41 protein-coding genes and 6 pseudogenes are annotated in these 50,515 nt (G+C 69.2%); 29 read left to right on the top strand and 18 right to left on the bottom strand.

Translation table 11 applies throughout. The annotated features are described in order from the left end of the window. The 9 genes and pseudogenes from NBG84_RS35695 to NBG84_RS41685 form a co-directional block, all read left to right on the top strand. Window positions 1-267, top strand: a pseudogene (locus tag NBG84_RS35695) (hypothetical protein); the annotation flags it as partial. A 259-nt stretch (window positions 268-526) separates the two neighbouring features. Further along, window positions 527-1,465, top strand: coding sequence for a hypothetical protein (locus NBG84_RS35690; protein ID WP_250923908.1), 939 nt, complete (start codon window positions 527-529; stop codon window positions 1,463-1,465). Between the two features lie 51 nt (window positions 1,466-1,516). After that, a complete protein-coding gene (locus NBG84_RS35685; RefSeq protein ID WP_250923854.1) occupies window positions 1,517-1,729 on the top strand; it encodes a hypothetical protein in 213 nt (70 codons plus the stop codon). Between the two features lie 947 nt (window positions 1,730-2,676). After that, window positions 2,677-4,056 (top strand): hypothetical protein, encoded by a 1,380-nt coding sequence (locus NBG84_RS35680; RefSeq protein ID WP_250923853.1) that lies wholly within the window; start codon window positions 2,677-2,679, stop codon window positions 4,054-4,056. A gap of 336 nt (window positions 4,057-4,392) precedes the next feature. Further along, window positions 4,393-4,671: a hypothetical protein gene (locus tag NBG84_RS35675; RefSeq protein WP_250923852.1), complete on the top strand. Its 279-nt coding sequence runs from the start codon at window positions 4,393-4,395 to the stop codon at window positions 4,669-4,671. Between the two features lie 31 nt (window positions 4,672-4,702). Continuing rightward, window positions 4,703-5,581 (top strand): ABC transporter permease, encoded by an 879-nt coding sequence (locus tag NBG84_RS35670; protein ID WP_250923851.1) that lies wholly within the window; start codon window positions 4,703-4,705, stop codon window positions 5,579-5,581. 18 nt (window positions 5,582-5,599) lie between these two features. Continuing rightward, a complete protein-coding gene (locus NBG84_RS35665) occupies window positions 5,600-6,397 on the top strand; it encodes an ABC transporter ATP-binding protein (RefSeq protein ID WP_250923850.1) in 798 nt (265 codons plus the stop codon). A gap of 39 nt (window positions 6,398-6,436) precedes the next feature. Continuing rightward, the gene (locus NBG84_RS35660) at window positions 6,437-7,414 is read left to right on the top strand and encodes an ABC transporter substrate-binding protein (RefSeq protein ID WP_250923849.1); all 978 of its coding nucleotides are present in this window, start codon (window positions 6,437-6,439) and stop codon (window positions 7,412-7,414) included. A 326-nt stretch (window positions 7,415-7,740) separates the two neighbouring features. After that, window positions 7,741-8,031: pseudogene (locus NBG84_RS41685) on the top strand (maleylpyruvate isomerase N-terminal domain-containing protein); the annotation flags it as partial. Here NBG84_RS41685 and NBG84_RS35650 read toward each other — a convergent pair. From NBG84_RS35650 to NBG84_RS35615, 8 genes and pseudogenes are all read right to left on the bottom strand, one after another. Then, a complete protein-coding gene (locus NBG84_RS35650) occupies window positions 7,954-8,205 on the bottom strand; it encodes an ABC transporter ATP-binding protein C-terminal domain-containing protein (protein ID WP_250923905.1) in 252 nt (83 codons plus the stop codon). The pseudogene NBG84_RS41685 and the gene NBG84_RS35650 overlap by 78 nt on opposite strands. A gap of 94 nt (window positions 8,206-8,299) precedes the next feature. Beyond that, a pseudogene (locus NBG84_RS35645) lies at window positions 8,300-8,644 on the bottom strand (hypothetical protein); the annotation flags it as partial. 248 nt (window positions 8,645-8,892) lie between these two features. Next, the gene (locus NBG84_RS35640) at window positions 8,893-9,849 is read right to left on the bottom strand and encodes an acyl-CoA thioesterase (RefSeq protein WP_250923847.1); all 957 of its coding nucleotides are present in this window, start codon (window positions 9,847-9,849) and stop codon (window positions 8,893-8,895) included. A gap of 334 nt (window positions 9,850-10,183) precedes the next feature. After that, entirely contained in the window at window positions 10,184-11,794 is a 1,611-nt protein-coding gene (locus NBG84_RS35635; protein ID WP_250923846.1) for a thiamine pyrophosphate-binding protein, read from the bottom strand. A gap of 114 nt (window positions 11,795-11,908) precedes the next feature. Beyond that, window positions 11,909-13,066, bottom strand: a complete 1,158-nt coding sequence (locus NBG84_RS35630; protein WP_250923845.1) for an acyl-CoA dehydrogenase family protein — start codon at window positions 13,064-13,066, stop codon at window positions 11,909-11,911. Between the two features lie 44 nt (window positions 13,067-13,110). Beyond that, complete coding sequence (locus NBG84_RS35625) at window positions 13,111-14,640, bottom strand: acyl-CoA synthetase (protein ID WP_250923844.1); 1,530 nt, start codon at window positions 14,638-14,640, stop codon at window positions 13,111-13,113. Between the two features lie 152 nt (window positions 14,641-14,792). After that, a complete protein-coding gene (locus NBG84_RS35620) occupies window positions 14,793-15,695 on the bottom strand; it encodes an SDR family NAD(P)-dependent oxidoreductase (protein WP_250923843.1) in 903 nt (300 codons plus the stop codon). A 44-nt stretch (window positions 15,696-15,739) separates the two neighbouring features. Continuing rightward, window positions 15,740-16,669 (bottom strand): acyl-CoA thioesterase, encoded by a 930-nt coding sequence (locus tag NBG84_RS35615; protein WP_250923842.1) that lies wholly within the window; start codon window positions 16,667-16,669, stop codon window positions 15,740-15,742. 989 nt (window positions 16,670-17,658) lie between these two features. On the opposite strand from NBG84_RS35615, the gene NBG84_RS35610 reads away from it, so the two are divergent. From NBG84_RS35610 to NBG84_RS35595, 4 genes and pseudogenes are all read left to right on the top strand, one after another. Then, a complete protein-coding gene (locus NBG84_RS35610; RefSeq protein ID WP_250923841.1) occupies window positions 17,659-18,825 on the top strand; it encodes a thiolase family protein in 1,167 nt (388 codons plus the stop codon). Between the two features lie 141 nt (window positions 18,826-18,966). Further along, window positions 18,967-20,127 carry an acyl-CoA dehydrogenase family protein gene (locus tag NBG84_RS35605; protein WP_250923840.1) on the top strand — a complete coding sequence of 387 codons (1,161 nt, stop codon included), beginning with the start codon at window positions 18,967-18,969 and terminating at the stop codon, window positions 20,125-20,127. Between the two features lie 45 nt (window positions 20,128-20,172). Then, a pseudogene (locus tag NBG84_RS35600) lies at window positions 20,173-20,695 on the top strand (acyl-CoA dehydrogenase family protein); the annotation flags it as partial. 86 nt (window positions 20,696-20,781) lie between these two features. Continuing rightward, window positions 20,782-21,264, top strand: coding sequence for an acyl-CoA thioesterase (locus NBG84_RS35595; protein WP_250923839.1), 483 nt, complete (start codon window positions 20,782-20,784; stop codon window positions 21,262-21,264). Between the two features lie 281 nt (window positions 21,265-21,545). Here NBG84_RS35595 and NBG84_RS35590 read toward each other — a convergent pair whose 3' ends face one another. Genes NBG84_RS35590 through NBG84_RS35575 form a run of 4 tightly spaced genes read right to left on the bottom strand, consistent with a single transcriptional unit; the run spans window position 21,546 to window position 24,412 of the window. Beyond that, window positions 21,546-22,352 carry an SDR family NAD(P)-dependent oxidoreductase gene (locus NBG84_RS35590; protein ID WP_250923838.1) on the bottom strand — a complete coding sequence of 269 codons (807 nt, stop codon included), beginning with the start codon at window positions 22,350-22,352 and terminating at the stop codon, window positions 21,546-21,548. 13 nt (window positions 22,353-22,365) lie between these two features. Next, complete coding sequence (locus NBG84_RS35585) at window positions 22,366-22,767, bottom strand: MaoC/PaaZ C-terminal domain-containing protein (protein WP_250923837.1); 402 nt, start codon at window positions 22,765-22,767, stop codon at window positions 22,366-22,368. Beyond that, a complete protein-coding gene (locus tag NBG84_RS35580) occupies window positions 22,767-23,222 on the bottom strand; it encodes a MaoC family dehydratase N-terminal domain-containing protein (RefSeq protein ID WP_250923836.1) in 456 nt (151 codons plus the stop codon). The genes NBG84_RS35585 and NBG84_RS35580 overlap by 1 nt, the downstream gene beginning before the upstream one ends. Window positions 23,223-23,224: 2 nt before the next feature. Further along, window positions 23,225-24,412: a lipid-transfer protein gene (locus NBG84_RS35575; protein ID WP_250923835.1), complete on the bottom strand. Its 1,188-nt coding sequence runs from the start codon at window positions 24,410-24,412 to the stop codon at window positions 23,225-23,227. Between the two features lie 255 nt (window positions 24,413-24,667). Between NBG84_RS35575 and NBG84_RS35570 the strand changes: the two genes are divergently transcribed. The 12 genes from NBG84_RS35570 (at window position 24,668) to NBG84_RS35515 (ending at window position 39,427) form a co-directional block, all read left to right on the top strand. Further along, window positions 24,668-25,900 carry a cytochrome P450 gene (locus NBG84_RS35570; RefSeq protein WP_250923834.1) on the top strand — a complete coding sequence of 411 codons (1,233 nt, stop codon included), beginning with the start codon at window positions 24,668-24,670 and terminating at the stop codon, window positions 25,898-25,900. 20 nt (window positions 25,901-25,920) lie between these two features. Next, complete coding sequence (locus NBG84_RS35565; protein WP_250923833.1) at window positions 25,921-26,118, top strand: ferredoxin; 198 nt, start codon at window positions 25,921-25,923, stop codon at window positions 26,116-26,118. Further along, entirely contained in the window at window positions 26,115-27,311 is a 1,197-nt protein-coding gene (locus NBG84_RS35560) for an NAD(P)/FAD-dependent oxidoreductase (RefSeq protein WP_250923832.1), read from the top strand. Before NBG84_RS35565 ends, NBG84_RS35560 begins: the two co-directional genes overlap by 4 nt. Window positions 27,312-27,382: 71 nt before the next feature. Then, a complete protein-coding gene (locus NBG84_RS35555; RefSeq protein WP_250923831.1) occupies window positions 27,383-28,177 on the top strand; it encodes an enoyl-CoA hydratase/isomerase family protein in 795 nt (264 codons plus the stop codon). 78 nt (window positions 28,178-28,255) lie between these two features. Next, entirely contained in the window at window positions 28,256-29,419 is a 1,164-nt protein-coding gene (locus NBG84_RS35550) for a CaiB/BaiF CoA transferase family protein (RefSeq protein ID WP_250923830.1), read from the top strand. Between the two features lie 119 nt (window positions 29,420-29,538). After that, window positions 29,539-30,324, top strand: coding sequence for an SDR family NAD(P)-dependent oxidoreductase (locus NBG84_RS35545; RefSeq protein WP_250923829.1), 786 nt, complete (start codon window positions 29,539-29,541; stop codon window positions 30,322-30,324). A 115-nt stretch (window positions 30,325-30,439) separates the two neighbouring features. Beyond that, the gene (locus NBG84_RS35540) at window positions 30,440-31,645 is read left to right on the top strand and encodes a TetR/AcrR family transcriptional regulator (protein WP_250923828.1); all 1,206 of its coding nucleotides are present in this window, start codon (window positions 30,440-30,442) and stop codon (window positions 31,643-31,645) included. Between the two features lie 482 nt (window positions 31,646-32,127). Continuing rightward, on the top strand, window positions 32,128-32,952 hold the full coding sequence (locus NBG84_RS35535) for an enoyl-CoA hydratase/isomerase family protein (protein WP_250923827.1): 825 nt from the start codon (window positions 32,128-32,130) through the stop codon (window positions 32,950-32,952). Window positions 32,953-32,999: 47 nt separating this feature from the next. Beyond that, the gene (locus tag NBG84_RS35530) at window positions 33,000-34,832 is read left to right on the top strand and encodes an AMP-dependent synthetase/ligase (RefSeq protein ID WP_250923826.1); all 1,833 of its coding nucleotides are present in this window, start codon (window positions 33,000-33,002) and stop codon (window positions 34,830-34,832) included. A 110-nt stretch (window positions 34,833-34,942) separates the two neighbouring features. Then, a complete protein-coding gene (locus NBG84_RS35525) occupies window positions 34,943-36,820 on the top strand; it encodes an alkyl/aryl-sulfatase (RefSeq protein WP_250923825.1) in 1,878 nt (625 codons plus the stop codon). A 38-nt stretch (window positions 36,821-36,858) separates the two neighbouring features. Further along, window positions 36,859-38,322 carry an aldehyde dehydrogenase gene (locus NBG84_RS35520; protein ID WP_250923904.1) on the top strand — a complete coding sequence of 488 codons (1,464 nt, stop codon included), beginning with the start codon at window positions 36,859-36,861 and terminating at the stop codon, window positions 38,320-38,322. A 28-nt stretch (window positions 38,323-38,350) separates the two neighbouring features. Further along, entirely contained in the window at window positions 38,351-39,427 is a 1,077-nt protein-coding gene (locus NBG84_RS35515; RefSeq protein ID WP_250923824.1) for a zinc-binding dehydrogenase, read from the top strand. A 441-nt stretch (window positions 39,428-39,868) separates the two neighbouring features. Here NBG84_RS35515 and NBG84_RS35510 read toward each other — a convergent pair whose 3' ends face one another. Further along, window positions 39,869-40,492, bottom strand: a complete 624-nt coding sequence (locus NBG84_RS35510; RefSeq protein WP_250923823.1) for a TetR/AcrR family transcriptional regulator — start codon at window positions 40,490-40,492, stop codon at window positions 39,869-39,871. A gap of 115 nt (window positions 40,493-40,607) precedes the next feature. Here NBG84_RS35510 and NBG84_RS35505 point away from each other — a divergent pair, with 115 nt between their 5' ends. Both NBG84_RS35505 and NBG84_RS35500 read left to right on the top strand, forming a co-directional pair. Further along, window positions 40,608-42,032 (top strand): flavin monoamine oxidase family protein, encoded by a 1,425-nt coding sequence (locus NBG84_RS35505; RefSeq protein ID WP_250923822.1) that lies wholly within the window; start codon window positions 40,608-40,610, stop codon window positions 42,030-42,032. A gap of 14 nt (window positions 42,033-42,046) precedes the next feature. Beyond that, the gene (locus tag NBG84_RS35500; protein WP_250923821.1) at window positions 42,047-43,483 is read left to right on the top strand and encodes an APC family permease; all 1,437 of its coding nucleotides are present in this window, start codon (window positions 42,047-42,049) and stop codon (window positions 43,481-43,483) included. Window positions 43,484-44,833: 1,350 nt separating this feature from the next. Here NBG84_RS35500 and NBG84_RS35495 read toward each other — a convergent pair. The 3 genes from NBG84_RS35495 to NBG84_RS35485 are packed head-to-tail and all read right to left on the bottom strand — an operon-like array spanning window position 44,834 to window position 47,923. Continuing rightward, window positions 44,834-46,096, bottom strand: coding sequence for an NsdA family TPR-like regulatory protein (locus NBG84_RS35495; protein ID WP_250923820.1), 1,263 nt, complete (start codon window positions 46,094-46,096; stop codon window positions 44,834-44,836). Between the two features lie 46 nt (window positions 46,097-46,142). Next, window positions 46,143-46,655 (bottom strand): NUDIX domain-containing protein, encoded by a 513-nt coding sequence (locus tag NBG84_RS35490; protein WP_250923819.1) that lies wholly within the window; start codon window positions 46,653-46,655, stop codon window positions 46,143-46,145. Next, complete coding sequence (locus NBG84_RS35485; protein ID WP_250923818.1) at window positions 46,652-47,923, bottom strand: NsdA family TPR-like regulatory protein; 1,272 nt, start codon at window positions 47,921-47,923, stop codon at window positions 46,652-46,654. Before NBG84_RS35485 ends, NBG84_RS35490 begins: the two co-directional genes overlap by 4 nt. A gap of 558 nt (window positions 47,924-48,481) precedes the next feature. Between NBG84_RS35485 and NBG84_RS35480 the strand changes: the two genes are divergently transcribed. Then, entirely contained in the window at window positions 48,482-49,396 is a 915-nt protein-coding gene (locus NBG84_RS35480; protein ID WP_250923817.1) for a helix-turn-helix domain-containing protein, read from the top strand. Next, on the top strand, window positions 49,393-49,623 hold the full coding sequence (locus NBG84_RS35475; RefSeq protein ID WP_250923816.1) for a DUF397 domain-containing protein: 231 nt from the start codon (window positions 49,393-49,395) through the stop codon (window positions 49,621-49,623). The genes NBG84_RS35480 and NBG84_RS35475 overlap by 4 nt, the downstream gene beginning before the upstream one ends. A gap of 63 nt (window positions 49,624-49,686) precedes the next feature. Here the strand turns inward: NBG84_RS35475 and NBG84_RS35470 are convergent. Continuing rightward, window positions 49,687-49,839: pseudogene (locus NBG84_RS35470) on the bottom strand (D-beta-D-heptose 1-phosphate adenosyltransferase); the annotation flags it as partial. A 356-nt stretch (window positions 49,840-50,195) separates the two neighbouring features. After that, window positions 50,196-50,444: pseudogene (locus tag NBG84_RS41680) on the bottom strand (SIS domain-containing protein); the annotation flags it as partial. Between the last annotated feature and the right edge of the window lie 71 nt (window positions 50,445-50,515).

Here is a 50,515-nt window from a genome sequence, read left to right as displayed (position 1 = left end):
ACAGCGGAACTGGCCAAGCTGGAGGCGGCCGTGATCTCGCGCGGGGACAGTTTCATCTCCGGGGAGGCCGGCCGCTGGCAGGGCAATGCCGACACCTCCCTGGGCAGCCGCTACGGAACCGACCGGGCCGCCTATGGCTGCACGCCCGGGAAGGGTGTGCTCCCACGATCCGGCTCGCGTCTACGGCCCCTCCTGTTCCGGCGGCTGCAACCGCTCCGACGTCGCCGAGATCACCCACGTCACCTCCGTCCGTCTCGGCAGCGCTGAGTTGCGCGGCCGGTCTGCCGGGTACGGCTGATGGAGTGCGGGCGGATATGCCCGGCGCGGGAAAGGGGAGACCTGTGGCGCGTTTCGTTCTGTCCACTCCTGTGAGAAACGAGGCTGGTTGATGGGTTCGCGTGCACGGTGTGTGCTGGCTGGTGTGGCGGTCTGTGCGGTGTCGGTCGCGGGAATTCCGGCTGTGTGGGCGGACAGTCCGGCGCTTGAGCGGGGGCGGCAGGCGGAACCTCGCTATCAGGTGTTCACGGTGACCACCGAGTGGGAGGTTCCCGCCGTGGTGAGTGTCCTGACGTTCCACATGTGGAGCGGGGGCGCCGGGGGTGCGGGAGGTGGCGGGGGCGGCGGGGGCGGCGGCGGTGAGGCCGCCTATGTGCCCCTGGGAACGTCGACGTCCGGGGCGGGCGGCGGCGGCGGTGGAGGGGGAGGTGGAGGAGGTGGAGGTGCGAGCGGCCGGTACCAGAAGTGCACCGTCGCGGTCACCGCTCTGCCGCTGGTGGGCAGGCCCCTGTCGATCGAGGTGACGCCCCACGGCATCGGCGGCGTCGGCGGAGCCGGCGGCCCGGGGGGTTCGCGGGGTGTGGGAACGATCGGTCAGAACGGCAGCGCGGGCGGGGACGGCTCCGAGGGCGAACAGAGCAGATTCGGAGCGACCATCCGAATCGAGCAGTCCAGTGCGGGCGGCCTCACGCGGAGCGTGGTGTCTGCACAGGGCGGCTTCCGCCCCCGGACCGGGGGCGGAGCGGGCAGCGCGGGACAGGGCGGAGCGGGCAGCGCGCGAGGGGGAGCCGGCAGCACCTCTCCCGCACCCGGCGGGGCAGCGACCGACAACATCCCGGACGTCCTGTGCAGCAAGGGCGTGCCGTCCTCGGCCGGGGGAACCGGTGCGAGGGGCGTCACGGGAAGGGACACCTACGACAACAGGCCCACCGCGGGAGTGGGCGGTGTGGGAAGCTTCAGCGGCGAAGGCGGCCGTCTGCCCCTGACACCCGTCACCCTGCCTGACGGCACATCGTTCACCCCGCCCGCGGGCACCGGAGCAGGAGGAAGCGGCGGCCACGGCGGTGAAGGCGGAGACGGCGGCAACGGGGGTGTCGAGCTGAGCCTTTCCTCCACCGACGGCAGCCCTGGTGCCGCGGGCCACAACGGCAGCACCGGAGGCAACGCCCTCGTCCTCATCGCCTGGTAACAGATCAGCGGGCGGACCCGGACGGACGCCGCCTCGACGATGCTCGACGCCATGACCGCCAACCGGTGGCGCACGCCGGCCTCGCCCGCTCGTACCCGTCTGACTGGAGCCGCCTGGATCTTCTCCTGCGCGGCACAGGAAGCGACGGCGGACGCGGCGGCACCGGCTGACGGTCGACTTCTCCAGCACCCAGCCGGTGGCGCGGGCACCACGGGCGATGCGGAACAGCGGGGCGGCAACGCCCTTGTCGTCATCGCCTGGTGACTGACCCTTTCCCGGCAGCCACGCAGCGAACGCACTCACCCGGTGGCGGCTCACTACGTCGCCAAACCCGGGGACGGGCATCCGATTCAGGCCGGCTTCACCAGCACGACCGCACCACGCACCAGTGCAACAGCTCGTGCGTTTCCCACCTGACCTGCGCGAACCCTGGCGCACCCGGGGATCTGGCCGGGTGTGTTGCACCCCGCACTGCAACCCCAGGGCGCTGACGGCACCAGGCCCGGGTGACCTGTGACTGCGTAGGAGGAATGGGTGCCGCCGAAGTCGACTCCGGGGCAGTCCCGATGGCCGCAGGTCGTGCCTTGTGCGGGTGGCCCCGCCTCAGCCGTGGTTGATGCGCCGATGCCCTCACAGGGGCTTGGACGGCCGGATGCTGACAGGCGCCGGGCACCAACTCGGCTGCTCATCGGGATGGTTGGCCTGTCTGATCGTGCTCCCGGGGCTGGGTGTGCTGGCCAGGTCATCCGCCTGGTTTCGGGACAGGCGTCCTTCTTGCCGACGGCTTCGCGTTCTTGAACCCTGTGTCTGCCCCGTAGGGGTGGTGCGGGGGTGTCGGTGGGGGCGTGTGGTGGTAAGCCCGGAGGCGACGGGCGAACGGTGGGGCAGGTATTCATCACCGGGGTGTGAGATGTGTGTCCCGTTCCCCCGGCCCGAGAAGCAGGCGGTACAGGCGGGGTGTTGTCACCATCCCCGGGTGACCGCCTCCTGGTGTTGGTTGGGGGTCCTGAGGCGTGCGGTGTCCTGCGGGATGCCGTGCGCCGGGTGATAGGGAGAGACAGAAATGATCGTGGGAAGAGTGCGGTGGGGTACGGCGGTGGGCGGAGTGCACGGTCAACGGCGTCTCGATCGTCCCCCAGCGTGAGGTCGATATCCACGGGACAGCGGGGCGGGATGTCATCGCGTGCACCGGTGACGTCCCCTTCCTGACGGTGTACGGGCACGGGGGCAGTGACGACATCTCGTTCACCGATGCCACCCTTGGCCTCATCGTCCGCGCCGGGCTGGGCGCGGACACCATCACCTTCCGCAACGCCAACTGGGAGACCGGGGCAACTGTGGTGTACGGGGATGGAGGGGACGACACGCTCACCAGCGACACCACGGTTTCCGGCGCGCGATTCTACGCCGGTGCGGGCTCCGACCGTATTGCCATCACCGGCTACGACGAAGACGCCGGTATTCACCACGCGGAGATCCACGGCGGCTCGGGCATCATCGGGGATCTACTTGACGGTGATGACGAGATCACCATCACCGCCGGCAGGAATCCGTCAGACGTCGCGGCGGCCGTCGCGATGGACAGCCGGGTCACTGGCGGGCCGGGCAACGACGCCATCCGCGTACGCGGGGGTGACAATGATTCCCCCTCGCAAGAGGGCACGGGGATCGCGGACGACGCCATGGTGGAGGGGGGCCTCGGCCGGGACACCATCGAGGTCACCGGCGGCATCAGCGGCCCGCCCGAGGACCGGCGCGAGAGCGATCCCATCCGCTATGGCCACGTCTTCGGTGACGATTCGACCTCCGATCTCCTCGGCAACAGGGATCACATCATCATCGGCACCGGCCGTCCCGGCAGCATCGCGTGCCTCGGCGATCTGGGGGTGGCCCCCGCCTGCGCCCTGGGTGCGGACGTCGAGGGGCAGGGCGGCGACGACACCATCAAATTCCGCGCCATCCCGTGGGCGAGCCGGGTGCTGGGCGGCCTGGGAGCCGACCGCATCACCACACCCGCCAACCGCCAGAGCACACTCGACGGCGGGACCGAGGGTGACATCCTCACCGTGAACGGCACCAACCTCAACGGCACCCTGGACGGCGGAGCGGGAACCGACACCCTCACCGTCAACGGCACCAGCACGCACGGCAGCATCCTGGACGGCGGAGAGGGAGCCGACACCGCCGCCGTGACCGGCGACAACAACGACTACAGCACTGTCAGAGGCGGAGCGGGAAACGGCGACCTCACCGTGGACGGCACCAACGACTACATGGTCAACGGCGAAGCGGGTTCGACACCTGCAAGGTCGGCTCCGGCAACCCGCCCGTCAACTGCGAGAACTGAACCCGCCGGCGGACGCATGCGCACCTGCCCCGGGCCGGAGCCAACCAGCCCACGCCGAGCGAGGTTCCCGGACAACCGTCACGACGCTCCGATGCCGGTACGGCGAGCGGCCGGACCTGGAACCTCAGGCTGTCGCCATCAGACGATATCGCCCCCGGCCCGGCCTTACGGATGCCGTACCGAAGCGGTCACCGGCGCCTGCGTCCTCGGCGGCACTCTCAACGAGCGCGGCTACGTCGCTTGACCAGCAGCGACTACTTTTCGAGCCCGACACCGGCCCGTGCACCGGAATGAGATCGTCGCCCTCGGCCGCATAATTCTCGGACTGCCTGGCGCATTCGAACACCCGTCACTGCAGTAACAGGTGAGCTGCTGTTTGATCGGGTAGGCACACTGCTCGCTGAGAAGGACGCCATAAGTTAATCCCCGATAGGCATGACCCTTGTGGGGGTGTTCGGGAGGTGGTTCACTTCACGGAAGCGGCACAACCCGCGACCCGCACGTCCTCCGGGCCGACGCCGCGGATTTCGTGTGGGGCCGGCCCCACTCCGAGTCGCTCATCCTCCGAGGAAGGCCGCCCATGGCTGTCGACCGCATGTTTTCGGCAACAACCCCGCCCAGTGCACGTCGCTCGGCCGTGAGGTCCCGAGCTTGGATCGTCGTGACGATGCTCTCGCTGTTCCTGATGCTGAACTTCGCAGACAAAGTCATCGCCGGTCTCGCAAATGTCGATTTGATGAGTGACCTCGGCATCGACGCGAGCCAATTCGGCCTCGTGCAGAGCGCCTTCTCCTGGCTCTTCGCGGTCGGCGCGATCCTGGGCGGCTACCTGGCTGGCTTCGAGCCCGGCACCGAATGATGCCGGCACGCCGCACGTTGAGGAGACCATCTTGTCGCAGATCACTGCCAGCGAGCAGTCGACACACCGTCAGGACGACGCGCCCCCGGGTGCCGACGTTCCCGCCTCATCACAAGGCCGGCAGCCGAGGCGGCTGCGCGTGTCGAGGACGACGCTGCTAGTTCGTGCCGCCCAACTCGTGCTCGTCGCCGTCTGGCTTGTCGCGTGGGACCTGACCGCGCGCAACCAGTGGATCACCCCCGTACTCGCCAAATCGCCCAAGCAATCGTGGAGCTACCTCGTCGCAGCCGTCGAGAACGGCGAGCTCTGGTCCAACGCCCAGGCCACGATGCTCGCCGTTGTGATCGCCTGGGTCCTGGCCAGCACGGTCGGCGTTGTCGTCGGCATCACGCTTGGCCTTCTCCCGACGTTCGAGCGGATCCTCGCGCCGTTCCTGGACGCCGCCAACGCGATGCCGCGCATCGCCCTGGCGCCGTTCTTCATCGTCGCCTTCGGTATCGGCGTCCAGGCCAAGGTCGCGCTGGCCAGCACGCTCGTGTTCTTCATCGTGCTCTCCGCGTCCCGGGCCGGCGTGCGCTCCGCCGACGCCGAGTGGCTGCGCCTGTCGGCCGTCCTCGGCGCCAAGAAGCGGCACCTGTTCTGGAAGGTGATGCTCCCGGTCGCAACGCCCGCGATCCTCGCGTCACTCCGGCTCGGGCTGATCTACGCACTGCTCGGCGTCGTGGGCTCGGAGCTGATCGCGGCCGAGGACGGTCTGGGCCAGCTGATCGCGGAGTACTCGTCGCTGTTCCGCCTCGAAGCGGTGTACGCGATCTTGCTGCTGCTCGCCGGCATCGCCGTCGTCCTGAACCAGGTCATGGCCGCCATCGAGAGGCGACTCCTCAGATGGCAACCCCCCGCCGACCACTGATCCGAGGAGATGACATTCATGAACAGCCCCACGCTCCACACCAACACCGCGAACGCCCAGCGCTTCGGCACCATGATCAGCCTCCGCAAGTCGGGGGTCACCTTCGCCAATCCCGAGGGCGGCAGCCGAACCGTCCTGCACGACATCGACCTCGACGTCCCCGCCGGGCAGTTCGTCGCCCTCGTCGGGCGCAGCGGCTGCGGCAAGACGACTCTGCTCAACATGATCGCCGCACTGGTCGAGCCGTCGTCCGGCGCGATCGAGGTCCGCGGCACCAGCCCGCGCGATGCCCGCCCGCACCTCGGCTTCATGCTGGCCCGCGACGCACTGCTCCCCTGGCGCACCGCCCAGGGCAACGTCGAGTACGGCCTCGAACTGCGCGGCACCGACCGGGCCACGCGCCGGCAGGTCGCGCGCGACTGGTTGGGTCGCGTCCACCTCAGCGGCTCCGAACGGCTGTGGCCGTGGCAGCTCTCCCAGGGCATGCGCCAGCGCGTGGCTCTCGCCCGCACCTGGGCACTCGATCCCGACGTCCTGCTGATGGATGAACCCTTCGCAGCACTCGACGCCCGGACCCGCGTCTCGGTCCAGCAGGAGTTCCTCGAGTTGTGGCAGTCGGGACCCCAACGCACGGTCGTCTTCGTCACCCATGACCTGGGAGAGGCGATCGCACTCGCGGACCGTGTGGTTCTCCTCGGCGAGGGTCGGATCCTCGACGACGTCGAGGTGGACATCGAGCGGCCGCGCGACCTGGAGGGCGTGGCCGCCCACCCGCGCTACCAGGAGTTGTACGACCGCTTCCGGGCATCCATCTGAGTTTCTCGGGCACCTTCGACGCAGGAGATCCATCCCATCATGAAGACAAAGATCCTGTCCCTCTTCGGCGCCGTCGCGCTTCTGCTGGCGACGGCAGCCTGCGGGTCGGACAAGGCCAGCACCGGTGGTTCCGATGAGCTCGCCGTGGGCACCTTCCCCGGCACGCTCTTCACCTACCCCCTCTCCGTCGCTGAGAAGAAAGGTTTCTTCAGAGATGAAGAGCTCAACGTCAAGCTGATCAACGGCAAGTCCGGCCCGGAGATCCTGTCCGGCATGATCGGCGGAAGTACCCAGATCATCTTCGGGCAGACCGGCGTTATCGTTCCGGCCAAGGCCCAGGGCCAGGGCATGAAGGTCATCGGACCATACTCGCGCGGCCGCGTGGTGATCGTCGCGACCGAGGCTTCCGGGATCTCCTCCCTCAAGGAACTGCCAGGCAAGAAGTTCGCCGTCCCCCAGCGTGGTGACACCAACGAGCAGCGCACCCTCGAAGTCCTCAAGGAGTTCGACATCGACGGTAGCAAAATCAACTTCATAGGCACCGGCGCACCACAGACGACCGCCGCCGCCCTGGCCAACGGCCAGGCCGATGCCAGCGTCCTGGGGCTGACCACCTACGAAAGCCTGCTCGCGCAGGGCATCAAGCTCCGCATCCTGGGCGACTCAGCCGCCGGCACCATGGGCGAGCGAGGCAAGAACGACATCACCGGCGTGTTCGCCAGCACCACGAAGTACTTCGACGAGAACCCCGCGACCGTCGGTAAGTTCTGCCGCGGCATGAAGACCACCATCGACTGGATCGCCGACGACGCGAACCTCGACGAGGCGACCACGCTCATGGCCAAGTGGACCGGCCTGCCCGAGAAGGCCGCACGCAAGGTCGTCGAGAGCGAGAACAAGATCTGGTCGATGGCGCTCGACCAGAAGCTCTGGGACGCCAACGTCGGCTACTTCGACGCCAAGCTGGACCCGGAGTACGACGACACCGTCATCAATGACTGCCAGTCCCTGAAGTGATCTGGCGCTCCACTCGCCTCCCACCACAGTCTTCGGAGAATGCCGTGCCTGACCGTGAGGTACTCACCGATCTCTCGCGATCGACCACAGGCCCTCGACACCGGCCCACGGGTGGACGCTTGCCCACCAGGCCGGCCATCTCGCCCAGATGACGCGATGTGATGGCGCCGTTCGCGATTCGGTCCCCGGACGAGTTCCTCGCTTCCGTTGCCCGCAGCCGGGAAGCAGACGGCACGAACCGCAGAGCAGACGTGTAACGCTCCCGGTCGGCCGCTCCATGAGTTGAGTTCGAGCGCGACGACCTCGCCAACGAGCTTGCCACCCTTGCCAACACCACGCCGGGGACAGGCATCCCATGGGCCGGACCGCCGATGAGCATCCGTTCCATGACAACCGCGAGGCTCATGGAGACCTGGGCGCACGGACTCGACGTACGCGCAGCACTCGGGCTCGACGCCGACGAAGGCCGTTGGCTTCACCACATCGCCCGGCCGCCAGGCCAACGCCCCGTGGGCCATGATCCGCGACGGAGCGTGCCATCAAGCCACACCACCACTCACGACAGCGGCTTGACAACGGCGGGGGAGAGTTTCCTCCAGACCCCGGCCGTCCGATAAGGAGGTACCGCCGGTTTTCGGCATTTCGTCGGTGATGTATGTACCGAGGTAGGCCCGGATCACGGCAGGGTCCTCTTGGGCCTGTTCCGGGATGCCGCCGCCGATCCAGCGGCCGAAGTCCAGGACGGTCACCTCGTCGGCGAGCCGCAAGATCAGCCCCAAGCCGAGCTCCACGATCAGGATCGCATGCCCAGGGCCTTCCTGATCGCGGAAATGGCCCACGCCATGTCGAGACGCTCGACCGAGTTCATGCCCGCCACCGGCTCGTTCAGCAGCAGGAGTTGGGGCTCCATGTACAGGCCCCGGGCCAGCTCGACGCGCTTGCGGTCGAGGAGCGCGACCGGAGCGCCGACACGGGTCGCAGGCCGGTGAACTCGTCGACTTCCCGAACCCGTTCACTGTGGGCGCCACGGCTCGCGGACGGCGCCCGACCGTCGCACAGGGTGCTAGCGGTGAAGGCCGCACAGGTGAAGGTATGTCGGCCCGCGTCAAGTTGTCGGTGCCACACCCAGAGCGATGATCCGGTGCGGCGGACGCTCGGTGCGGACAGCACACTGAAGGTGGTGGACTTCCCCGCACCGTTGGGGCCGATGAAGGCGTGCACGGACCCGGGGGCACAGTGAAGCCGACCTCACTGTCGCCACCTGCGACTCACCAACGCAGCGGTCGTGGTGGGCGTGGGCGATGGGCGACTCACCCAGCCCTCCTGCTCAGCGGCTGCGGACTCGCCGCAACCGGGTTTCCTGGCATGCCCCCTTCCGCCAGGCCGTGGAGCGCGGTTCCTGCCCACACTCGAAGGGCCGAACGGGAGCCGTGCCCCGTGCTGCCCGGCTTCCTGCCCCCGCCGGGTGGCCGCCGGGGTTACGTGGGCTCGCTCGTTGCGGTGGACGGCCGGAGGGGGGCGCGCCGGCGGAGCACGGCCTCTTGGACTACGGAGGCGACCAGTGTGCCGTCGCGGGTCCAGAAGTCGCCCAGGTTGAAGCCTCGGCCGTCTCCGGCGGAGGGGCTGCGCTGGGCGAAGAGCAGCCAGTCGTCGGCGCGGAACGGGCGGTGGAACCACATAGCGTGGTCGAGAGAGGCCAAGGCCAGCTGGGAGGGCCCCTCGCGGAAGGGATAGAGCGCTTCTTGGTCCAGTGCCGAGGTCGGCGCAAGGCTCAGGTCGGAGCAGTAAGCGAGCGCGCAGACGTGCAGCAGCGGGTCGTCGAGCAGCGTCTTGACCGCCCGGAACCACACGTACTGCTCGGTCTGGCCACGGCCGCCCTCGCCGGCTCTGCTGATCGCGGACGGCGGGACCACGCGCATCGACATGACCTGCGCGTAGGCGGCCTCCCGGTATTCGTCGGGTTTGTTCTCGGCCCAGTACTGGTAGGCGTCGGGTAGGTCCTCGGGTCGGGGCACGTCCGGCATGACCAGATAGCGGTCCGGCTCGTCCTCGGGCAGCTTGAACGACGCCGAGAGCGTGAAGATCGCCTCGCCGTCCTGAACCGCGGTGACCCGGCGGGCTGTGTAGCTGCGGCCGTCGCGCAGCCGCTCGACGCTGTAGATGACAGGGCGCCTGGTGTCCCCCGGCCGCAGGAAGTACCCGTGCAGGGAGTGCACCGGCCGCTCGCGCGCCACCGTGTACCCGGCGGCCGTCAAGGCCTGGGCGGCGACCTGTCCGCCGAAAGCGCGCAGCGGCGCTCCGTCGTGGCACCACCCCCGGAACAGGTCGAGTTCCAGGCGCTCCAGGCTGAGGAAGTCGACCAGCCCGGTGGGGGCGGTGCCAGGGTGCTCGGCGTCGGCGCTGCGCCCGCTCTCGGACGGCTTGGTTCCGTACACGCTCGACAACCTTTCACGCTCCGGGGCGGTGGCCGCCCGGACGCTCAAAGTTAATCTTCGTTAGCTAAGGATGTCCAACTCGAAACATGCGGAGCCCGGCTTGTCGATCGGAAGTCCACGGGTGACAGCTGTGCGATTGTGGCCTGCAGGAGGCACCCTTTTCGCAGCTGGAATCAGCTCCTTCGGGGTGGGGGAGCGGGGCAGGGTTTTGAGGCTGGGTAGGTAAGTCACCGCATTCGTTATGTGACTACTGGTTCGTCTATAGGGCGCGCATGGGTCGTGGTGGTGCTGGTCCGCTTCTGAAGAGTGTTCGTGCGACCGGCATCCCGTGGGCTCAGGCCACGATGTTGACGTGCGGATCGAGTCTGACGTCCACCAGGAACGGTCCGTCGAGGTCCCGGGCGATGTTCCGGAGGGTGTCGAGGTCCGCCGGCCGGCGGACGGTCATGCCGCGCGCGCCCATCGCCTCGGCCATCGGGACCAGTTCGGGCCAGGCGTTGAGCGAGTAGTCCGGGTCGACGCCGATGTGTACGAGCTTGAAGTGCTCGGCACCGTACGCGCCGTCGTTGAGGACCACCACCAGTAGTGGCAGTCGCTCCCGCACCGCGGTGGTGAACTCGGCCATGTTCATCATGAACCCGCCGTCGCCGACCACGAGAACGGTGAGGTCTCCGGGGCGTGCGACGGCTGCGCCGATGGCGCCGCTCAGCCCCAGGCCGATCGAGCCGAAGCCGCCCATGCAGACGAAGTCCCGGGGGGCGGCCACTCGGACGGCGGGCCACACCCCGACCGCGAACCGGCCGATGTCGCTGACCAGGACGCGCTTGCGGGGAAGGACCTCGTTGAGGCGGATTGCCGCAGTCCGTACGTCCACGGTGTCCGCGCCCGTCCGATCCTGGAAGTCGTCGGTGAGCCGGTGCTCGCGGAGTCGTTGCTGGATCTTCTCCAGCCGGCTCCGGGTTGGGGCGTGGCCGACCGCCCGCAGTGTGTCGCCCATGGCCGCCGCCACCGCCTTGGCATCGCCGGAAACGGCCTCGTCGATCGGGGTGAACCAGCCGAACGCGCTCGGATCACTGTCCACCTGGACGACCTTCTTGTCCCCCAGGAGCTCACCGTGGAAGCTCGTGTGGGAGTTGAGGCTTGCGCCGAAGGCGATGATGCAGTCGGCCTCGCTGATGGCGGCCGTCGCCACGCTGTGCGAGAGGTTGCCGAAGATGCCGAGGTTGCTCGGGTGGCCGTGGAACCAGTCTTTGGCGAGCAGGGTGGTGGCCAGCGGTGCGGCCAGTTGGTCGGCGAGCGCGATCAGTTCGTCACGGGCGTCCGCGGCCACCGCGCCGCGACCGGCGAGCACCACCGGCCGTCTGGCGCTGGCGATCAGCCCGAGCGCGCCGTTCAACTGCTCCTCGGTGGGCAGACCTATGGCCCGTGAGAGCGGACGGGCCGCGGGTTGCTGTTCGCCCGCGTCTTTGCGGACCAGGCCGATCGGCAGGTCGAGTAGGACGGGACGGTCCTCGGCGACCACGCGTCGCAGGGCCTGGTTGAGGGAACGGACCAGGTCGGCCGGCTTGTGGACCTTCTCGTAGCCCGCGCCCGCCATGGTGGCCACCGCGGCCAGGTCGAGCCGTTGGAAGTGGGTCGGTTCCGCCGGGGTGTCGCCGGTGAGTAGCAGCACCCGGCTGCGGCTCCGGACGGCCTCGATGAGTGAGGTGACGGTGTTGGACAGGGCCGGTCCATGGGTGACCGACGCCACGCCCACCCGGCCTCTCGCCCGCGACCAGCCGTCCGACATGCCCACCGCGCCGCCTTCGTGGGTCACCGGCACGAAGCGGCCACCGCGTTCCATGTAGTCGCAGAGGTACAGCATGTTGGCGTCGCCCATCAGCCCGAACATGGTGTCGACTCCGTGTTCGAGTAGGGCGGTTGCGAGCTGCTGGTAGACCTTCATGGTGGTTACCGGTTTCCTTCCGGTTGTCCCGCCGCTACAGGGCTGTGCGCGCCGGGTCTGTACCGGCCGGGCCGATCGGCACCCGGTGGGCAGCAGGTCGACACGGATCCCGTCCTACAGGCCGAGGTCCTTGGCGATGATGGTCTTCATGACCTCGCTGGAGCCGCCGTAGATGCGGTTGACGCGGACGTCGGCGTACAGCCGCGCGATCGGGTACTCCAGCATGTAGCCATAACCGCCGTGCAGCTGGAGACACTTGTCGACCACACGGCCGCACACCTCGGTCGTGAACAGCTTGATCTTCGCGGCGTCGGCGGGGGTCAGCTCCCCGGATTCCTCCAGCTCCATCCCCTTGTCGACCAAGGCCTGCGCCGCCTCCACCTCGGTGGCGCACTCGGCGAGGACGAACTTGGTGTTCTGGAACGACGCGACCGGTTTGCCGAAGACGTTGCGCTCCTTGACGTACGCCTTGGCGAGCTCGATCGCCGCGGCGGCCCGCGCGGTAGCGTCGACTCCGACCGAGATGCGCTCGCGGGGTAGGTTCTGGCCCAGGTAGGAGAAGCCCTTGCCCTCCTCACCGAGCAGGTTCTCCACCGGCACCCTGATGTCGGTGAAGGACAGCTCGTTGGTGTCGCTGGACCTGAGGCCGATCTTGTCCAGCTTGCGACCGTAGGCGAAGCCGTCGCTGTCGGTCGGCACCACCAGCAGGCTCAGTCCGCCGCGCCGGTCCTCCGGGGTGGCCGGTGAGGTACGGGCGACCACGACGCACAGTTCGGAGTTGCGGGCTCCGGAGATGAAGGTCTTGGCACCGTTGAGGACATAGTGGTCACCGTCCTGCGAGAGCTTGGCCGAGGTGCGGATGCCCGCGAGGTCGGAGCCGGTGCCGGGCTCGGTCATCGCGATGCAGAGCGTGATGTCGCCGCTGACGAGGCCCGGGAACCAGCGCTGCTTCTGGTCCTCGGTGGCCAGCGTCAGCAGATAGGGCAGGACCATGCCGGTGCTCAGGCCGTAGTGGCCGAGCATGACCGCGGCGCGGGCGCTCTCCTCGGTGATGATCGCCTGGTACTTGTAGCCGACCTCGCCCGGGCCGCCGTACTCCTCCGGGATGCCGAAGCCGGTCACACCCAGCGCTCCGAGCTTGCGGAACAGCTCGCGCGGGACCGTGCCCTGGGCCTCCCACTCCTCGTAGTGGGGCACGACCTCCTTGGCGATGAACTCCCGGATCATCATCCGGAAGGCGTCGTGGTCCTTGCTGTAGACGGTGCGTTTCATGGGGATGGTTCTCGTTTCTGCTGAGGGCGGGTACGCGCGGGTGGTCAGCCGTCGGTGCGGGCGGCCCGCAGTTCCCGCTTGAGGATCTTTCCGGCGGGGGAGAGGGGCATCGCGTCGATGAACTCGACCGAGCGTGGGGCTTTGTATCCGGCGATGAGGGTCTTGGCGTGCGCGCGGATCTCCTCTTCCGTGGCGGTCCGCCCCGGCTTGAGGACGACTACGGAGTGCACCCGTTCGCCCCAGTGGTCGTCGGGCACGCCGATCACGGCGCACGAGGCCACGGAGGGGTGGGCGGCCACCGCGTTCTCCACCTCGGCGGAGTAGACGTTCTCCCCACCGGTGATGATCATGTCCTTGAGACGGTCGACGATGTAGAGGTAGCCGTCCTCGTCCAGATAGCCACCGTCGCCGGTGTGCATCCAGCCGTCCCGGACGGCCTGCGCCGTCAGCTTCGGCTTGCCCCAGTACCCGGCCATCAGGTGGTCGCCGCGGGTCACGACCTCGCCCACCTCGCCCGTGGGCATCCGTGCTCCGTCCGGACCCACCACCGCGAGCTCGATGGCGCAAGTGGCCCGGCCGGCCGACCGCAGTCGCTGCCCGCCCGCCACATGGTCCTCGTGGGTGAGTACGGTGAGCACGCTGGTCTCGGTCATGCCGTAGCCCTGGGTGAAGCGGGCCTGGGGAAAGGACGTCATGGCCAGCTGGAGCAGGCTCTCGGGACTGCCCGCGCCACCGTAGGTGATCCGCCGCAGACTGCTGGTGTCGTACGCGTTGAAGTCCGGGTGGCTGCAGACCATCTGGACCATCACCGGAACGAAGGTGGTCGTGGTCACGCGGTGTCTCCGGATGGTTTCCAGGACACCCTCCGGGGTGAAGTTCGGCAGGAAGACCAGGGTGCCGCCGATCAGGTTCTGGGCGTACCAGCCGGTGAGGGCGCCGATGTGGAAGAGCGGTGCCGTCAGCATGTTCACCCCGTCGGGGGTCGCCGCCTGGGTCAGGATGAGGGAACTCATCATGGAGGTCTGCAGGGCGCGGTCGGTGACCATCACACCCTTGGGGGTGCCGGTGGTGCCGCCGGTGTAGAGCAGGAACGCCACGGTGTCGCCGCCGCGGCGGATGTCCGGTACCGGCTCGGAGCCGGTGATCAGCTCCTCGTAGTCCAGCATGCCCTCGGGGGTCTCTCCAGTCCCGCAGTAGACGAGGGTGCGCAGGCCGGGGGCGCGCTCGCGCAGCTCCGGGCCGAGAGCCGCGAAGGTGTCGTCGACCAGCAGCACCTCGGTGCCCGAGTCGGTCAGCGCGTACGCGATCTCGGCGGGCGCCCAGCGGGTGTTGAGCGGATGCGCGACGGCGCCCATCCACCAGCTGGCGAAGAAGAACTCCTGGTGGTGGTCGGAGTTCAGTGCCAGCAGGCCCACCCGGTCTCCCGTCTGCACTCCGAGGCCCCGGAAGACGGCGGCCAGCCGGGACACCCGGTCGACCACCTCACGGGTGGTGCGGACCCGGTCGCCGCAGATCGTCATGGGCCGGTCGGGGTACTGCTGGAGCGCCCGGTGCAATGACTGGGTGAGGTACACGACATCCTCCAAGGCACGGCCCGACGGCCTTGCCGGCCGAAGAGAGAAAGAAGGGGGGAAAGAGGTCCGGGGAACAGTCGGTTACTGCGGGCTCGGCGTCGCCGAAGCCGACCGCACGGCCAGGCTCGGCGTTCCCGAGCCCGCCCGGACGGTCACGGCGTGACGCCCTCGACCGGGATGAGGCGCTGGCGGGCGGTCTCGATCGCCTTGGGGAAGGAGTCGGCGCCCAGCTCGGCGGCCAGCTCCTTGACCGACCACTGCCGGTCGGCGTCGATCCGGTGGCCGAGGGACCAGCCCCCGTACAGGCCGACATGGCCGCCGGTCACCGAGAAGACCTGACCGCTGAAGGGGCAGTCGGCGCCGGCCAGATAGCCGACCAGCGGGGAGACGTTCTTCGGGTGGTAGCGGTCCAGCACACCCTCGCCCTGGGGTGCGGCGACCGCGGCGCTGAAGCCCGGATTGCCGGCCAGCATTGCGGTACGGGCCATCGGAGCGATCGCGTTGGCCCGCACCCCGTAGCGCCCCAGCTCGATGGCGGCATTGACCACCTGGATGGCCAGCCCCGCCTTAGCGGCCGAGTAGTTCCACTGGCCGACGTTGCCGTGTAGGCCCGCCGAGGAGGTGGTGTTGATGATCGACCGGTCGGCGGTGGCGCCGTTCTTGGACTGCTCGCGCCAGTAGCGGGCCGCCGCCCGGATCACCGAGAAGGCACCCTTGAGGTGGACGTCGAGGACCAGGTCGAACTGCTCCTCGGTCATGTTCCACACCATGGCGTCGCGGACCACACCCGCGTTGTTCACCACCACATGCAGATCGCCGAAGGACTCCACGGCCGCGGCCACCAGCCGCTCGCCCACGGCCATGTCCGCGACGCTGCCCTCAACCGCCACAGCCTCCCCTCCGGCCGCGACGATCTCCTCTGCCACGGCCTTGGCGTTGCTCAGGTCGTTCACCACGACCCCGGCGCCCTCGGCGGCAAGCAGTAGCGCGTGCTCGCGGCCCAGACCACCGCCCGCGCCGGTCACCACCGCTACTCGGCCATCCAACTGTCCCATGGGAGTGCTCGCTTTCTTGTGCGGATTCTCTTCTGCCAGCCGTTTCAGCTCGGCTCGCGGCGGAGCGCGGTCTCCTGCGCCACGGAGGCGACCAGCGTGCCGTCCCGGGCCCAGAACTCGCCTGTGTTGAAGCCGCGGCCGTCACTCGCGGAGGGGCTGCGCTGTGCGAAGAGCAGCCACTCGTCGGCCCGGAACTGGCGGTGGAACCAGATCGCGTGGTCGAGCGAGGCCAGGATCGCCTGCGACGGTCCCGCTCGGAGGGGGTAGAGCGTCTCGAAGTCCAGTGCCGCGGTCGGCCCCAGGCTCAGGTCGGAGAAGTAGGTGAGGGCGCAGAAGTGCAGCAGCGGATCGTCGGGCAGCGGCTGGCGGGCACGGAACCAGACATTCTGCCCGATCCCGCGGGAGCCGCCCATCCGCGCCCCGGGCCGCTCCGGCACGACGCGCATGGACACCACCTGCGCATGGCCCGCCTCACGGTGCTGCTCAGGGCTGTGCGTCGCCCAGAACTCGAACGCGTCGGGCAGCCCCTCGGGCGGCACTACCACCGGCATGACCGGTTGGCGCTCCGGCTGCTCAGGCCGCTCCGGCTCGGGTTCCTTGAACGAGGCGGACAGCGTGAAGACCACCGTGCTGCCCTGAGTCGCGGTGACCCGACGGGAGCTGTATCGCCGGCCGTCGCGCAGCCGTTCGACTCTGTAGACGATGGGGCTCCGGAGGTTTCCAGCCCGGAGGAAGTACCCGTGCAGGGAATGCGCCGGCCTGCCGGACTCCACCGTCTGTCCGGCCGCGGCGAGCGAGTGGGCCACGACCTGTCCGCCGAACGCCTGCCGGGGCACTCCGGAGTGGCACCAGCCATGAAACAGGTCGGCCCCAGTCCGCTCCAGGCTGAGGAAGTCGACGAGCTCGCACGCGGCGTACGGCAGCAAGGAGCCGGCAGGCTCGGCACCGTCTGTAGTGGGCTCGGTTCGGTACACGGCTGATAGACCCTTCACTCGCCGGGGACGGGGCCACCCGGACGCCACCAAGTTAATCGTGGCTAGGCTCTATGTCTATCCCTGCGTGTCAACCGTTTCGACGCTGCCGAGACAGTGCCCAGAGGGCCTCGCCGGTTGAGGTGGGGAGTGGTTCCAGCGGGCGCCGAGGGGCAAGGACGCGCTGGGAGGCATAGGTTCACCCGAGGTGGGCACATCATTGCTGCCCCTGCTGGGTCGGGAGATCGGCGAGGGTGAATATGTGGCAACAGGCGGCTGGCGAACCCCTCCCGCGTCGGCATATCGCCCTGGCTTCTCTGTTCATAACCACCGCATGGCGAGCGCTCTGCCCCACGCCTGAGCGCTGCCGCCAGGCCGCGGCGGACCCATGATCTCGACTGAACCTGCAGGTCCTTGACCGGTCGACGCGGGCCTTCGCCGCCGGGTCGGGGTTCCTGAATGACTATGGACATAGAAGCTAATTTTGATTAACTTAAAGTCGCCCGGTTGTGCCACCGCGCTGCAAGGGAGGACACACGCACCGTGCGCCGCAGTGTGTTCACCGAGAATCATGAGGATTTACGGGCAACCCTTCGGAAGTTCGCCGCCAACGAGGCCACCCGCATCACGAGGACCGGGAGCGCGGGGGCGTGTGCCGCGAGAGCCGGATCACCAGCCGCGTGACCACGGAGGTCTTCGGCATCCAGGTGCCCGAGGCGTCCGGCGGGCCGGGCGGGGGAGGAGACCCTCAGGCGGCGTGACGTTGGGTGCCCACTCGGTGCATATCTGAAGGCCTGCCCTGTCGGCAGGCATTCGGCAACGCCGCCGGTCGCACTGCGGCCACGGCCACACCCCGGAGTACACGACCGGGCGCCCGGGACGTCGACACCCGCTTCACCGTCGCCGCGCCGGCGCCAGTGAGGTCATGACGACCCTCATCGCCAAGGACCTCGGCGTCCACGACTATCGCCCACCCTCAGCAAGGAGTACCCATGCGAGACGCAGTCATTGTCGACGCCGTCCGTACCGCCGTCGGCAGGCGCAACGGCTCGCTGTCGGGGCTACATTCGGCCTCGCTGTCCGCCCACGTCCTGAAGACTCTCGCGGAGCGCACCGGCCTGGACCCAGCCCTGGTCGACGACGTCATCTGGGGCTGCGCGGCTCCGGTGGGCATGCAGACCGGCTGCATTGGCCGGTCCGCGGCGCTGGCGGCCGGCTGGCCGGAGTCCGTCCCCGGTGTGACCATCGACCGGCAGTGCGGCTCCTCCCAGCAGGCTGTGCACTTTGCCGCCGCCAGTGTGATTTCCGGTCAGTACGACGTCGCCGTCGCCGGCGGCGTGGAGAACATGAGTGCCGTCCCGCCAAGCCTCACCTACCTCGACGGCAAGTACGGCGAGCCGCATGGCCCGGAGGTCTGGGACCGCTACAACGGCATCCGCTTCCACCAGGGCATGGGCGCCCAGATGATCGCCGACGAGTACAGCATCACCCGTAGCGAAATGGACCAACACGGCCTGGACTCCCACGCCCGCGCCGCCCGGGCCATCGACGAGGGCCGCTTCAAAGGCCAGATCGCCCCGATCACCATCACCGGCACGGACGGTTCCGAGCGTGTCTTCGACACCGACGAGGGCGTGCGCCGCGGCTCCACCCTGGAGGCCCTCGCAGCCCTGAAGCCCGCCTTCAAGGAGGAAGGCACCATCACCGCGGGCAACGCCTCGCAGATCTCCGACGGCACCGGCGCGCTGCTCATCACCACGAGCGAGTTCGCCACGGCACAGGGCTGGACCCCGATGGTCCGCATCCACACGGCGGTGGTCGCCGGCACCGACCCGGTCGCCATGCTCAAGGGCCCGATCCCGGCCACCGCCAAGGCGTTGAAGAGGGCGGGGCTCGCGCTGGACGAGATCGGCGTCTACGAGATCAACGAGGCGTTCGCCTCGGTCACCCTCGCCTGGCTGCGAGAGACTGGCGCCGACTACGAGAAGATGAACCCCAACGGTGGCGCCATGGCCATCGGCCACCCCATCGGCGGATCCGGCGCCCGCATCATGACCACTCTGGTCCACCACATGCGCGACAACAACATCCGCTATGGCCTGCAGTCCATGTGCGAGGGCGGCGGCATGGCCAACGCCACCATCCTGGAGCTGCTCTAAGCCGCAGATCTCCGGCGCTGGGGCAGGAGCGCCGAGGCCGGAGAATCCCACACTCACCCGCACCTGCCGACCTGCGCCGAACGCACCTTTCCCCAGGGCCTGGTGCAAGAGGTGTTCATCTGAGTTGAGGAGTGAGCGCTGATGAAGCGCACCGTCTACACCGAGGAGCACGAGGCGTTCCGCTCCGTGATCCGTGACTTCGTCGCCAAGGAGGTGACGCCGTACTTCGCCGAATGGGAGGCCGCCCGCCGTACCCCGCGGGAGTTGCTCCACCGGCTCGGCACACTCGGGGTACTGGGCTTCGGTATCCCCGAGGAGTACGGCGGCCCGGGGGAGACCAGCTTCAAGTACGAGGCGATCATCGCCGAGGAGACCGCGGCGGCTGCCGGTGTCTCCTTCGCCCACTACACCATCAACACCAGCATCGCCCTGCCGTACCTGCTGAGCCTGGCCACCGAGGAGCAGAAGAGTCGCTGGTTGCCGGGGGTGGCCTCCGGCGAGATCTGCCTGTGCCTCGCCATGACCGAGCCGGGCAGCGGCTCCGACCTGGCGGGCATCCGGACCAAGGCCGAGCTGTCCGAGGATGGCACCCACTACATCCTCAACGGCTCCAAGACCTTCATCACCGGGGCGCTCAACTCCGAGCTGTGCATCGTCGCGGTCCGCACCTCCCCCTCCACCCCGGGGGACCGCCGGGCCGGACTGACCCTGCTGGTCGTCCCCACCTGCAGCGATGGCTTCAGCTACGGCAAGCTGCTCGAAAAGATCGGCCTGCATGCCCGCGACACCTCCGAGCTGCACTTCACCGACGTCGAGGTCCCGGTGGGGAACGTCCTTGGGGAGGTCGGCAAGGGCTTCTCCTACCTGGGCCGGAATCTGCCGCGGGAGCGGCTCTCCATCGCTGTCAACGCCGTCGCCGCCGCCGCGGCGGCGATCCGGTTCGCCGCGGAGTACGTCAGAGACCGCACCGTCTTCGGTAAACCGGTGGCCGCCTTCCAGAACACCAAGTCCGTGCTCGCTGAGTGCGCGACCGAGGTCACCGCCGCTCAGGCCATGGCCGACAGGGGCATCGAGCTGGAGGACGCCGACGAGCTGACAGCGGCGGACGCCGCGCGCATCAAACTCTTCTGTACCGAGGCCGCCGGGAGGGTCATCGACAAGTGCCTCCAATTGCACGGCGGCTACGGCTACATGACCGAATACCCCATTGCCCGCCTCTACGCCGACACCCGCGTGTCCCGCATCTACGGAGGCACCAGCGAGGTCATGAAGACCATCATCGCCAAAGACATGGATTTGTGAGACTCCTCGCGGTCCTGTCCCGGAGAAGAACGAGCCTGACCAGACAAGCTGGTCCTGGACCACGTCCGCCTGCCGGGCGACGCGGCCCTCCCCGCGGTGCGCGGCCTACGGGGCCCGCTCTCCTGCCTCAATCAAGCCCGCTACGGCATCGTCTGGGGCGCGATCGGCGCCGCCCGCTCCTGCCTGGAGGCCGCCCGCGAGTACAGCACCGTGCGCGAGCAGTTCGGCAAGCCCATCGGCGGGCTTCCAGCTCACCCAGGCCAAGCTCGCCGACATGTCCCTGGAAGGGAACAAGGGCCTTCTCCTCGCCTTCCACCTCGGCCGCCGCATGGACGCCGGCACCCTGAGTCCGGAGCAGGTCAGCTACGGCAAGCTCAATAGCGTCCGCGAGGCTATCGAGATAGCCCGCACCAGCCGCACCATCCTGGGCGCCAACGGCATCAGCTACGAGTACCCGATCATGCGCCACGCCAACAACCTGGAGTCGGTGCTCACCTACGAGGGCACCCCCGAGATGCACCAGCTGGTCATCGGCAAGCTGTTGACCGGACAGGACGCCTTTCACTAGGAGCCCGGACAGCCGTTTGTAGGCGGCGTGCAACCCACACATCCCTCTCCAGGCCCGAGCCTGGAGACGTTCCAAGAGAGATACCGATGTCTGAACTTGTCGTCGATCTCGATATCCGGGTCTCCGACCTCGGGCCGAGCGGCCATGTGAACAATGTCGCCTACCTGCGGCTGCTGGACGAGGCGCGCAGCCTGCTCTTCGGGGCTGACCTGCCGGGTGCGAAGCGACACCAAGGCGGCATTCTTGAGATGCTCGGCGACCGTGCCCGGATGGTCATTGGCCAGCACCTTGTGGAGTACCGACGTGAGGTCTGGCACCCCGTCCGCTCCCTCCAGGTGCGGATGTGGATACCAGAACTGGGACGCAGCAGTCTGGCCCTTGCCGCCGCGATCCACGAGGACGGCCATGAGGCTCCGGCCGTCGTCGCCGAGTCCAGCGCGGTCCTGGTGGCCTGCGACACCGGACGGCCCTGGCCGATGGATGAGGAGAGCCGGGCGATCTTCAGCCGGTATCCCGGTCCGCGGCCTGCCTTCCGCGACCGTGTCGGCGCTCCCCGGCCGGCTGCCTGACGAACCGCCTCCCGGTCGGGCCGCCGCTGGGAGGACTTTGCCCGACGTGGTGGATCACTGCATGCGGAATGGGCCGCGGCCTGACGAACGACATCGAGCCCCCGTACTGAAGCCCTCGTATGGGGGCTCGACCATGTACCGGGCGGAACCGAGCTCGAACACGGCTTTCCGTCCAGGCATGCTGTGCCTGGTGCGCCGTGGAGACAGCAGTGCGCCCCGTCGGCTCCTGGGTCACCCGCCGAAGGCGGGGCGGAGCGGCCGACGGGGCGCGGTTCAGCGTGTCAGCGGCTTCCGGCGTCGACGGTTAGTACCTGGCCGGAGACGTAGTTAGAGTCCTGGGTGCAGAAGAGGTAGACCGCGCCGGCCGCTTCGGCCGGGGTGCCCGGGCGGCCCAGCGGGTTGGTGCGCTTGACGGCGTCCACCGTGTGCTGGCTGACGCCGACCTTGATCTGGCGGCCCTCGATCTCGACCGTGGTGTCGCCGTCCGTCGCCACTGCTTCGGTCATTCGGGTGAGGATGAACCCGAAGGCGACGGCGTTGACGCCGACCTTGTAGCGGCCCCACTCCTTGGCGAGGGTCTTGGTCATACCGATGATTCCGGCCTTGGCAGCCGCGTAGTTGACCTGGCCGGCGTTGCCGTAGACGCCGGAGACCGAGGAGATGTTGACGACCTTGCGGTGGTAGTCGGTCGGGTTGGCCCTGATGTACGGCTGGGCGGCGCGCAGGATCCGGAAGGGTGCCTTGAGGTGGACGTCGAGGATGGCGTCCCACTGTTCGTCGGTCATCTTCTGGATGACGGTGTCCCAGGTGTATCCGGCGTTGTTGACGATGATGTCGAGTCCGCCGAAGGAGTCGACGGCGGTTTTCACGAACCGCTCGGCGAAGTCGTCCTCAGTGACGGAGCCGAGGCAGGCGACGGCCTTGCCACCGGCGGCGACGATGTTGTCGACGGTCTCGTCGGCCGGCTCCTTGTCCAGGTCGTTTATCACGACCGCGGCACCCTCGGAAGCGAGCTTGAGGGCGACTTCACGGCCGATGCCGCGGCCGGAGCCGGAGACGATGGCGACCTTCCCGTCCAGGGTTCCCATGATCTCTATGTCCTTACGTGGTAGGCAGGTTGGCGGTGACGACGGCTGCCCCCCGGAGGGTCACCGTGCCGTCGGGGAGGGTGACCGTGAGGTCGAGGCGGGCCAGGCCGTTCTCGACACCGGCCACGGTTCCCGTGCAGATCGGCGTCGAGTTGACCGGTGTGATCGCCGAGAAACGAACCTCGCAGGACTTGATGCGCTCCTGCGGTACCCAGTCGGTCAGCAGCCGGCCGAGGTAGGCCATGGAGAGCATTCCGTGGGCGAACACGTCGTCGATGCCCACCGCCTGGCAGGCGTCGGTGTCGATGTGCACCGGGTTGTGGTCCCCGGAGGCGCCCGCGTAGAGCGCGAGGACGGTACGGGTGATCTTCGGGCACTCCAGGGTGAGGGTGTCGCCCGGTTCCAGGGTGGTCATCACTGGCCCGCCTTGGGGTCGCGCACCACGATGGTGCTGGTCAGGGTGGCGATTGGTGTTGTGTCACGGGTGACGTGGGTGGCGCGGACGATGAACTCCAGGGCGCCGCTCTTCTTCGCGTACACGTCCTTGACCTCGGTGGAGAAGGTGAGGGTGTCCCCGGCGTACGCCTGGTCGTGGAACTCGAACTTCTGTCCGGCGTGCAGGATCGTCCGTTGGTCGATGCCCAGGTCGGTGAGGAACGAGCCGCGGTCGGGATGGTCCATCTCCAGGCAGAAGAGGAATGTCGGCGGCACCGGCAGGTCGCGGTGCCCGGCGGACCCGGCGGCCTCCATGTCGCTGTAGATCGGGTCGTTCTGGCCGGTGGCTGCGGTGAAGAAGCGCAGCCGGCCGCGCTCGGCCACGGTGGAGAACTCCGGGCTGCGGCTGCCGACGATGGCGGGATCGATGGGCATGATCAGGAGACCTTCTCGAAGAGGGTGACGACGCCGGCGGTGCCGAGGCCGAGGTTGTGCTGGAGCCCCAGGGTGGCGCCCTCGACTTGGCGGGCACCGGCCTCGCCGCGTAGCTGCCAGGTGATCTCGGCGGTCTGGGCCAGTCCGGTGGCGCCCAGCGGGTGGCCCTTGGACAGCAGACCGCCCGATGGGTTGGTGACCACACGGCCGCCGTAGGTGTTGTCTTGGTCGAGGATGAACTTCTCCGCGCCGCCCTCCTCGCACAGTCCGAGGCCCTCGTAGCTGAGGACCTCGTTGACGGTGAAGCAGTCGTGCAGCTCGACGACTTGGATGTCGCGCGGGTCGACCCCGGCCTGCTCGTAGACCTTCTTCGCCGCGGCGCGGGTGACGTCCGTCCCGACCAGGGACATCGCGCTCTTCTTGTCGAAGACGTCGTCCGCGTCGGACTGCAGGGTCTGGGCGGCGATCGCGACCTTGGGGCTGAGGCCGTGGGCGCGGGCGAACTCCTTCGAGCAGACGATCGCCGCGGCGGCGCCGCAGGTGGGTGGGCAGCACTGGAGCCTGGTCAGCGTTCCGGCGACGGTCGGCGAGCCCAGTACGTCGTTCAGGGTGATGGGGTCGCGGAATACCGCGTACGGGTTGCCCGCGGCATGGGTGCGTGCTTTGACCGAGACCTTCGCGAAGGTCTCCGGCGCCATGCCGTACCGGGCCATGTACTCCGCCCCGGCGGCGGCGAAGTACTGCGGCGTCATCGGTAGGTCCGGGTCGACGGCGTAGACGTCGTGCAGAGTGGCGGCGAAGTCGGTCAGTGGGGTCGGCCGGTCGGCCCATTTGGCGCCGAGGGCGCCTGGTGGCATCTGCTCGAAGCCGACCGCGAGCGCGCAGTCGACCGCGCCGCTCTCGACGGCCTGTCGGGCCAGCCACAGTGCGGAGGAGCCGGAGGCGCAGTTGTTGTTCACGTTCAGTACCGGCACCCGGGTCTTGCCGAAGCGGTAGACCACCCGTTGCCCACAAGTCGAATCGCCATACACATAGCCCGCGTACACCTGCTGGATCAGGTCGTACGGCAGGCCGGCGTCGTCCAAGGCGGACCTGACCGCTCCAGCCCCCATATCATCGTATGTCTTGGCGGCACTGGGCTTGGCGAACGGCACCATGCCGACGCCTGCCACCAGCACTCTGCGACCCATGAGACCTCCCCTTCATTGGCTAATCAGAATTAACTTTCAACCCTCAGGGTGAGCGGTGTCAAGGTTCTGCGGGCGGCGGGGCCCAGTCCGCGCCGTGGGTTGAAATGTGATCAGCGATTAGAGGTAAGTCTGTGATCGATAGTGCGCTGTAGTGGAGAAACTCTTGACATGGGCGATAGTAAGTTAATTATGATTCGAATCATAGTAGTGGCCGAGAGGGCGGCGGCGCTCCGCTCGTGACTCCAGGGAGAACCCATGGCCCACACCACCGCACCCCCCGCGTTTCCGATGGAACGGGACGCCCGCTGCCCCTTCGACCCGCCGTCGGCACTCCTCGACCTCCAGCAGAGCGCGCCCATCACCCGTGTCCGCATCTGGAATGGCAGCGAGCCCTGGCTAGTCACCCGCCATGAGGACATCCGTGCCGTGCTCAGCCACCCGGCCATCAGCTCCGACACGGACAACCCGGACTTTCCCCACCAGTCGGCCGCCATCCAGGCCCGCCGGAAGCGGGCCAAGAGCTTCTTCACGAGCGACGGCCCGGTGGAGCACGACGAGCCCCGTCGCGTGCTGGCCCGTGACTTCACCGCCAAGCGGATGCAGGCGCTGCGCGAGCACATCCAGACGATCACCGACAAGTTGCTCGACGACATGCTGGCCGGCCCCAAGCCGGTCGACCTGGTCGAGGCGTTCGCCCTGCCCGTGCCGTCGCTGATGATCTGCGAGCTGCTAGGCGTCCCATACAGCGCGCAGGACAGCTTCCACAGCCTCACCAAGGCGTTCGTGGACCGGGCCTCCACCCCCGAGGACACCGTCGCCGCCACCGACCAGTTGCTCGAACTGCTGAGCGGGCTGCTTGACAAGAAGGTCACCGAGCCCGCCGACGACCTCCTCAGCCGGCTGGCCCAGGAACAGCTGAAGCCCGGAATCCGCAGCCTCGACGAGCTGGCGAAGATGGCCCTGCTGCTGCTCACCGCGGGCCACGAGACCTCCGCGAACATGATCGCCCTCGGCACGGCCGCCCTGCTGACCCACCCCGACCAGCTGGAGAAGGTGCGTTCCACCGACGACCCGGCGCTGATCGCGAGCACCGTCGAGGAGCTGCTGCGCTACCTCACGGTCGTCCACAGCGGCCTGCGCCGCGTGGCGGGCGAGGACATCCAGATCGGCGGCCGGCTCATCCGCAAGGGCGAGGGCATCATCTGCCCGATCGACACCGCCAACTGGGACGCGTCGGCGTTCGAGACCGATGCCACGCTCCCGGCGGACGACCTGGACGTCACCCGCCCCGCGCGCCACCACCTGGCCTTCGGCTTCGGCGTGCACCAGTGCCTGGGGCAGCAACTGGCCCGGGTGGAGCTGCAGGTCGTCTTCAGCACCCTGTTCCGCCGTATCCCCACCCTGGCGCTCGCCGAGCCGCTCGGCGACATCCACTTCAAGCACGACATGTCGATCTACGGAGCTCACTCGCTCCTGGTGACCTGGTAATACCGAGAGGACCTCGACTCATGAAGATCCACATCGACGAGGCCAAGTGCGTCGGCGGCGGGCAGTGCGTGGTCGCGGCGCCCGAGGTGTTCGACCAGCGCGACGAGGACGGCGTGGCCTTCCTGCTGATGGAGAACCCCGGATCGGAGCTGCACGCGTCAGTCCAGGAGGCAGCCCTGCTCTGCCCCGCCGTGGCCATCGCGGTGGCCGAGCGATGACGCTGTCACGGATCGTCGTGGTCGGCGCCTCGGCGGCTGGACTCACCGCGGCCGAGACCCTGCGCCGCGAGGGCTTCACCGGGCGGTTGACGCTGATCGGCGAGGAGCAGCATCCGCCGTACGACCGACCTCCCCTCTCCAAGCAGATCCTCAAGGGCGAATGGCAGCCCGAGCGGATCGCCCTGCGCCCTGCGGAGGCGCTCGACGGGCTGGACGCCGAGTGGCTACTCGGCCGGAAGGCAGTCAGCCTGGACGTCGCGGGGCGCACCATCGAGCTGGCGGACGGCGTTCAGGTTCCGTTCGACGGTCTGGTCGTCGCCACCGGCGTGCGACCGCGCCGCCTACCGTTCGCGCGAGAGCTCGACGGCGTACACGCACTGCGCGACCTAGAGGACGCGCTGAAGCTGCGAGACTCCCTGCGCTCGGTTCCCTCCGTGGTGGTGATAGGCGCGGGGTTCCTCGGCGCAGAGGCCGCCGCGGTGGCGCGCGAACTCGGCTGCCCGGTCTCCCTCGTGGACCCGCTCAGCGCCCCGATGGTGCGTCAGCTGGGCGGCGATGTCGCCTCCCGGGTCGCCTCCCTACACCGCGCACACGGGGTCGATGTGCGCTGCGACACCGGAGTGACGGGCTTTACTGAGGACCGGGGCCGGGTCGCAGGAGTGCGGCTGGACGACGGCTCGGAGATCCCCGCCGAGGTGGTCCTCGTCGCGATCGGCTCCGTGCCCGCAGTCGAGTGGCTGCGCGACAGCGGTCTGCCGGTCGGCGACGGTGTGCTGTGCGACGAGTTCTGCGAGGCCGCGCCGGGCATCGTGGCGGCCGGGGACGTCGCGTCCTGGGTGCACCCCGACCACGGCAGGATCCGGGTGGAGCACCGGATGAACGCCACGGAGCAGGGCATGGCCGCCGCCCGCACCCTGCTCGGCCGACGGCTCCCGTTCGCCCCGGTGCCGTACTTCTGGACCGACCAGTACGACGTGAAGATCCAGGCCTACGGCCGTCCCTGCGCCGACGCCGACTTCACCGTGGTCTCCGGCGGCCCGGACGGGGGCCCCTTCGCCGGTGTCTACGGGCAGAACGGTCGGATCACCGCAGGCGTGACCTGGAACATGCCGCGCGAGGCGCGCGCACTGCGCGCCCAGGTCATCGAGCGGGCCCCGTGGCCCCGCCCGGCGGCAGCGGCGGCGAACGGCTGACCGAACAGACCCAACCCGCGCCGCCGTGCCGATCCAGGTCCCCTCATGCCCTTCGAGCAGAAAGACACACCATGACGGACACCGTCGTCTTCACCGTGGCCGAGGGCGTCGCGACCATCGCGATGAACCGTCCCGAGCGCCGCAACTCCTTCACGTTCGAGATGGCCGACGGCCTGCTCGACGCGCTGGAGCGCTCCGAGAACGACCCGGCCGTCGGCGCCGTCGTCTTCACCAGTACCGGCGCCCACTGGGGCGTCGGCCGGGACAACGCCGACACCGCGCCGCCCCCGTACCCACCAGGCGACCACCTCAAGGGTCGGACCTCGCTGCTTCACTACACACGGCTGGTCCACTTCATGTACGACATGAACACCCCCACCATCGCTGAGATCCGCGGCGGCTGCGCCGGCGCCCATATGTCCTTCGCCCTAGGCTGCGACTTCCGGTACGCCGACACGACCACCGTGCTGAGCCCCGCCTTCATCAAGGTCGCCTTCGCCGGCGACCTGGGAGCTTCCTGGCACCTGACCCGGCTGGTCGGCCCCGCCAAGGCCAGAGAGCTGATGCTGCTCTCACCGAAGCTGCGAGGCCAGGAGATCGCCGACTACGGGCTGGTCAACGAAGTACTGCCGCCCGAGGAGCTCTCGACGAAGGTCCGGGAGACCGCGGCCCGGATCGCCTCCTACTCACCGAACGCGGTCGCCTCGACCCGGCGCAACCTGCTCGCCGCCCAGAGCCTGTCGCTCGGTGACTACCTGCCGCTGGAAGCCGAGACCTACGCCTGGTGCGCGGCGTCGCCCGACGCCGAGGAGGCGCGACTGGCGTTCATCGAGAAGCGCCCGCCCCGCTTCGGAGCGACCGGCTGACCACCGGCCCCGCCCTCGTCCCTGCCCCCAGCTGCGGGCGTGGGCCGGGATCGATCCACGAGAACGAGGAGTGTCTCCATGAACACCCTGACCCGGACGGGTCTCGACACCAACGGTCCGCTGACGGGCGTACGCGTGCTGGAGCTCGGCGGCATCGGCCCCGCTCCGTACGCGGGGATGCTGCTCGGCGACCTCGGCGCGGACGTGATCCGCATCGACCGGCCGCAGGAGGCCGGTCTGGACAACCCCGCGCCGGTGCTGCACCGCGGGCGGCGGTCCATCACCGTCGACCTCAAGCACTCTGACAGCACCGGGATCGTGCTCACCCTCGCCACCGAAACGGACATCGTGATCGAGGGGTTCCGCCCCGGCGTCACCGAACGCCTCGGCGTGGGCCCCGAGGCGCTGCTGGCCCACAACCGTGCTCTGGTCTACGGCCGGATGACGGGCTGGGGCCAGGACGGGCCGCTCGCCCACGAGCCCGGGCACGACATCAACTTCGTCGCCCTCACCGGCGCGCTGCACGCCATCGGGCCCGCCCACACTCCGGTCATCCCACTCAACCTGATCGGCGACATGGGCGGCGGTCTGCTGATGGCCTTCGGCGTGATCAGCGCGCTGGTCAGCGCCCGCACCACCGGCCGCGGCCAGGTGGTCGACGCGGCCATGTCCGACGGCTCAGCCTCCCTCTTGGCCATGGTCCACGGCTTCCTGGCCCAGGACCGGTGGCAGGACCGGCGCGAGTCCAACACCATCGACGGCGGCTCCCCCTGGTACGGGGTCTACCGCTGCTCCGACGACCGCCATGTCGCCCTCGGCATCGGCGACCGGCGCTCCTACACGGCGCTGGTGGAGACCCTCGGGCTCGGCAGCGACCCCCGCTTCGCCGACCAGTACGACCGCGCGGCGTGGCCGGCCATGCGCGAGACCCTCGCCCGGGTCTTCGCGGGTCGTACCCGCGAAGACTGGGCGCGGACCTTCGAAGGGCGGGGCGCCTGTGTGAGCCCGGTCCTCTCGTTGACCGAGGCCCCGCACCACCCCCACAACGTGGCCCGCGGAACATTCCGTACCGGCGCGCACGGCGGCATCGAGCCCGCGCCCGTACCCCGGTTCTCGGACACACCCGCCACCGAGCCGGAGCCCGCGCCGGTCGTCGGGGCGCACACCGACGAAGTGCTGGCCCAGGCCGGCTACAGCCCCGAAGCCGTCGCCCAACTGCGCGCCGAGGGCGTCGTTCGCTAGGCCGCTTCCGATGGATCCTGACGGGTTCTGACGGATCTTGCCGGGCGGGCCTGTCCTGGCCACCCAACCGTGTCCGGCTGATCTCGCCGGGCACCACCACACGATTGTCGGGAGACCACATGCAGGAGTCTGACAGCAGCAGGAGGACCGCTCTGGTGACCGGTGCCGCGCGCGGTATCGGCCGGGCCGTCGCACTCGAACTCGCCCGCGCCGGCTACGACGTGGCCGTCGTCGACGTCGACTTCGAGGGTTTTCGCGCCTACGAGGACGATCAGACGCAATCCGTCATGACCGAGTTGGAGGCCACGGGCGCCAAGGTCATCTCGGCCGAGGCATCCACCACCGACACGGCCGCGATGGAAGACCTGGTCGCGCGCATCACCGGCGAGTGGGGCTCTCTCAACGCCCTGGTCTGCAACGCCGGCGGCGGATCCGGGCCCCTGGACAGCAACCGGGGCTCCGCCGTCGACCTGGAGCAACTCGACGAGGTCATGCGCCGCAACCTCTACGGCACCATCACCACGGTGCAGGCCGCGCTGCCCGCCCTGCTCGGCGCCGATCGGCCCGCCATCGTCACCATGGGCTCGGTGACCGGGGTCCAGCCCACCGACAGCGCCACCTACGCGCACTACGGCGTCAGCAAGGCCGCCGTGATGCACTACACCCGGTACCTGGCCGCCGACCTCGCCGCGTCGGGCGTCCGTGCCAACTGCGTCGCGCCCGGCCCCATCGCGACCGGCCGGCTGCGGATGCGGGCCCGGGAGATCGGCGAGCGCGACCCCCGGCGTGCCGAGGCGCTCATGGCCGGTGTGGGCACCGAGGCCGACGTGGCCCGCGCCGTCCGCTACCTGGCCTGTCCGGACTCGCAGTTCATGTCCGGTCACATCCTCCACCTCTATCGCTGACCCGGCCTTCTTCCGCCCGCCCGGAGAACGACGAACCGGAGAACGGCTGGCCGGCAGGGCGGTTACCATCGGTTGTTACCGATGCGGGGAACTGAACAGTGGAGAAAGCGAGCCGATGACCGAAGCCCGGCCGAGGAGCACGCGCCCCCGGAACCGGAAGCAGCAGATCATCGCTGCCGCCTCCGAGCAGTTCCGCACGTCCGGGTTTCACAACGTCGGCATCTCGGACATCGCCGAAGCGGTCGGCATCTCCGGCCCCGCCCTGTACCGGCATTTCCGGGGCAAGCAGGAGCTGCTGCAGGCCACCCTGGTCGACGCGATCGACAAGAACACCGAACCCTTCCTCGGCGACTTCCGCGATCTGCGCGGCATGCTCGACGCCGTCGCCGTGGCCATGCTGGACCGGCGCCATACGGGCGTGTTGTGGGAACGGGAACTGGCACATCTGCCGCAGGAACAGCGGCATGAGCTGCGTGCGCGTTACGTCGCCACCATAGAGCCGCTGCGTTCCGCGATCGCCACATCCCGTCCGGAGCTGTCGGCCGATCTCGTGGAGCTGCTGCTGAGGGCGGTCATGGCCGTCTTCGCCACCATGAGCCAGCACGCGGGGAAGGTCGAACCGGCGCGGGCCCGGCTGCTGATGACCGACCTTGCCTTGACCATCTGCGAATTCCGCGGGCTTGAGCCACGGGAGGAGGGCACGGAGGGAGGCCTGCGGCCGGTGCCGTACAGGCGGCTACTTCCGGTCTCTCGGCGTGAGGCGGTCCTCACCGTCGCCACCCGGCTCTTCGCCGAGCGGGGCTATGAGGCGGTCGGCATGGAGGACATCGCCACCGCCGCCGCCGGGATGGCCGGCCCCAGCCTCTATCACCACTTCGCCGGCAAGTCGGCGATCCTGGTCGCGGCGCTGACCCGCTGCCTGGAGGCGATGCTCTTCGACCTCTCGGCGGCCCTTGAGTACGCGGAGGAACCCGGGCAGGCACTCGACGCCGCCCTGCACTCTTTCGTCCGGATCAGCATCCAGCACGGTGACGCCATGAGGGCTCTGCTCCACGAAATCGTCAACGTACCCGCGGAAGAGCGCCAGGCAGTCCGCCGGATGCAACACGACTACGTGGCCGAGTGGACGGCGCTGCTCATCGGCCACCGGCCCGAGCTTTTCCCGGCCGAGGCCGAGCTGCTGGTCCACGCGACGCACAGTGTGGTGAGCACGCTCAGCCAGAACGGTGAGATCTGGGCTCGTCCCGCGCTCCGCGACGAGATCGTCACACTGGGCCGCGCCGTGCTGGGACTTCCCGCCGACGTGCCCTCGTCGGACTGAACCAGCCGGAGACAGCACGGGCCCGGCCCTCCGCAGGGAGGACCGGGCCCGTTGCGATGTGTGCCCACACAGCCGGTGATCGGCCCGGCGTGATGGTCTCCTGCTACAGCGTGGGCGGTGTCAACGCGCCCTGGTGAACAGCGCATCGCACCCACTGACTGGCTACCGGCCCGGCTTCGTCGGACTCGGCACCCTCCTGCTGGTCGCGGGGCTGATCGCGACCTGACTGGTCAGGCCCGAACACGATGCCGCGGCCTTCGCAGCGGCCCACCGCCCGGCGGAGGCCACTGACCCGGAGCGAGCACCAACAGCACCTGCGGGCGGCGGCCACCCGGCACACCATTGACGCCTAGGTTAATGATGATTAGCCTCTCTCGTAAAATCGTACCCCTCTAGGTCGGGTCCTATGTCGATCTAAGTTTATTTTGAATCGATCTAGTGTAACGAGTAGCTGGCTTGGCTCAGCTCTGGAAGAGGACTGTATGAACGGCATCGCGCGCTACTCCAGTTATGAGTACTTGACCTTCCACCGCGATGGACACGTGCTCACGGTGGAGTTCAATCGTCCCGACGAGTACAACGCGATCCACATCCCGATGCACAGCGAGTTGGCCCGGGTCTTCGCGGAGATCCGCAGGGACGACGACGTCCGCGCCGTGGTACTGACCGGGCGGGGCAAGGCCTTCTCCGCAGGCGGTAACGTCCTCAAGGGCCCACGGCCGACGGCCGGCCCGGCGCTCGACGCCTTCTTCAAGGACGCCCGCAAGATCGTCACCGATCTGCTGGAGGTCCCTCAACCGGTCATCGCGGCAATCAACGGGCCTGCCGTCGGCCTCGGGGCGACCCTCGCGCTGCTCTGCGACATCACCCTCATGTCGCGAACCGCGATCATCTCCGACCCGCATGTGACCGTGGGGGTCGTGGCCGGTGACGGCGGTCTGATCGCCTGGCCCTGGCTGATTGGGATGGCGCGCGCCAAGGAGTATCTGCTCACCGGTGACAAGCTCACCGCCGTGGAGGCGGAGCGGATCGGCCTGGTGAACCGGGTCGTCGAGCCCGAGCAACTGCTCGAAGAGGCGGGCACCCTGGCGGCCCGGCTGGCCGGCGGCACGGTCCGTGCCGTCCAGGGCACCAAGCAGGCGCTGAACCGGATCTGGCTCGACACCGCCAACCTCACCCTCGACGCGGCCCTCGCCACCGAGAAGGAGTGCTTCGCCTCAGGGGACCACGCGCTCGCGGTCGATGCCTTCCGCAAGGCCCACGCGGAGGCCAAGGCCGCCAAGGCCGTCGCAGAGGCGTCGGCCTGACCCGGCGTCAGCGCCCCTCGAACGAAGAAAGGCTGAACGTGTCCGACATGATGTCACCCGGACAGGTGGCGGAGGCGGCGAGTCTCTGCCAGGTCTTCCAGGCCACGGTAGCCGCCGGACCCGACGAGATCGCACTGCGCTCGTCGGACGGCACGGTGACCCTCACCTGGAGCCAGTACGACCAGCGGGTCCGCCGGATCGCGGCCGGGCTCGCCTCGCTCGGCGTGGGCCGGCACAGCACCGTCGCCCTGATGCTCACCAACCGCCCGGAGTTCCACCTGGTCGACGCGGCGCTGATGCACCTCGGGGCCGCGTCGTTCTCGATCTACAACACCTATCCGGCCGACCAGATCGGCTACCTGTTCTCCATCGCGGAGAACGATGTCGTCGTCTGCGAGGAGCAGTTCCTCGACAGGGTACGCGCGGCCGGCGAGCAAACCGGCGTCGAAACCGTCGTCTGCGTCGACGCGGAGACGGAGGGTGTCGTCTGCCTCGCCGACCTTGAGTCCCTTGGGGGCTGCTCAGCCTTCGACTTCGACGCCGCGTGGCAGGCGGTCACCCGCGACGACCTGCTCACCCTCATCTTCACCTCGGGTACCACCGGGGCCCCGAAGGGAGTCGAGCTGACCCACGGCAACCTCCTTTTCTCGCTGAGCAGCAACATGACCGCGCAGGCGGAGATCACGGGCAGCTCAGACCTCCGCGGCAGCATGGTCTCGTACCTGCCCGACGCCAACCTCGCCAATCGCTGGTCGGCCCACTACGGTCCGATGTCGACCGGATCCATGGTCACCACCGTGCGCGACGGCAGGGCCGTGATCCAGGCCCTGCGAGAGGTGCACCCCACCGGGTTCATGGGCGTGCCCATGATCTGGTACAAGATCAAGGCGCAGATCGAGCAGGCCCTGGCGACCAGGCCAGGACAGTCCAAGGACCGGATCGACCAGGCGCTGCGGCTGGGCACCGCACAGGCCCGCGCGGAAGTGGCCGGCACCCCTCTGCCCCCATCGGAGCGAGAGCAACTCGCACTCGCCGACGAGCAGGTTCTCCGGCCGATCCGCGAGGAGTTCGGCCTCGACAGGATGTGGGTGACCACCTCCGGCGGCGCCCCGATCGCACCGGAGGCCCTGGAGTTTTTCATGGCGCTGGGCGTGCCGCTGTGCGAGGTCTGGGGCATGACCGAGACCGCAGCGGCGGGGGTGGCGAACATGCCGGGCAAACGCCGGCCGGGGACCGTCGGCCAGGTCAGGCACGGTGTGGAGGTCCGGCTCGCCCCAGACGGCGAACTACTGCTCCGCAGCCCGGGAGTGATGCGCGGCTACCGCAACGACCCCGCGAAGACGGCCGAGGCCGTCGACGCGGACGGCTGGCTGCACACCGGCGACGTCGCCACCATCGACACCGAGGGCTATGTGCGCATCGTGGACCGCAAGAAGGACGTGATCATCAACTCGTCAGGCAAGAACATGGCGCCCTCGCACATCGAGAACTCCGTGAAGTTGGAGTGCCCGCTGATCGGGTCCATCGTCGCGATCGGCGACACCCGCCCCCATGTGACCGCCCTGATCACCCTCGACCCCGAGGAGGCCCGCACCTTCGCCGCAGCCCACGGGCTCGCCGGCCGCGGCCCGGAGTCTCTCGCACGCGACCCGGAGGTCCATGCCGCAGTCGAGGAAGGCGTCGCCCAGGGCAACACCCGACTGGCCCGCGTGGAGCAGGTCCGCAACTTCACCATCCTGCCCGTGTTCTGGGAGGCCAACAGCGACGAGCTGACGGCCACGATGAAGGTGCGACGCAAGGCGGTCACCGACAAATACGCCAAGGAGATCGAGGCGCTCTACACCCGTCCGCAGGACCGCGCGGCATCCGCGGCCCGTTGAGGAACCCCGCCGCCGAGGGCACCCCCGCGCCGCGCCGCCGACGGGGAGGTGCAGTGGCGGATGCCCACCGTCCGCTCGCGCCTGCGCACCGTGTCAGCACAAGGAGAGCCATGAACACCGCCGACGTCCCTTCCCCGGGCCCCGACGGGGACGACCACACCGACTTCGCCGACGCGACCCGCGGCCTGGTCGACCGGTTCGAGTCCTGCGTGATCCGCAACAGCCGGGGACGCGTGATCTGGGACAACGACCGCTGGGGCTTTCTGGAGCAGGACTGCCCAGAGACGGTCCACCCGAACCTGTGGCGGATCGGACAGCTCAACGCCCACCAGGGCCTGTTCGAGGTCGTACCGGGGATCTACCAGGCGCGCGGCCTGGACGGCTCCAACATGACTCTGGTGGAGGGCGACACCGGGGTGGTGGCGATCGACCCGCTGTGTTCCAAGGAGACCGCCGCGGCCGCCATGGAGCTGTACCACCGCAACCGCGGCGACCGCCCGGTCAGAGCTGTGGTCTACACCCACAGCCACGGTGACCACTTCGGCGGCGTGCACGGTGTCACCGATCCACGCACGGTCGCCGCGGGGGAGTGCGAGATCGTGGCGCCCGCGGAATTCATGGAGCACGCGGTCAGCGAGAACATCTTCGCCGGACCGGCCGTGCGTCGCCGCGCGGTCTACATGTACGGGGCGACACTCCCCGCCAGCCCTCGCGGCATGGTCGGCTTCGGACTGGCCCAAGCCATGTCCCGTGGCACCTTCGGCCTCATTCCGCCGACAGCCACCGTGGAGGCCACAGGCCAGGAACTCACCCTGGACGGCGTGCGGTTCGTCTTCCAACTCACGCCCGACACCGAGGCGCCGAGCGAGATGAACCTGGCACTGCCCGACCACCAGGTCCTGCTGATCGCGGAGAACGTCACCCACACCCTGCACAACGTGCTCACCCTTCGCGGAGCACTCGTCCGCGACGCCCACGCCTGGGCCTCCTCCATCACCGAATCCCTCCAGCTCTTCGATGACGCCGAGGTGCTGATCGGCTCCCACCACTGGCCGACCTGGGGCCGCGACAACGTCCGGCGCATCCTCACCGAGCAGCGTGACGCCTACGCCTACCTCCACGACCAGACCGTACGCCTGATGAACCGCGGCCTGACCGGTGCGGAGATCGCCGAGGAACTCACCGAGTTTCCAGCCGAGCTGGCCCGCTCCTGGAGCGTCCGCGGCTACTACGGCTCGCTCAGCCACAACGTCAAAGCGGTCTACCAGCGCTACATGGGCTGGTTCGACGGCAACCCCGCCCATCTGTGGCAGCATCCGCCGGTCGAGCGGGCCAAGCGTTACGTGGCGTACATGGGCGGCACCGATGCCGTCCTGGCCAAGGCCCGGATCTCGGCCGAGGAAGGCGATCTCCGCTGGGTCGCCGAGGTACTCAACCACGTGGTCTTCGCCGAACCCTCGAACACCGAGGCCCGGGAGCTGTTGGCCACCACCTACGAACGGCTGGGGTACGCACAGGAGAACGGCACCTGGCGCAACTTCTACCTCACCGGAGCGAAAGAGTTGCGTGCCCCGTACGACCGGCCCCCGGTAAGACCCGGCCTCACCCTCGGCAGCATCGACATGATCGCAGCCCTCACCACGCGCCAGGTGTTCCAGAGCCTGGCCGTGTGCGTGGATGGGCCCCGCGCCGCCGCCCACCGGCTGCTGATGCGCTGGGAGTTCTCGGACACGGGCGAGGTGTGGACGCTGCTGCTCGGCAACGGCGTCCTCACCCCGTTGCGTGGGGACGCGCCCGGCGGGGAGAAGCCCCGGCTCACCCTCGGCCTGGAACGCCCCGGGCTCGACCGGATCCTGGCCGGGCGCACTTCCTTCACCGACGCGGTCGCCGCCGGAGCGATCGAGCTGGACGGCGACGCGGGCACGCTCGCCACCTTCCAGGACCTGCTGGAGCAGCCGAGCGCCACCTTCCCCATCGTCCTGCCGTGACCACCCGCCACCTGCTATCCGAGGAGCTCAGACAACACATGGCGCAGATCATCGAACACGGCAAGCTCTTCATCGGCGGACAGTGGGTCGAGCCCGCCGGCGGCGAGACCATCGAGGTGGTCTCGCCCGTGACCGAGCAGATCGTCGGCCGTGTCCCGCATGCCGGCCCGAAGGACGTGAACAAGGCGGTGGCCGCCGCCCGCGAGGCATTTGACCACGGCCCCTGGCCACGGCTGACCGTCGCCGAGCGCGCCGAGACCGTCACTCGGATCAAGGACGCCCTGCTCGCGCGCCATCAAGAGATGGCAGAACTGATCACCCTGCAGAACGGCTCGCCGATCAGCTTCTCGGTGCGTGGTCAGGCCCTCTCCGCGATCGCGATCTTCGGCGCCGCGCTGGCCTCCGCCGCGCAGCTGCCCCTGGAGGAGGAACGCCAAGGGCTCACGGGCCCCATGCTGGTACGACGTCAACCCGTCGGAGTGGTCGCCGCCATCACTCCGTGGAACGTCCCCCAATTCACCATCGCCGGCAAGCTCGCCCCCGCCCTGCTCGCCGGCTGCACCGTCGTACTGAAGCCCTCACCCGAAACCCCGCTCGACTCCTATCTGCTGGCGGAGATCTGCGAGCAGGCGGGGCTGCCCGAGGGCGTGCTCTCCGTACTGCCGGCTGACCGCGAGACCAGCGCCTACCTCGCCGCCCACCCCGGTATCGACAAGGTCGCCTTCACCGGCTCGGTCGGCGGGGGCAAAGCCGTCATGGCCGCCGCAGCCCAGAACCTCACCAGGGTCTCCCTGGAACTCGGCGGCAAGTCCGCCGCCATCATCCTGGAGGACGCCAACCTCGACACGGCGCTGCGCGTCATCGTCGGTGCCACCTGTGCCACCAACAGCGGTCAGGCGTGCGTCGCCCTCACCCGCGTTCTCGCGCCCGCCTCGCGTTACGACGAGGTCGCCGCCGGGCTCACCGCGGCGTTCGGCGCACTGAAGGTCGGCGACCCGACGGACCCCGCCACCGTCGTCGGCCCGATGGTCACCCGCACCCAGCAACAGCGGGTCCTGGACTACATCCGCATCGGCCAGGAAGAGGGCGCCAAGCTTCTGACCGGCGGCGGAACCCCAGCCAACCGGACGACCGGCTGGTACGTGGAGCCGACCCTCTTCGGCGACGTGACCAACGACATGCGGATCGCCCGCGAGGAGATCTTCGGACCCGTCGTCTGTCTCATCCAGTACGAGACCGAGGACGACGCGGTCCGTATCGCCAACGACTCCGAATACGGCCTCTCCGGCGCCGTCTTCACCGCCGACGCCGAGCATGGCAAGCACTTCGCCCGCCTGATCCGCACCGGCACCTTCACCATCAACGGCTTCCGCTTCGACCCCACCGCCCCATTCGGAGGCTTCAAGAACTCCGGCATCGGCCGCGAGTTCGGCCCCGAGGGCCTGGCCGCCTACTTCGAGTACCAGACCGTTCACCTGCCCATCCCGCCCCGCCAGGGCTGACCCCCGCCACCCGAGGAGAACCAACCCCATGCGCGCTGCAATCCTCCGGAAGGCCGGCGACGAGACACTGGACATCGTCGACGTGCAAGCCATCTCCTTCGGCCCCGGACGCGTCCGGGTGCGGATGCACCGGGCCGGCCTGTGTCACTCGGACCTCTCGGTCATGAACGGGCTGGTACCCCACCCCGCCCCCTGCGTCCTCGGCCACGAGGGCGCGGGCGAGGTGGTCGAGGTCGGCGAGGGCGTCACCAACGTCAAGCCCGGAGACCGGGTTATCGTCTGCTGGATGCCCCCATGCGACACCTGCCTGTCCTGCAAGGCCGGTGACGGCCATCTGTGCCGCAGCGGATTCGGCAATCTCCGCACTCCCAACTTCCAACTCGATGGATCCGCCGTATCCGGCATGTTCGGCGAGGGCGTCTTCGCCGAGGAGGCCGTCATCGCCGCCTACGCCGCGATCCCGATCCCGGACGACCTGCCCTATGACGTCGCCGCGCTGATCGGCTGCGGCGTCACCACCGGCATCGGCGCAGCACTCAACACCGCCCGGGTGACACCGGGTTCCTCCGTGGCCGTCATCGGACTCGGCGGCGTGGGCATAAGCATCGTCCAGGGCGCGAAGGTTGCCGGCGCCGCGCGGATCCTCGCCGTCGACCCCATCCCCAACCGGCGCGACTGGGCACTGGAGTTCGGCGCCACCGACGCGGTCGCCCCCGAAGCGGTCAAGGAGGCGAAGGCACGCCTCACCGGCGGCTTCGGCTTCGACTACTCCTTCGAAGCCGTCGGCAAACCAGCCACCCTGCGCGCCGCATACAACGCCGCACGCAACGGCGGCACTGTCTGCCTGGTCGGCGTCGGCGGACAGCAGGACTTCCCCGACATCAGCATGGGCGAGCTGGTCGGCAACGAGAAGAGCATTCTGCCCTCGTTCTACGGCGGCACCGACGTCCGCCAGACCTACGCGAAAGTCATCGACCTGTGGCGGGCCGGGCGTCTCGACCTGGAATCCATGATCACCCACCGTGTGCCGCTCGACGGAATCAACGAGGCCCTGCGTCAGATGCACACCGGCGAGGCCCTGCGCACGGTCGTCGAAATCGCCTGAGCCGGGCAGGAGACCCTGCGAGCCCTGGTCACCATGGGCGTGACCAGGGTTGTCGGCGTGCGCCGGGCGGCGAAGACGGATCGGCGGATGCGCGCTACGGCCGGAGTTGACGTCACAACAAGCCCCTGCCCTCACAACGGTCCTCACCCGGGCGCCGGTCGCAGATGAGGGAAACCGGCGTGCAGGCGGCGTACAGGCTCAGCCTGTGCAGTCTCTCAGCACGCCGTACCGCCACCGCAGGTCAGCCAGGCATGTCAACGCCCTGGGGCCGGATGCCCGGTCGCCGCAGGGTGTCCGGGCGACCTGAAGAACGGCTAGGAGGCAGCCGCGGTCCCGCGGTTGCTGGGTACCTGGCCACCAGGGGCTGGCTGGCCCCCTCCACGTCACCGGCGGCACCAGCGGACCTCGCGTCCGCGCGGGTCCGCTGTGTCCGGCGCCGGGTCACTGCTCCCGGGCTACGGGCTGCGGGTCTGCGTACCGCACCAGCTGACGGATGAGGGTCTCCTGGTCGGCCGTGCTGCGCCGGGCGTCGTGGGAGACGAGGTACTGAAGCAGTAGTCCGTCAGTGCCGGCGAGCTGCAACCGGGCGAGTTGCTCGGCGGGGACCGACAAGGTGACGCCGACCCGTGCGGCGACCCGCTGCCAGTGCGTGGTGATCAGATCCAGGTAGCGGTCGTACTGCCACCGCGCCAGCTCCGCCATACCGGCTGTGCGCAGTGCCCATATGGACAGTTCGTACTGCATCAGATGCTCGTCGGGTTCGCTCCTGATCACCGTGGACCAGACCGTGCGGGCGGCGGAGAGAATCCCGGACTCCAGGTCGGTGCTGGCCTGGGAGGCCTCGCGGAGGACGGTCGAGATGTCCTCCACCACGTCCTCAAGCACCGCACGCAGCAACTGCTCCTTGCTGGGAAAGGCGTAGTGCACCGTGCCCAGCGCCACCCCTGCCTCGGCAGCGACTGCACGCAGCGTGCCGCCGGCTAGACCCTGCCGGGCGAGTACCCGCCGAGCCGCGGTGACCAGCTGCCGCCGCCGTGTGTCCGCCTTCACATAGACCGTTGCCAACGTCCCCGCCTTTCGTCCCGTTACCGCAGATTATCCGGTCCGCCTCTTGTGGTGCGGGTCACCACCGTGCCAATCTCCCTAAAAGTCGGACGTCCGACCGAGAAATTGCCCGGATGTGAGGAGCCACCGGGGACGTCGGCGATCACAATCTCTCGCGATCACGAGGAGCGCACAGATGGAACGTCTTGACGTGGCTGTTGTCGGCGCGGGCCTAGCCGGCCTGACCGCCGCGGTGGACCTAGCGGACCGAGGGCATCGGGTGGTGGTCCTGGAAGCCCGCGACCGGGTCGGCGGTCGGACCGCGGGCCAGGTGATGTCCGACGGGCACCTGGTCGAGGTAGGCGGCCAGTGGCTGGGCCCAACCCAGGACGCGGTGCTCGCCCTGTGCGACGCCTACGGTCTGAAGACCTACCCGCAGTACGCGGCCGGTGACCACGTCTTCAGCTGGGGCGGTGAGGCCAGGCGGTACCGCGAGGGCGAGATGCGGCTGGCGCCCGAGGCAGCCGCGGAGTTCATCCGGACCAAGACCGAACTAGAAGCCATGGCGGCGACGCTGGACCTTGAGCAGCCGTGGGCCGCGCCCGGGGCCCACGACTGGGATGCGATCACCCTGCACTCCTGGCTGCACAACGCCACCGAGGACGAGGATGCCCTGGCCTTCTGGCGGTTCATCGTGCCCGGCATCTTCGCCGCCGAGCCGCGCGACATGTCGCTGCTGCACTTCCTCTTCTACACCGCCTCCGGCGGGATGCTCGACATGCTGCTCGGCCTGGAAGGCTGCGCCCAGGACCGCCGCGTGGTCGGCGGGTCCCACCTGATCTCCGAGGCGCTCGCAGGGTCGCTGGGGGAGGCGGTGCGGCTCTACTCGCCCGTCTACTCGATCGCGCACACGTCCGACGGTGCCGTGGTCCGCCACGAGGGCGGCGAGGTCGCCGCCCGCCAGGTCGTGGTCACACTCCCGCCGACCCTGGCCGGCCGGCTGCGCTACTCACCCGCGATGCCCGCGCTGCGCGACCAGCTCACGCAGCAGGTCCCGATGGGCTCGGTCATCAAGGTCAACGTCCGCTACGGCCGGCCGTTCTGGCGCGAGGCCGGACTCAGCGGCCTGGTGTCGGCCCCGGACCGGGCGCTGTCCGCCGTCGCCGACAACACCCCGTACGGGTCTGGGCACGGCGTGCTGGCGGGCTTCTTCGAGGGCGCCCACGCGCGCCGGCTGAGCGCGGCGAGCCCGGAGGCACGGCGTGCCGTCGCGGTGGAGTGTCTGGTGAACTTCTTCGGCCCCGAGGCCGCCGAGCCGCTGGAGTACCTGGAGCTGGACTGGAGCGCCGAGGAGTACAGCCGGGGCTGCTACGGCGGACGCCTCGGCGCCGGCGTCTGGACGGCCTACGGTCCGCAGCTGCGTGAGCCAGTCGGCGTCATCCACTGGGCCGGCACCGAGACCGCTGCCATCTGGAACGGCTACATGGACGGCGCCGTGCGATCCGGTCACCGCGTCGCCGCAGACATCCACGCCGCCCTGTCCGCCACCGCCACACGCTGAAAGCGAAGCCCACCATGCCCGAACCCTCCGAAACGCCCTCCAGGCGCACCCTGACCGCGCCGAAAATCACATTCTTCATCATCGCGGCCACCGCGCCCATGGCCGCGATGGTCGGCAGCGTGCCCTACGGCTTCTCCTTGGGCACCGGGGCCGGTGTGCCCGTCGCCTATCTGATAGCCGGCGCGATCATGTTCTGCTTCGCTGCGGGATACGCGGCAATGAGCCGGCGGATCGTCAACGCCGGTGCGTTGTACGCCTACATCCGCGCGGCCCTGGGCCGCGTCCCGGGCGCGGCGGCCGCCTACCTGGCCGCTCTCGCCTATAACGCGCTCACCATCGGCCTGTTCGCGGCCATCGGCTACTTCGCCAACCTCATCCTCGGCGGCCTGAGTTGGTACTGGTACACCACTGCCGCGATCGCGCTCACCGCCCTGCTGGGGCGACGGCAGATCGACCTTTCCGCCCGGATGCTGGGCGTACTGATGGGCGCGGAGATCGCCATCCTCGTCGTGCTGAACATCGGGATCGTCGCGCACAAGGGCGCCGCCGCCTTCCCCGCGGTCTCCTTCGAGCCCAAGGTCGCGCTGGGCGCGGGCCTCGCGGTCACCCTCTCTTTTGCCTTCACCTCTTTCGCCGGCATTGAGTCTGCGGCGCTCTACGGCGAGGAGGCCCGCGACCCGCGCCGCTCAGTCGCCCTGGCGTCGTACTGGGCTGTGGGCATCGTTGCCTTCCTCTATGGCCTGACCAGCTGGATCGCGGTCGGCGGCGTGGGCCCGGAGAACGTCCGCACCCGGGCCGACGAGGAACTGGGCGACCTGGTGTTCAACCTCGCCACCGAGTACACGGCCGAGTGGGTCACCGCGATCATGGCGCTGCTGATGATCACCAGCGTGCTCGCCTCGGCCGTGGCCCTGCACAACGCCACCAGCCGGTATCTGTACGTCCTGGGGCGCGAGAACATGCTGCCCCGCGTGCTGGGCGCCACCCATCCGAAGTACGGTTCCCCATACCGGGCCAGCGCCGTACAGTCCGTGCTGGCGGTCTTGGTGATCGGTGCCTTCGCCGCCGCCGGTCTCCACCCGTACACCACACTCGGCATCAGCCTGATCACCCTGGGCACCGTCGGGATCATGGTGCTGTTGCTGGGCACCTCGCTGGCCGTGGTCGTCTACTTCGCCCGGAACCCGGCCGACCGCCACTGGTGGCGCACCGTGCTCGCCCCGGTGCTCTCCCTGCTCGGCCTAGGCGCCGCGATCGTCCTAGTCATCGGGCACTACGCCGACCTGACCGGCACTCACTCGCCCGCGGTCAACGGCCTACCGGTCCTTCTCCTAGTCGCCGCGGCCGGCGGCGCGGGCCGTGCCCTCTGGCTACGCCGGCGACACCCGGACGCCTACCAGGCTCTGGACGCCGATGCCGCTGATGTGAGTCCCGAGCCGGTGGAGCGCTGAACCACCCACCAAGTCCGTCCGCCTACGGCCATCCGCGAGGAACCGCATGACCAGCACGCGCAGTCGGCGCCCTCACAGCCGTAGCCCTCCACCTCACCCGGACCGCACTCACCGCCCTCTTCGCCACCGGCGCCCCACTGGAACGCCTCGACCGCGCCGAACTCGCCCTCCTCACACTCGCCGCCGTAGCCGTCGCCCGATCCCTCACCTCCGCCGCGATCGTCGCGACGACCGCCCGCCTAGGCCCCCGCGTCCCGGAACACGCTATGGGCGTCGCAGTAGTAGCCCTTCTCCCCGCGCCGTCCCGCAGCGCCGAAGACCGCTGCCCCGTTCACCTGTGTCGTCATGCCCGTACGGTAGGCACGGCCGTGCGCCCGCACTGCGATGTCCGAAACGATGGCGTATTCACATGGCCGAGACCGCTTTCAAACGGACCGGCAGGCCCCCGAACACTGGCCGTGTGCTTGGCCCGATACGGACAGGCCGTCGTCTGATAGATCCATCACGCCACAACCAAGTGGCACGGCCGAGCCCGTGCTCACCAGCATGGCTCTCCTGCGGTAGACCACTGCGGGCGTGGTGGCGAGGCCCTTGTCCGGAGCGGTTTCCGTCACGGGTCCACCCCCTCCGCTGCTCGCACTGCCGCCTCCGCCCCGTACATCCGGCTGGCCCTCGGCCGCGTTGCCCCGGAAGTCCCCCGGCCGGTACCCCCCGGTTGGGTCGACCCCGTCCGGCCCCTGCCGCCCGGCCTCGACAGGCACCGATCCCCCTTGCCCGGATCGCCCCGACCGGCCCTCCGTATCATCATTCCCGTGCTGCTGCGGCGGCATCTCAGGGCAGATACACGCGCTGTTCGCCACCCTGAGCCACTCGGTCCTGACATCCGGCCACGGCGCCGACCCCGCCGCGCCCCCTCCGGGCGGACGGGTCGCCGCCGCGATGTACCGGTCCGTGCGGCACTACCGCGTTGCTGTCAGCCCGGCTCGCCCCGCGTGCTGCCCTCGGCGAGGCAGAAGGCTCCTAGTCGAGAAGCCAGTGGCACTGCGTCGCTACCGAGCGACCTAGCGTCGGTTCATCGCAGTCGGACAGTATGGATGAACATCTGGGCGTTGTAAGGCTCTAGTGGTCTGCGGCCCGCGCGATGTCACTGGCACAGGTGGTAGACACAGAGTCTTGGACTGACTGGTGAACGTGGAACGCGCACGAACCCGCTGGAAGCCGACGGTGCCCCGCACCCGTGCGGGGCACCGTCAGGTAGCTGGTCAGGTAGCTGGTCAGGCGGGGGTGATGTTCTCCGCTTGGGGCCCTTTTGCCCCTGGGTGATGTCGAATTGGGGTGGAGGGCAGCGGATCAGTCCCTGAGTTTCAGGGCTTTGTTCTTCGTGGGCGAGGGGGGTCGGACTCCCCGCCCTGAGCGGCGGTCGGCCGGGCCGGGAGTGGCTGAGGGGGCTAGGCGGCGCCCCTGTCGACGGGGGGTTCTGATGGGTAGTCCAGAGGGTGTCTGTCCGGCGTGGCGGTGGGGCGGTTGGGGTCCGGACCAGCCGAGTGGTGTGCTGGTGCTGGTGCGGATGAGTGATCCGTGGGGGTGGAGGGGGTCGATCTCGGCGGCGTGGTCCAGGACTGCCGGGGTGTCGCCGAGGGCGAGGCGGGCGGTGATGGCGTTGGCGAGCGTACGTGCCAGGGAGTACGGGGTGAAGGCGATGCATGAGGTCACGCCCGCAGGGAGCGTGGTCTGCCGGTCGGACAGGGTCATGGCCCGGGCGATGGTCGCTTCGGCGCCGCGGCGGTCGCCGGTGCGGGCCAGGGCCCGGGCGCGGCCGTTGACCAGGAGACGGATCGCCTGCGGGCTGGTGGGCGCGAGGTCGATGCCCGCGCGGGCGGCCTGGTCGGCTTCGTGGTAGCGGCCGGTGTAGTAGAGGCCGAGGGAACGGGTGCCCGCCGCCCACATCTCCATCTCCGTGTCCCCGATCTCGCGGGCGAGGACTTCGGCCTCGGTGCAGTACGCGCTCACCGTGGCAAAGGGTGCGGACGCGTTCACGGCCATGTATCCGAGGAGACCGGCCGCCTGGGCGGCGAGCCGGAACAGCTCGGAGCGGGCCCGGGGCGGCTGCTGCCCGGCGAGGAGGGTGTGCAGCATGCCGCGCAGCAGCCGGGTCTCACCCGCGAGAAGCTGAGGGCCCAGGGCCTCGTAGCGATCGACGACCCGGTCCAGGGATCTGCTCACCATCGCGATGAGGGCCGGGTCCGCGTTCGAACCGGTCAGCAGACGTGCCTGCGCGCCGATCTCCAGCGCACCGTCGAACTCCACCGTCCCGGCCTCCGCTGACGGTCCACCGGCAGGGGAGGCGATGTCGGCGTCCTCGAAGAGCTGCTCTGCGGGCACATCGAACAGATAGCGCAGGATCGTGGCGGCTTCGCGGCGGGGCACGCCCTTGAGCCGGCCGCTCGACCACCGGTCGAAGGTGGCACGCGAGACCATGACGCGAGCCAGCCGTGGATCCCGTTGCGCCTCGGACGCCCGGGCGGCGGCGTCGTGGAAGGCGGGACGGAACTTCTCGTACGCCGTCAGACCGAACTGCCCGAGCAGGACGGAAAAGACGGTAGTGCGGACCATGGGGCGCGACTCCTTCCGGGCCCGCCCGGAACGGCGGGCAGTGGTGCTACCACGGGGGTATTCCGTTGTGGAGGTAGGCCGTCTGCCCGCTGTCGAGCGCGGCCAGAGCCCGTTCCAGACGCCGGCGCTGCGCGCGGGGCAGCAGCGGGAACGCTTTGGCGGGGGAGAAGAACGCGCACGCCTTCAGTTCCTCGTCCCGGGGTCGCACCGCGGCGGCTTGGCCGGCGGTGAGGGTCCCGGCGTCGAAGACGAAGGCGATCAGATCGTCCCAGGGCTCATGCGGGGCCACCCAGTCGAGGCACAGGAGCCGCCGGACGGGCAGGTCGAGGGCGAGCTCTTCACGCAGTTCGCGCCGGAGCGCGTCGACGGGGGGCTCGTTGGCCTCGGCCATGCCACCGGGCAGGTCCCAGCCGTTCTTGTAGCTGGGCTCGACCAGCAGCACGCGGCCGTCCGCATCGCGGATGACCGCATCCGCGCAGGTTCTCTTGCGGGCCTGCCGGGCGTTGCCTTCGGCCAGGTAGTCCATCCAGCCCGGGTCACCGGGTCGCGGTGTCGTCATACCGGGGATTGTTCCCCGCCCGGGCCGGTGCCGACGGGCACGGTGGGAAAGAGCAGTTGGCGGTGCCGGGCAGTGTTTGTGATCCGCGTCAGCAGCTCCCCGACGGCGCTCTGCGCGCGCTCGGGCGCCAGTGCCCGCTCCAGGCCGGTCAACTGCTCGGTGATGCGCTCGGAGCCGAGGTCGGCGCACGCGTTCAGCAGATCGTGACCGACGGCGCACGCGCCTTCCAGTTCGCCCTGGGCGAGGAGGATGCGGGCCAGACAGAGCTGGGAGAAGGCGCGGCTGCGCCGCCGTTCGGGCCCGCGCAGCGTGACCGCGCGCTGGGCTTCCACCGCAGCGGCGGACAGGTCGCCGAGGTCATGGTGGACCCAGGCGGCTCCGCTGGTGAACGCGGCCCGGTCGAAGGGGGCGATCCAGTCGGGTACGGGCTCCGCGGGGATCTGGTCGAGCTGTCGGCGGGCGGCGTCAAGGGCCTTCACGGCGCCGGTGTGGTCTTGCCGCTGGGCCAGGGCACGGGCCTTCATGGTGTGGAGCCGGGCGGCGAGCATCGGGACCGGCGCTGAACCGTGCAGGCTGGCGAGCCCCGTCCGGGCGAGCTGAAGGGCATGGTCGGGCCCGTTGTTCTGGAGTGCGAGATGGCTCATCGCCGCGAGCACGTTGCCCGCGACGGACGGCGCGGCGGCCCCGCGGGCCAGGCGCAGCGCGTGGGTGAAGTGGTTGCGGGCGAGTGCGTCACGGCCGGTGTCGTGCGCCATCCACCCGGCCATCTCCGTCAGCACGGCAGCCGCCCGGAAGGCCGTCTCCCCGGCGGATTGCGCCGTGGCGCCGAACAGCACAGGCCCGAGAGTGGTGCGCAGATAGTGCAGCACTGCTGGGTAGAGGCTACTTCCGCCCTGCCGCCGGTCGGTGTTCCGGAAGGTTTCCATCGCCGCCAGGTACGGGTCGTCGGTCGTCAGCTCCGGGGTAGCGAGGGCCAGGATGCCCAGGTCGGGGAGGTGAGTTGGGGTGTCAGGGCTGGAGAAGAGAACTGCGGCGGGTTCACCGAAGAGATGCTCCAGAATCCGGCGGGGGCCGCTGCGAGGCACGTTCTTGATATCACCGGCCATCCACCGCTCGAAGGTACTGCGCGAGACCATCAGCGAGGCAAGACGGCGGTCACCGGAGCGCTGTGCGACGTCTCTCGCGGCGCGGCCGAAGTGCGCGCTGAAGGTCTCGTACGTCCAGCCGCGGTCCCGGACTAACTGTCCGAACCGGGTCGCCCGAGTCATCTGCCGCTCCTCTCTACCGGGGCCGCTGTCAGGTGCTGAAGCTGAGGATCGGAACGCCGTAGAGCCCGGGGTTGCGCCGCCGCAGGAGATGGGTTTGGGCGACTTCCACGATGTGGATCTCGTTGATGAACTGGACCTCGGCAGCGAGTAGATGGCCGCCCCGACCACGGGCGCGAGCCGCCCGTCGGCCACCGCTGGAAGGTGGTCCTCGGCGCGGTCACCTCGGCGAGCCTCGGGACGTCCGCCTCCCGGGCGAGCTTCACCGCCGTGTGGTTGAAGTGGAGGCAGAACACCTGCCGGCTCTCCCATCCGCGCTCCTCAAGCAGAGCTCCGAGCAGGATCGGACGGCCGATCATGGAACCGTCCTCCTCACACCCTGGGAGACAGCCGTCAACCGCGACGGCCCACACGCATATGCCACAACCCGCAACGCAGCATGCACGGTTCGTGACGCTCGTTAGAATGCTCCCTGTCGGACACTCTTAGCAACAGGCCCGAACAAATTGCTCGAACGATGTGCCTTGTCGGGGAGTTCGGCGAACCGTCACACTGGTGGCCATGCCGGAACAGAAGCAGGCACCAGGATCCGTGGCACTGGGCGAGGTGGGCCGCCGCCTCGAGCGACTGCGCCTCCGAGGAGGTCTCACCCTCGTGGCCGCTGCCACGCACTGCCAGGAACTGGGCCTGCGCACGGACGCCAGCGCGCTGAGCCGCATCGAGAACGGCCGGCGCCGCACCGTTCCCCGCGACCTGGTCACCGCGCTCCTCGACCTGTACCAAGCCGACAAGCGGGACCACACCGAAGTCATGGGATTCCTCCCACCACCCGACGCCACAGCCACCGGCCGCCGCCAGAGGCCACCCCTATGGCGCCGCCACGGCGACCTCCTCGACGCGATGAAGTTCGGAAACTTCCTCGAACTCGAAGCCCAGGCAACCCGGCTGCGCAACTTCGAGTTGGCCGTCATCCCTGGCCTGCTGCAGACCGCCGAGTACGCCCGCCACGCCATCACCGCGTTCCGCCCGGACCTGACAGTCGAGGCGATCGACGGCCTGTGCGACGTACGACTTCACCGCCAGCGCACCATCGCCGCCGGAGCGGCGCGCGAGTTGCACGCCCTCATCGACGAGAGCGCTCTGCACCGCACCATCGGCAGCCCCGCCGTCATGCGCGAACAACTCGAACGCCTTCTCGCAGCCTCCGAATCGCCCGGAACCACCATCCGGGTCCTCCCAACAGCGGTCGGAGGCCACCCGGGCCTCGCCGGGCCCTTCGTCATCATGACCTTCCCCGAGGCCACCCACGCCCGGGACATCGTGTGGATCGAAACGCTGAGCACTTCGGTCTACCTCGACCAGGAGACGGAAGTTGCCCGCTACACCGATGCCTTCACCCATCTGTGGCCCCGGGCTCTCGACCCTGCACGCACCCGCAACCACCTCAAGAATCAGATCCAGGAGTTCCACTCGTGAACCGTCAGCACCCGCCCCTTCCCCACCCGTCCGCCATCACCTGGACGGTCTCCTCCTACAGCGGAGGCGGCGGCAACTGCGTCCAGGCAGCCCCCCACCCTCACGCGACCGGCTTCATACTGCTCGGCGACTCCAAGCAACCCCACCAGGCCCCGCTGACCATCCGCCATAGCACCTGGAACGCCTTCCTCCACACAACGGTCCAGCAGCCCCCGACCACCGCGTAGGTCACTTCGGCCGCAGACCGCCCCTCCCGCACAAGCTCACCAGGGCGGGAGGGGCCAGCCCGGCTCACGGGCGGCGAGGACGGCGGCGAGCCCGGCGCCGCCCGGCCGGTCGGAGCTGCGGGCGGCGGAGATGACGGGGACGGGGGCTTCCGGGGAGAGCCGGTCGGCTGTGCCGGTGATGTCGCGGTCCAGCAGCACGTCGCCGACCACCGCCAGCCGCCGTGCGCCGTGCGGCTCCGCGCCTGGGGGAAGTGCCGGTTCGGTGAGGTGGGTGTCGACGGCCGCGCACAGGAGGTGCACGGCGACCAGGTAGGCATTCCTGGATGGTGGCGACCTGGGCAGCGTCCACGCACACGGCCTGGTGCGCGGCATCGGCGAGAGGGTTCGGGGCCGGGCCGGTCAGCGCCCAGACGGTGAGGCCGATCTCCCGGCCGGTCTCGGCGGCGGCGAGCACGTTGGGGCTGGTGCCGGAGGTGGAGAGCAGGAGCAGGAGCAGGACGTCGCCGGGGGGCGTGCGCGCGGACCTGCCGGGCGAAGACCTCCTCTGGCCCGTAGTCGTTGGCGATGGCGGTCACCGAGGAGGAGTCGGCGTGCAGCGCGATGGCGGATAGCGGCGTCCGCTCAGCGCGGAAGCGACCGACGAGCTCGGAGGTCAGGTGCTGGGGCTCGACCGCCGAGCCGCCGTTGCCCGCGACCAACAGCCGGCCGCCTGCGGGCAGCCGCTCGGCAAGCCGGCGGCCCCAGGTCTGGAGACGGCCGGTGTCGAGCAGGGGTAACGCGGCGACGAGCGCCTGTATGTGAGCGCGGCCCGGCAGGGGCACGGGACAGCTCCCTCGAAGTACGAAGCGGACAGGGCGAGTTGGTACCGGCCGGCTGGCACCTGACGCCCCGG

This window comes from Streptomyces albipurpureus, assembly GCF_023701525.1.
GTDB lineage: Bacteria > Actinomycetota > Actinomycetes > Streptomycetales > Streptomycetaceae > Streptomyces > Streptomyces albipurpureus.
Note: the sequence above shows the minus strand (reverse complement) of the source record. Positions and strands in the feature narration are given on the sequence as shown.

Bases quoted from the DNA above. Each gene is read 5' to 3' on its own strand.
- NBG84_RS35685 (WP_250923854.1), top strand. From the start codon at position 1,517: ATGACCGCCAACCGGTGGCGCACGCCGGCCTCGCCCGCTCGTACCCGT.
- NBG84_RS35675 (WP_250923852.1), top strand. From the start codon at position 4,393: ATGGCTGTCGACCGCATGTTTTCGGCAACAACCCCGCCCAGTGCACGT.
- NBG84_RS35665 (WP_250923850.1), top strand. From the start codon at position 5,600: ATGAACAGCCCCACGCTCCACACCAACACCGCGAACGCCCAGCGCTTC.
- NBG84_RS35660 (WP_250923849.1), top strand. From the start codon at position 6,437: ATGAAGACAAAGATCCTGTCCCTCTTCGGCGCCGTCGCGCTTCTGCTG.
- NBG84_RS35635 (WP_250923846.1), bottom strand. From the start codon at position 11,794: ATGAAGGTCTACCAGCAGCTCGCAACCGCCCTACTCGAACACGGAGTC.
- NBG84_RS35630 (WP_250923845.1), bottom strand. From the start codon at position 13,066: ATGAAACGCACCGTCTACAGCAAGGACCACGACGCCTTCCGGATGATG.
- NBG84_RS35620 (WP_250923843.1), bottom strand. From the start codon at position 15,695: ATGGGACAGTTGGATGGCCGAGTAGCGGTGGTGACCGGCGCGGGCGGT.
- NBG84_RS35610 (WP_250923841.1), top strand. From the start codon at position 17,659: ATGCGAGACGCAGTCATTGTCGACGCCGTCCGTACCGCCGTCGGCAGG.
- NBG84_RS35605 (WP_250923840.1), top strand. From the start codon at position 18,967: ATGAAGCGCACCGTCTACACCGAGGAGCACGAGGCGTTCCGCTCCGTG.
- NBG84_RS35595 (WP_250923839.1), top strand. From the start codon at position 20,782: ATGTCTGAACTTGTCGTCGATCTCGATATCCGGGTCTCCGACCTCGGG.
- NBG84_RS35590 (WP_250923838.1), bottom strand. From the start codon at position 22,352: ATGGGAACCCTGGACGGGAAGGTCGCCATCGTCTCCGGCTCCGGCCGC.
- NBG84_RS35585 (WP_250923837.1), bottom strand. From the start codon at position 22,767: ATGACCACCCTGGAACCGGGCGACACCCTCACCCTGGAGTGCCCGAAG.
- NBG84_RS35580 (WP_250923836.1), bottom strand. From the start codon at position 23,222: ATGCCCATCGATCCCGCCATCGTCGGCAGCCGCAGCCCGGAGTTCTCC.
- NBG84_RS35575 (WP_250923835.1), bottom strand. From the start codon at position 24,412: ATGGGTCGCAGAGTGCTGGTGGCAGGCGTCGGCATGGTGCCGTTCGCC.
- NBG84_RS35570 (WP_250923834.1), top strand. From the start codon at position 24,668: ATGGCCCACACCACCGCACCCCCCGCGTTTCCGATGGAACGGGACGCC.
- NBG84_RS35565 (WP_250923833.1), top strand. From the start codon at position 25,921: ATGAAGATCCACATCGACGAGGCCAAGTGCGTCGGCGGCGGGCAGTGC.
- NBG84_RS35560 (WP_250923832.1), top strand. From the start codon at position 26,115: ATGACGCTGTCACGGATCGTCGTGGTCGGCGCCTCGGCGGCTGGACTC.
- NBG84_RS35555 (WP_250923831.1), top strand. From the start codon at position 27,383: ATGACGGACACCGTCGTCTTCACCGTGGCCGAGGGCGTCGCGACCATC.
- NBG84_RS35550 (WP_250923830.1), top strand. From the start codon at position 28,256: ATGAACACCCTGACCCGGACGGGTCTCGACACCAACGGTCCGCTGACG.
- NBG84_RS35545 (WP_250923829.1), top strand. From the start codon at position 29,539: ATGCAGGAGTCTGACAGCAGCAGGAGGACCGCTCTGGTGACCGGTGCC.
- NBG84_RS35540 (WP_250923828.1), top strand. From the start codon at position 30,440: ATGACCGAAGCCCGGCCGAGGAGCACGCGCCCCCGGAACCGGAAGCAG.
- NBG84_RS35535 (WP_250923827.1), top strand. From the start codon at position 32,128: ATGAACGGCATCGCGCGCTACTCCAGTTATGAGTACTTGACCTTCCAC.
- NBG84_RS35530 (WP_250923826.1), top strand. From the start codon at position 33,000: ATGATGTCACCCGGACAGGTGGCGGAGGCGGCGAGTCTCTGCCAGGTC.
- NBG84_RS35525 (WP_250923825.1), top strand. From the start codon at position 34,943: ATGAACACCGCCGACGTCCCTTCCCCGGGCCCCGACGGGGACGACCAC.
- NBG84_RS35520 (WP_250923904.1), top strand. From the start codon at position 36,859: ATGGCGCAGATCATCGAACACGGCAAGCTCTTCATCGGCGGACAGTGG.
- NBG84_RS35515 (WP_250923824.1), top strand. From the start codon at position 38,351: ATGCGCGCTGCAATCCTCCGGAAGGCCGGCGACGAGACACTGGACATC.
- NBG84_RS35500 (WP_250923821.1), top strand. From the start codon at position 42,047: ATGCCCGAACCCTCCGAAACGCCCTCCAGGCGCACCCTGACCGCGCCG.
- NBG84_RS35495 (WP_250923820.1), bottom strand. From the start codon at position 46,096: ATGGTCCGCACTACCGTCTTTTCCGTCCTGCTCGGGCAGTTCGGTCTG.
- NBG84_RS35490 (WP_250923819.1), bottom strand. From the start codon at position 46,655: ATGACGACACCGCGACCCGGTGACCCGGGCTGGATGGACTACCTGGCC.
- NBG84_RS35485 (WP_250923818.1), bottom strand. From the start codon at position 47,923: ATGACTCGGGCGACCCGGTTCGGACAGTTAGTCCGGGACCGCGGCTGG.
- NBG84_RS35480 (WP_250923817.1), top strand. From the start codon at position 48,482: ATGCCGGAACAGAAGCAGGCACCAGGATCCGTGGCACTGGGCGAGGTG.